Below are 46,498 nucleotides of genomic sequence, written 5' to 3' on the forward strand. Positions count from 1 at the left end.
CCTTGACCGCCTACTGTCAGACCCAACACGACCAACAGGCGTTGCAATCACCAGTTGAGACCGCCTCCCGAGAACGAATGACGAGAAGGACGTTCTACCACCCGTCGGTGCTCACGCACCCCACCTGTCGGCCAACGCCTCGATAACGGTCAGGTTGCGGTTGGTGGACACGCCCAGCTTCTTCTCGACGGCCGCGTTCGTCAGCCTCGCCTCGTGGTAGTTCGCGCCCAGCAGCAGGTGTACGGCGCGGCCGCCGACCCGCGCGACCTCCTCCGCGGTACTGAGGTCCTCGACGGCCTTGATCGCCTCCGCCGTGGGGTCGTCCTTGAGCAGCGAGACGTAGTGCCGCCCGCCGTGCCCGAAGCCGGCCGCCTCCTCGGCGATCGCCCTCAGCTCCTTCGGCGTGAACACGATCGTGGGCACCTCGAAGCCGCGGTCCTCCAGGAACGCCTTCTCCAGCGCCGCCTCGATCCTCGCCCGCGACCGCATCGTCGAGTCGAAGCGGACGTTGCCGGTGTTGATGTAGGTCTCGACGTTCGTGCAGCCGGCGGCCTCGACGGCCGCCTTGATCGCGTCCTTGGGGAACTTGCGCTTCGCCCCGAGGTTGATCGCCCGCAGGAACGCGATGTACGTCGCCATGGTCACATCCTGCCGGGAGCCGGCGGGACCGCCTCGCGCACCGTGACCACGTTCGTCCTCGCGGCCTTGTCGTGGATCGCCTGGCGCCGGTCGTCCCACAGCGGCCAGGCCCCGTCGAGGAGCACGTACGTCGAGGTGAGGTAGCCGACGAGCGGCACCTGCCCCAGCAGGTACGACGGCGCGAACTGCGTCAGCCAGCGCACCAGGACGGTGCCGAACGGCATCGGGCCGGCCGTCTCCCGCAGCCGGACCCGCAGTCCGAGCATCAGCTTGCCGGGCGTGGCCTGCTTCCACATGAGGAAGCCGACGTTGTAGACGAGGCTGATCGCAGCGCTGATCAGGCTGATCGCGAGGAGGGGTCCGAGGAGGTCGCGCTGGAGATCCCAGGTCGACGCCCCGGAGGAGCTGCCGTCGAGCGCGTCGTCCCAGTAGTCGCGGAACGCGTCGCCGATCTCGCCCCAGAACGGCACGGTGACCAGGACGACGACCGGCAGCAGGATCAGCCCGTCGAGCAGCTGCGCGACGACCCGGCGCCACCACCCGGCGAGCGGCACGCCGTCCGGCGTGGTCGCCGGCGGCTTCTGGACCGCGGTGGGCGCGGCCGGCCCGTAGTGGTCGGTCCAGCGGGCGCCGTCCCACCAGCGCGGGAGCGGCGGGACGCCCGCAGGCGCCTCCGGGTCCGGGTACCAACCGGGCGGGGCCTGCGTCATGCTCGGAGCATGCCGGAGACCGTGATCACCGTCCAGGGAGGCCACGACGCCTTCTACCCCGCCGAGCGCGCGACCGTGACGGTCTCGGTCGGGTTCGAGGGTCCCGAGCGCGCGGCCGTGGTCGCGCGGACGGTCGCGGGCACCCAGGCGCTGGTCGCCGGGATCCGCGACCGGCACCACCCGGAGGACGGCCCGGTCACCTGGTTCAGCAGCGACCGGATCCAGGTCTGGTCGCACCGGCCGTTCAACGACAAGGGCGAGCAGGTCCCGCTCGTGCACCACGCCCAGACGACGACCCGCGCCAAGTTCCGCGACTTCGACGACCTGGCCGGGTGGGTCGAGCGGGCGGCGGCGTACCCGGGCGTGCGCGTCGACGGCATCGAGTGGGCCCTCACCGAGCGGACCCGGCTCGGCGCGATCAGCGAGGTGCGCACCCGCGCCGTCGAGGAGGCTCGCGCCAAGGCGCAGACGTACGCCGAGGCGCTCGGCCTGTCGGGCCTGCGCTGCGTCGCGGTGGCCGACCCCGGCCTGCTCGGCGACACCCGCGCGACCCCGGGTCACCAGCCGGCGGCGTTCTCCCGGCAGGCCAAGGAGGCCGGCGGCCTCGCGTTCACGCCCGAGGACATCGCCGTGTCCGCGGCCGTGGACGCGAGGTTCGTGGCGAGCTGAGCAGTCGTGCTCAGAGGTTTCCGCGGGCCTCCTGCTCGCGCTCGATCGCCTCGAACAGCGCCTTGAAGTTGCCCTTGCCGAAGCCCAGCGAGCCGTGCCGCTCGATCAGCTCGAAGAAGACCGTCGGCCGGTCGCCGAGCGGCTTGGTGAAGATCTGGAGCAGGTAGCCGTCCTCGTCGCGGTCGACGAGGATCCCGCGCTTCTGCAGCTCCTCGATCGGCACCCGCACGTTGCCGATCCGGGCCCGCAGCTCCGGGTCCTCGTAGTAGGAGTCCGGCGTCGTCAGGAACTCGACACCGTTCGCGGTCAGCGCGTCGACCGAGGCCAGGATGTCATTGGTCGCGACCGCGAGGTGCTGGGCGCCCGCGCCGCGGTAGAACTCGAGGTACTCGTCGATCTGCGACTTCTTCTTCGCGATCGCCGGCTCGTTGAGCGGGAACTTCACGCGGTGGTTGCCGGACGCGACGACCTTCGACATCAGCGCGGAGTAGTCGGTGGCGATGTCGTCGCCGATGAACTCGGCCATGTTCGTGAAGCCCATGACGCGGTTGTAGAAGTCCACCCACTCGTCCATGTGGCCGAGCTCGACGTTGCCGACGATGTGGTCGAGGGCCTGGAACAGCCGCTTCGGCTGACCCGCGGGCTTCACGAACGTGCTCGCGCGGGCGACGTAGCCCGGGAGGTACGGGCCGTCGTACCGGCTGCGGTCGACGAGCGTGTGGATGGTCTCGCCGTACGTCGCGATCGCGGCGATCCGCACGGTCCCGTGCTCGTCGGTGACGTCCTCGGGCTCGCGCACGACCTTCGCGCCCGCGCTGCGGGCCTGCGCGATGCACCTGTCGACGTCCGGGACCTCGAGGGCGATGTCGACGACGCCGTCGCCGTGGCGGCGGTGGTGGTCGGCGAGCGCGCTGTCGGGGTCGACGGCGCCGTTGACGACGAACTTGATCGAGCCCGAGCGCAGCACGAAGGACTTGTGGTCGCGGTTGCCGTTCTCCGGTCCGGAGTAGGCGATCAGCTCCATGCCCCACGCGGACTGGTAGTAGTGCGCGGCCTGGGTCGCGTTGCCGACGACGAACACGATCGCGTCCCAGCCGGTCACCGGGAAGACGTCGCCCTCCGCGTCGTACTCCACGAGTCCGACCAGCTCCTTGAGCTGTTCGAGGGTGAGGTCGGCCTTGAGCTCGTCAGGGGTCAGCGTCATGGAGGGAGCCTGTCCGGGACTGACATTGTGTGCAACAGTACGTCGAAACACTGGTCAACTTGCACAGGATGGGTGGGCGATATGGACGACCTGGACGGCAGGTTGATCGACCTGTTCGCCACCGACCCGCGCGTCGGGGTGCTCGAGGCCTCGCGCCGGCTCGGCGTCGCTCGCGGCACCGTGCAGGCCCGCCTCGACAAGCTCGTGGCCAGCGGCGTGATCACCGGCTGGGGGCCGGACCTCTCGCCGGAGGCCCTGGGCTATCCCGTGACCGCGTTCCTGACCCTGGAGATCCGCCAGGAGCCGGCCCAGGGCGGCGGTCACGACCGGGTCGCGACCCACCTCGCCGAGATCCCCGAGGTGCTCGAGGCGCACACGATCACCGGCGCCGGCGACATGTGGGCGCGCGTGGTCGCCCGCTCCAACACCGACCTCCAGCGGGTGATCGACCGGGTGCTGGAGAACCCGGCGATCGTGCGGTCCTCCACCGTGATCGCGCTCGCGACCCAGGTGCCGTACCGGGTCCGCCCGCTGGCGCGGGCTATCACCCGACGCGGGTGATACGAGGGACCGTGCCTCGCTGACACGGTGGATGAGTGAGCACCGACACCGGCTTCCCCCACCTGCCCCACCAGGAAGCGCTGCCGTTCCCGCCGACTCCCTCGGGCTCGTACGCCGGCCGCACCATGCAGGAGTCCGTCTACCAGCCGCGCGAGCGGGCCCGGCACCTTCCGCCCGACGCGCCGAACGTCCTGATCGTGCTCATCGACGACGCCGGCCCGGGCCTGCCGGACACGCTGGGCGGCGAGGTGCGCACGGACACGTTGACCCGCGTGCTGTCGGAAGGCATCGGCTACAACCGCTTCCACACCACCGCGATGTGCTCCCCCACGCGTGCCTCGCTCCTCACCGGGCGCAACCACCACCGGATCGGCAACGGCCAGATCGCCGAGCTCGCCAACGACTGGGACGGCTACTCCGGCCACATCCCGACCAGCACCGCCCTGGCCGCGGAGGTCCTCACCGACTACGGCTACGCGACCGCGGCGTTCGGCAAGTGGCACAACACTCCTGCCGAGGAGACCACCGCCGCGGGGCCGTTCCACAACTGGCCGACGGGGCGCGGCTTCGAGTACTTCTACGGCTTCCTGGCCGGTGAGGCGTCGCAGTGGGAGCCCAACCTGGTCCGCAACACCACCAGCGTGCTGCCGCCGAGGACCCCGGAGGAGGGCTACCACCTGAGTGAGGACCTGGCCGACGACGCCATCGCCTGGCTGCGCCGGCACCAGGCGTTCGAGCCGGACAAGCCGTTCTTCATGTACTGGGCGAGTGGCGCCATCCACGGACCGCACCACGTGGCGAAGGAGTGGGCCGACAAGTACGCCGGGAAGTTCGACGACGGCTGGGACGCCTACCGCGAGCGCGTCCACGCCCGCGCCAAGGAGAAGGGTTGGATCCCGCAGGACGCCGAGCTCACGCCGCGCGACCCGAGCCTGCCGGCGTGGGACGAGATCCCGGAGGACCAGAAGCCCTTCCAGCGCAGGCTGATGGAGGTCGCCGCAGGGTACGGCGAGCACGTCGACGTCCAGGTGGGCCGGCTCATCGACGAGGTCGAGCGCCTCGGGCACGCCGAGAACACGCTGGTGTTCTACATCTGGGGCGACAACGGCTCCTCGGGCGAGGGCCAGAACGGCACGATCAGCGAGCTGCTCGCCCAGAACGGCATCCCGACCACGGTCGACATGCACATCAAGGCGCTCGACGAGCTCGGCGGGCTGGACGTGCTGGGGTCGCCGCTCGTCGACAACCAGTACCACGCAGGCTGGGCGTGGGCCGGGAGTGCGCCGTACCGGGGCATGAAGCTGCTGGCCTCCCACCTCGGCGGCACCCGCAACCCGATGGCGGTCCGGTGGCCGGCGCGGATCGCGCCGGACAGCCGGCCGCGCTCGCAGTTCCACCACTGCAACGACCTGGTCCCCACGATCTACGAGGTCATCGGCATCACCCCGCCGCGCGTGGTCCGCGGCGTGGAGCAGCAGCCGCTCGACGGCACCAGCCTGGCCTACACGTTCGGGGACCCGGACGCCGAGGGCCGGCTGCGCACGCAGTACTTCGAGATCATGGGCAGCCGCGCGATCTACCACGACGGCTGGATGGCGTCGGCGTTCGGGCCACGGGCGCCGTGGGTCCCGGGCCTGCCGCCGGGGATCCACGAGTGGACGCCCGACCAGGACACCTGGGAGCTCTACCACCTCGACGAGGACTGGACGCAAGCCCGCGACCTGGCCGACACCCACCCGGAGAAGCTGGCGCAGCTCAAGGAGGTCTTCGCGATCGAGGCCGCCCGCAACAGCGTCTACCCCGTCGGCGGCGGGCTCTGGGTGGTCGCGATCCACCCGGAGCAGCGGATCTCCACGCCGTACCGGCAGTGGACGTTCAGCGGCGACATCGTGCGGATGCCGGAGTTCTGCGCGCCCGCGCTGGGCAACCGGGCCAACACCGTCGTGATCGACGCGGACCTCGCCGACGGCGCCAGCGGGGTGCTGTACTCGCTCGGGGCCAACAGCGGCGGCCTCACCTGCTACCTCGACGACGGACACCTCTGCTACGAGTACAACCTCTTCCTCCTGCAGCGCACCAAGATCCGGTCCGAGCAGCGGCTCCGGGCGGGCCGGACCGAGATCGAGGTGCGCACGACGTACGCCGAGCCGCGCCCCGGCGGTCCGCTGGACATCACCCTCAGCGTCGGCGGCGAGGTCGTCGCCGGCGGACAGGTGCCGATCAGCGCCCCGCTGCTGTTCACCGCCAACGACTGCCTCGACATCGGGCGCAGCCTGGGCAGCCCGGTGTCGCTCGACTATCGCGAGCGGGCCCCGTTTGCGCTCGATGGCACGATCGACACCGTCACCGTCACCTACCTGGGGTAGCCACATGGCCGAGCTGATCCGCACCAACGACGTCGCGCTGATCTCCGTGGTCGAGGCCCTTCTCGGCGAGGCAGGCATCCCCTACCAGGTCACCGACCGCACCATGAGCGTGCTCGAGGGCACGATCCCCGTCATCGTGCCGCGGATCCTCGTCGCCGACGACCGCGAGGCCGAGGCCCGCGAGCTGATGGTCGACGCCGAGCTCGGAGAGTGGCTGCGCGCCTAGGAGCTGCCGCCCCGTGCGTTGAGGTCCTCGACCGAGGGCACGAAGTAGTAGCCGCCGGTCAGCGGCGTCGTGTAGCGGGTCAGCTCGTCACGGGGACCGCCGACCCCGGCCATGCTGTCGAGCATCCGAGCGAGCGGGCCCTGGTCCGCCGCGAAGCCGACGAACATCGTGCCGTGGTCGGCGACCGAGCCGTACGGCGTGTTGCGCCGGAAGATCTGCCCGAACTCCTCCTGGTCGGTGCGGGCGACGTGCGACGACTCCGGCTTGTCCTCGAGCTCGACGCTGTCGGCCTTGGTCCGGCCCATCGCCGCCTCCTGGCGCCGGGTCGACAGCGCGGACCAGGCCCGCGCCTCGTGGGCCCACTGCTGGAGGAGCAGGACGGATCCGCCGGCGCCGGGCGAGCCGTCCGGGACCAGCACCTCGGCCGGGCTGACCAGCACCGAGTCGTTCTCGGTGCCGTCGATGAAGCCGGTGAGGTCGCGGTCGCGGTGGTAGGTCCAGCCGGGCACCTCGTGCGCGAGGACCGCGACACCCTCGAGCGCGGCGAGCATGCCGATGACCGCGTCGAACACCACGTCGTAGGAGCCGCCGGAGACCCAGAGCACCGCGTCGTGCTGGGTCGCGGGCATCGTGAAGCCGTCCGGGCCGACGACCGGCTCGCTGAAGCCGTGCAGCCCGGCGGGCGCCGGGCCGCCCCAGACCTCCGGCCGGAACCCGCTCACGAGGTTGACCCCGCCCATCGTCGTGCGCGGCTCCTCGAGGCCAGCGATCGCGCGGACCAGGTCGGCCGGGGACGCGCCGTCGACGAGGTCGAGCTCGACGTACGAGTGCGCGAGGGTGCCGAGCGCGAAGATCCCGGGCTGGGGTGCGGACATGGACCGTGATCCTAGGAGAGTCGCTGGGCGACGGCCGCGGCGGCGTCGCGCACGAGGGGTCCGATGCGGTCGACGTCGATCGCGCCGCCGAGGGTGACGATCCCGACGCTGGCCTCCAGCCCGTCGACGCCGCGCACCGGTGCCGCGAGGCCGTGCGCGCCGGCCTGCAGCTCGCCGGCGGTGACGGCGTACGGCTCCCCCTCGGGCTGCCGGCCGAGCAGGATCGCCTTGCCGGCCGCGCCCTGGTCGAGCGGGTGGCGCGAGCCGACCCGGTAGCTCACGTGGAAGTCGGTCCACGACGGCTCCACCACCGCGAGCGCGAGGGCCTCCTCGCCGTCGGCGACCGTGAGGTGCGCGGTGCTGCCGACGGCCTCGGCCAGCTCGCGCAGCACGGGTACGGCGAGGTCGCGCAGCACCGGCTGCACCGCCGACGCCAGGTGCAGCACACCGAGCCCGACGTGCAGCCGGCCGCGCGGGTCGCGGCGCACGAGCGCGTGCTGCTCGAGCGTGCTCACCAGCCGGTAGACGACGGTGCGGTTCACGTCGAGGCGGGCGGCGAGCTCGGTGACGGTGAGCCCGCCCGGGGCCGACGCGAGCACGTCGAGCACACGCAGCCCCCGGTCGAGGGTCTGGGAGGTCTCGGCGGGCATGACACGCAGCCTAGGAGGACTTGCGCATGGCCCACTCGCGGATCCGGTCGATCCGGGCGGTGAGCTGCTGCGCGGTGGCGACCGCCGCGGCCGGACCGCCGCACTCCTTGCGCAGCGCGGCGTGGGTGATGCCGTGCTTCTGGCCGGTGCGGTGGTGCCAGGCGGCCACGAGCCCGTTGAGCTCGCGTCGCAGCACGGCGAGCTGCTCGTGGGTGCTGACCTCGGCGACGGAGTCGGCCTCCTCACGGACGCGGGACGCCTTCTGCTTCTTGGCCCGGTCGCTCTGGCGCTGGTGCAGCAGCTCGCGCATCTGGTCGGGGTCGAGCAGGCCGGGAATGCCGAGGAAGTCCATCTCCTCCTCGGAGCCGACGTGCACCTCGCCCTCGTGCCCGAACTCGCCGCCGTCGTACAGCACCCGGTCGAAGCGGGCCTCGGAGCCGAGCGCCTCGAAGGACCCGAGCAGGTCGTCGGAGGCTCCCTCCTCGGCGTTGGCCGCGGCGAGCAGGTCGTTCTCCGCGGCGAAGATGTCGCTCTCGTCGTTGACGCGGCGCTTGAGCACGTGGTCGCGCTGGACCTCCATCTCGGAGGCGAAGCCGAGCAGGTTCGGCACCGAGGGCAGGAAGACCGACGCGGTCTCGCCGCGGGTCCGAGCGCGCACGAAGCGGCCGACGGCCTGGGCGAAGAACAGCGGCGTGGAGGTGGTGGTGGCGTAGACGCCGACCGCGAGGCGCGGTACGTCGACGCCCTCGGACACCATCCGGACCGCGACCATCCAGCGCTGGTCGCCCTCGCTGAACTCGGTGATCTTCTTGGAGGCTTCCTTCTCGTCGGAGAGGACGACGGTCGCCGGCTCCCCCGCGATCTGGCGCAGCAGCTTGGCGTAGGCGCGCGCCGACTCCTGGTCGCTCGCGATCACCAGGCCGCCGGCGTCCGGCACGTGCCGGCGCACCTCGTCGAGGCGCATGTCGGCGGCGGTCAGCACCGACGGCATCCACGAGCCCTTCGGGTCGAGCGCGGTGCGCAGCGCCTGCGACGTCATGTCCTTGGTGAGCGGCTCGCCCAGCCGCGCGGCGATCTCGTCGCCGGCGCGGGTGCGCCACTGCATCTCGCCGGAGTAGGCCATGAACAGCACCGGCCGGACGACGTGGTCGGCCAGCGCGTGCGCGTAGCCGTAGGCGTAGTCGGCGACCGACGTCGGCGTACCGTCCTCGCCGGACGCGTAGGTGACGAACGGGATCGGGTTGATGTCCGAGCGGAACGGCGTGCCGGTCAGCGCCAGCCGCCGGGTCGCCGGGTCGAACGCCTCGCGCACGCCCTCGCCCCACGACAGCGCGTCACCGGCGTGGTGCACCTCGTCGAGGATCACCAGGGTCTTGAAGCGCTCGGTGCGGATCCGCATCGCGAGCGGGTTGACCGCGACGCCGGCGTACGTCACGGCGATGCCCACGTAGTCCTGCGAGGTCTTGCCCTTGCCTGCGGAGTACGTCGGGTCGATCGGGATGCCCGCGCGGGCGGCGGCCTCGGCCCACTGCAGCTTGAGGTGCTCGGTCGGCGCGACGATCGTGATCCGGTCGACCATCCGGCGCCCGAGCAGCTCGGCGGCGACCGACAGCGCGAAGGTCGTCTTGCCGGCGCCGGGCGTGGCGACCGCGAGGAAGTCGCGCGGCAGGGTGTCGAAGTACTTCTTCATGGCCGCGGCCTGCCAGGCACGCAGCGACGGCGCGGTGCCCCAGGCCGCGCGCTCCGGCCAGGCCGGGGTGAGCGCGTTCGGCTGGGGGTCGGCCTCGAGCCGGCCCGTCACGCGTCGGTGCCCGCGTCGTCCTTGAGGGACTCCCAGGCTTCCTTGCACTCGGGGCAGACGGGGAACTTCTCCGGCGCCCGGCTGGGCACCCAGACCTTGCCGCAGAGGGCGACGACGGGGGTCCCCATCACCATGGCCTCGGTGAGCTTGTCCTTCTCCACGTAGTGCGAGAACCGCTCGTGATCACCCTCGTCGGTCGGGACGGTACGACGGTCCTCGCGGACGTCGGTGTCTGTCGAGAAGCCGATGGAGGTCACGGCTCAAGCCTACGTCACCGAGGGCCTGCGGTCGCGTCCCACCGCGCCACCTCGGCGCTCGCCCAGGTGGCCCAGTCGATCATCGTCTGCTCCTGCTGCTGCTGCAGCCGCATGGCGAGGCGGCTGATGTGGCGGCGCTCCGGGAACGGGTACTCGCCACCCTCCATCGCCTCCAGCTCGGCCAGCCGGGCGCGGGCGCCGTCGGCCATCGCGGCCAGGGTCGCGCGCAGGGACTCCACGTCGCCCCCGTCGGCGAAGAACACCCGGACCATCGCCTCGTTCTCCATGGCCGGCGGGGCCGACGGCAGGGCGAGCCAGTCGCGCAGCGCCATCCGCCCGGAGTCGGTGATCTCGTAGACGGTGCGCTTGCGCTTGCCCGTGAACTCCTCGCGCGCGGTGGCGTAGCCCGCGGCGACCAGCCGCTTCGGCTCGTCGTACAGCTTGCGCTCGGTGCGCGGCCAGAACCAGCTGAGGCTGCGGCGCACCTGCTGGGCGAGCTCGTAGGTGGTCCACGGGCGCAGTGCGAGCAAGCCGAGCAGGGCGTAGCCGGTGGTGGTCATGAGGCATCTTGACACACTGCCCGGGGCAGTATCTACTTACTGCCAACGGCAGTATTCATCCAGGAGCCCGCCATGACCCACGCACCCCTCCCCGACCTCCCGTCCGGCCAGGAGCTCGAAGCCGCCTGGCGCGGCGTCGAGACCGTGCTGCGCGCGCGGCGCAGAATCGTCGTCGTCGCCCACACCGAGGAGCTCACGTGTTCGCCGACGTGACGCCGCGCCACGACCCGCCGCGGCTGCTGGTCGTGGTCGCCCACCCCGACGACGAGACGTTCGGGTGCGGCTCGCTGCTGCTGCACGCGGCCGGCGAGGGCTGGGAGACGACCGTCGTGTGCGGGTCCCGCGGCGAGGCCGGCGAGCCCGCCCCGGGCATGGACCTCGGCGACCGCTCGCTCGGCGAGGTGCGTGAGGACGAGCTGCGGCAGGCAGCGGCCGTCCTCGGCGTCGCCCGGCTGGCGCTGCTGGACTTCAGCGACTCCGGCATGGAGGGTGAGCCGCCGACCGGTTCGCTGTGCGGCGTCGATCCCGCCGCGGTCACCGACGCGGTGCGCGCCGTCGCGGCCGACGTGGACCCCGACGTGGTGGTCAGCCTGGACGGCAGCGACGGGCACCGCGACCACGTCCGGGTGCGGGACGCGTCGATGACGGTGGCCGCCGAGCGCGGCGTCCCGGCGTACCTCCAGGCGCTGCCGCGCTCGCTGATGGCGCGCTGGGCGGCGCACATGGCCGAGGTCCGCCCCGAGCTCGAGGTCTACCTGAGGAACGCCGAGCTCGGCACTCCCGACGCGCAGGTGGCGCTCGTCCTCGACACCAGCCGGCACCTCGAGGCGCGCGAGCGGGCGATCGCGGTCCACGCGTCCCAGACCTCACCGTTCGAGGGACTGCCACCCGACCTGCGCCGCGACTTCCTCACCCGCGAGCACCTGCTGCGGGGCTCGTTCGGCTCGGGCTCGTCCGGCTCGGGCTAGTTCAGCTCGGGGTCGACCGGGCGCGTGGAGTGCCAGGCGAGCTCGCCGGGCTGGCGGCGCAGCACGTCGCGCCACAGGCTCGCGGGATCCATGCGGAACACGTCCGGCTCGAGCGCGGGCACGACGTACCAGCTGCCCTCCTCGATCTCCCCGGCGAGCTGGTCCGCGCCCCATCCGGCGTACCCGGCGAAGATCCGCAGCCCCTCGAGGCTGCCCTCGAGCAGCTCGACGGGCGTGTCCAGGTCGAGCAGGCCGAGGCGGCCCTCGACGGTCCGGAACCCCACCGGCACGTCGTCCTCGGCGCGCAGCGTCGCGACCGCGAGGGCGCCCTGGGTGCTGACCGGACCGCCCTGGAACAACACCTCCGGCTCGACGACGACGTCGCCCCACCCGTCGAGCACCGCGTCGACCGGGATCGCGGACGGCCGGTTGAGCACGACCCCGAGCGCACCCTGGTCGTCGACGTCGAGCAGCAGCACCACGGTCTCGACGAAGTTCGGGTCGAGCAGGACAGGCGTCGCCACCAGGAGCATCCCGGCGCGCACCTCGGTCATGCCCCCATCATCACCGACGATCGCCGAGCGCGCAGCAGCCCCGGTCCCCGACGCGAGGGATGCGGTGGGAGGCCGCGGGGAGGGAGGGATGCGTCGGGGCCGGGGCTGCCGGGTCTCGTCAGGCCGCCGCGGCGGCGTGGTAGGTCGCGCGGGCGCGGCGCTCGATCTCGGCGCCGACCCGGGCCGCGTCGTCGTTCGGCGCGCTCGAACGGCCGGCCATCATGGCGAGCAGGATGTGCTCCTTGGCGGCCGAGCGGGTCATCGCGTCGGCCATCGCCGGGCTGGTCGGGGCCGCGCGGTGCCGGTCCACGATCGCGAGCACGCCGGGCAGCTCGTCGGCGGTGGCGTGCCAGGCGGCGACCACGGCCTGCTCGAGGTCCAGCGGCTGCTGGTTGAGCTCGCGCTCGATGCGCCCGGCGAGCCGGGTGTGCCAGCGCAGCTGGAGGGCGCCGAGGAGGGTCAGGTCGTCGCCGAACGCCGCGGCCGCGCCGGGGACGTCGAGCGGGAGGGCGCCGTCGCGGCGCGCGTTGGCTGCGGTGATGACATCGCGGAGGATCGCTCCGCGGGAGTGCGTGAGAGTCATGGTGTGCTCCTGGGGGTAGAGGAATGCATACCGCGAGTACGTACTCACGGTATGCCCACATACTCGCAGTATGCAACCGGGCTCGCTGAGATCCAGGTCACGCCATACCGACGGTCGGTATTAAGGTCTGGGGACTATGAGCAAGTCGTCGGTCTCCAAGCTGGTGCCGCGCGTCCCCGGGGTCCCGGGCGCGACCCGGCGCCAGCAGTACTCGGCGACGACCAAGCGCGCGCTGGTCGACGTGGCCGAGGAGCTGTTCACCGAGAACGGCTACGCCGCGACCTCGCTGGACGCGATCGTCGCCGGCGCCGAGGTGACCAAGGGCGCGCTCTACCACCACTTCAGCGGCAAGCAGGCGCTGTTCGAGGCGGTCTTCGAGCGCGTGGAGTCCGATGCCGCGCGCGCGATCCAGAAGGCGCTCAAGGGGCACAAGGACCCGTGGGAGAAGGCGACGGCCGGCCTGCGCGCGTTCCTGTCGGTCGTCCAGGAGCCGCGCTACCGCCGGATCGTGATCCAGGAGGGCCCGTCGGTCCTCGGCTACGAGCGGTTCCGTGAGCAGGAGGAGCGCTCGACGTTCGCCAACGTCCTCGAGATCGTGCGCTCGGTCCTCGCCGCCGGCCAGTGGGACCTCGACGAGGCGCTCACCCAGACCTTCGCCCGGATCTTCTTCGGCGCGATGTCGTCGGCCGGGGAGTCGGTCTCGGGCGCCGAGGACCCGGTCGTCGCGGCCGCGAACGTCGAGACCGCGATCGGCTTCATCCTCGCCGGTTTCCAGGGCCTCGCCGAGAGCGGCGTGGACCTGGCGCCCGGCGGCCCGACGTCGTCGTAGCCGGCGGCTCCTGCTACTTCGAGAAGGTGACGTCGCCGTTCGCGGCCGGCACCAGCTCGATCCAGGTGTGCCCGGCCGGGATGGTCAGCTTGCCGGCCTTCGTCGAGAACTGCAGCGGCGCGTCCAGGCTCGCCTTGCTCCACGTGCCGCGCACCAGGCGACCGTCGTGGAAGATCATCGCGTCGCCCTTGCCCTCGAGCTTGGTCTCGGGGACCGGGTTGCCGGCCGGGTCGAGGTAGCCGGCGTCGCCGACCTGCACCCGCAGCACCAGCACGGTGTCGGCGGGGAACTCGTCCCCCTGGTCGGCGTAGCTGTTCTCGTTGACGTAGCCCTTGCCGTCGAACGTCCAGTTCGTCGTGTGGCCGCCGCCGAACGACGCGGCGATCTTCTTGGCGGGCTGGCCGCCCGGGAAGTCCTCCGCGCTCCCCCACGGCAGGTAGTCCTGCGGGCGGGTCGCGTCGATCGCGGCGTCCTCGCCGACCGCCTGCAGGTCCGCGAACAGGTTGTACGGCGCGCTGCGCGAGCTGTCGCGCGAGAGGCCGGTGTCGCCCTCGTTGTAGAACTCGATGCCGGCGCCGTTGATCCGCGCGATCGTCGGCGAGGCCGCGCCACTGGTGACGACGGTCGCGTCGGCCGGGGAGACGATCCCGATGTCGCTGGCGCGCATCGAGCGGACCGGCCCCACGTTGTCCGGGAGGTCGGAGTAGTAGAACGCCGCGAGCCGGGTCAGGCCGCCCTCGACCAGCTCCTCGACGACCAGGTCGGCCGAGCCGAGCCCGATCTGCGGCGAGCTGGAGTAGGTGTTGTCCATCTTGGTGACCAGCACCGGGTGCGGCTGCGCAGCGTCGTCGTCACCTTCGACGGGCAGTCCGGTCATCGGCCACGTCGACGCGACCTCCTCGCTGCCCGCCACCTCCTGGGCGGCCGGCGTGGAGTCCTCGTCGTCCGAGTCGCTCCCGCCTCCGCAGCCGGCGAGCAGCAGGCCGGAGGACAGCAGGACGGTGGTGATCAGGCGGGCACGGCGCACGGGGATCGCTCCGTTTCGTGAAACTCGTGTGATTTGGTCGACTTCAGTGTGCAGGGGCGCGCAGCCCGTTTGGGGAGGCGCGCCCACAGGGCGAGATGCGGGCTAGCCGAGCTTCGCGCCGCCGTCGACGTACAGCGTCTGGCCGGTGATGTACGACGCCTCGTCGCTGCAGAGGAACGCCGCGGCGGCCGCGATGTCCTCCGGGTAGCCGACCCGGCGGACCGGGTTCGCCTCGGCGTTCATCTTGCGGAAGTCGTCGACGTCGATCTTGAGCCGGGCCGCGGTGGCGTCGGTCATCTCGGTGGCGATGAACCCCGGCGCGATGGCGTTGGCGTTGATGCCGAACGGGCCGAGCTCGATGCCGAGCGTGCGGGTGAAGCCCTGCACGCCCATCTTCGCCGCGGAGTAGTTGAGCTGGCCGCGGTTGCCGAGCGCGGAGACGCTCGAGAGGTTGAGGATCTTGCCGTACTTCTGGGCGACGAAGTGCTTCTGGGCGGCGCGGGTCATCACGAAGGCGCCGCGCAGGTGCACGCCCAGGACCGAGTCCCAGTCCTCGTCGGTCATCTTGAACAGCAGGTTGTCGCGGGTGATGCCGGCGTTGTTGACCAGCACGTGGATCCCGCCGAGCTCGGCGACGACCCGCTCGACGGCGGCCTCGCCGGACGCGGTGTCCGCCACGTCGCAGCCGATGCCGATCGCCTTCGCGCCGTCGGTCAGGGGCAGCTTCGCCGCGGCCTCCGCGGCGGCCGACTCGTCCAGGTCGAGGACCGCTACCGACGCGCCCTCCTCGGCGAACCGGGAGGCAGTGCCGAAACCGATGCCGCGCGCGGCTCCGGTGACGACGACGACACGTCCGTCATAACGACCCATGGGTGACTCCTCGACCTCGGTGGACTGCTTCTCGACACCACACCATAGGACGGGTCACAGCACCGCACGCAGCCGGGCGGCGTACTCGGCCGCCTCGCCGTCGGCGTACTTCGTGCGCGGCCAGAAGAACCCGCGCAGCCCGTCGCCCTTCGTGCGCGGCACGACGTGGAGGTGCAGGTGGGCGACCGACTGGCTGACCACGTTGTTCATCGCGACGAAGCTCCCCTGGGCGCCCAGGCCCTCGACGACGGCGGTCGCGAGCCGCTGGGCGGCGCCCAGGAAGCCGTCGCGCAGCGCCGCCGGGAGGTCGGGCAGGGTGACGACGTGCTCGCGCGGGACCAGCAGCACGTGCCCCTTGAACACCGGGCGCCGGTCGAGGAACGCGACGACGTCCGGCTCCTCCAGCACCACGTCGGCTGGTACGTCGCCCGCGACGATCTGGCAGAAGACGCAGTCGGTCACGGGTCGAGGCTAGCGGCCGGGTGGGGGGGGTGCTGCCGGTTCACCATGGTACGTGGGTGAGCCTGCACTTCCCATGGCCTGCACGCCGTGGGAAGTGCAGGCGCGCCTGCATCACATGGTGAAACTGCGACGCACGCCGACACCACGTGAAGCCCCGTCAGACCGCCACGAGCGACGGACCCGCTAGTCGCAGTAGCGGTCGCACGCCCGCGGCGCGACCGCGGCCCGGCTGTAGCTGCCGACGTAGTCGAAGTGCTGGGTGTCGCCGGTGCCGTAGGTCCAGCGGAAGCCGTGCCGCGCCATCACTTCCACCACCGGGTGGGACCGCGAGCGCCACGCGACGCGGGGGTGCGAGCGGCTCTGCCACCAGGTGTTCGGGACGACGCCCTGCGCGGAGCGGTAGGGGTTCTCCCAGGTGTTGATGTCGAGCGAGCGCCCGTAGCTGTGCGGCGAGCGGACCCCCGGACGGCCGGTCACGTCGCGGCAGTTGAACGCCGAGGTGTTGCCGGCCGACATCGACGCGTAGTCGTCACCACCGCGCGAGCGGTGTCCCCAGCCGAACCGGTCGACGCGGTACATCGCCCGGATCGGCAGCTTCTTCTCGAACATCTCGGCGAGCGCCGCGCCCATCGGGCCCGCCGCGGAGGCGGCGGCGACGACCTCGCCGCGACGTACGTAGCCCTGATAGTCCCAGTAGTTGACCCGGACCAGCCGCAGCCCGGCGCGGCCCACCGGGCAGCCCTGGCGCCAGGAGACACCGGTCATGTCCCGCCACACACGGCTTGGGATCCGCGTGATCCGCACGTTGGCTCCCCGGCCGGTGCCGCGCGCCTGGGGCGGGAGCTTGATCCGCGGGCGCGGTGCCGCCGCCGGCAGCTTGACCGGGACCCCCGGCGGCCGGTTGTCGATGCGGTGGACCCCGCTCTTGTCACCGACCACCCAGTCCAGCCGGGGCGCGCGGGCGAACCAGCGCGAGTCCGCGCGCGGGGTGGTCCGGAACGCCGCGCGGCCGTCGGCCCCCGTCTTGACGACGCGGTCCAGCCGCCAGCGACCACCCGCGATCGAGCGGAAGACCTTGACCCGCCCGGCGACGGGCTCGCCGCCCTGGGTCACCCAGCGCACGGTGATCTCGACGGCCCTGCCGTCCTTCACCTTCCCGGGTCCACCCAGCCGTACGACGCTCGCGCGGCGCTTCAGCGCGACCCGCTCCTGCGCGGCGCCGGGGTCGTGGTCGGCGTCGCCGGCGTACGTCGCCCGGAAGAGGTTGCGCTCGCGCCGGCGCTCGAGCGTCACGGGCTGGGCGGCACGGCCGGTCTCGTCGGTGGTGACGGTCGCGACCACCTCCCACGTGTCGCCGGCCCGCCGCTCGACCGTCACCGCAGCGCCCGCCACGGGGGCGCCCTGCGGGTCGGCGAGACCGATCCGCAGCGTCGTCTGCTCGCCGGCGAACGCCGCCGGCGCGCCGATCGTGACCTCGGTCGGCGTGGCACGCGCGACCTGCGCGGAGGCGGTGCTGCCGAGCACGCCGACGACCAGTGCGACGACTGAGACCAGCAGGAGCAGTCGGTTCCCGAGCGACATGGCCGCAAGTGTGCCCAACGGTGGTGATCCGAACCCCCACCGGGGGAGGTCGCCACCGATCGCACAGCCGACCAATCAGTCTGGCAGCAGCTCGGGCGGCAACCAGCGCTCGTCGAGCGGGCGGCCGCCCGCGCGTCGGATCGCGCCGACCAGCGGCTCGGCCCACAGGTGCTCCAGGAGCGCGATCGCGGCCATCGTCCCCGGCGGCACGGAGTCGGCGAGCGACCAGGACCCGTCGTCCGGCGCACCGTCACCCCCGCCCAGGACCTGCGCGGCGAACCGCCCGAGACCGGGGTCGCTCCCGGGTGGCGGCTCGAGGGTGTCGAACGTCCCGTCCTCGCCGCGCTGCACCAGCAGCACGTCGAGGAGCCGGACCACGCCCTGCTCGCGCAGCCGCTCCAGCTCGGCCAGGACCTCGCCGGAGAACGACGGCTCGTCGAAGCCGACGACGAGCACCTGGACCGGAGCGGTCACGGCTCCAGCCTGGCGCGCAGGTCGTCGTACTCGGCCGGGGTGATGACCCCGTCGGCGAGCAGGTCGGCGAGCGCGTTCAGCGACGCCGTGCTCGGCCGCGCAGGTGCCGGCGGGGGCGGCGGCGGGTGGGACGCGGCGTACGCCTGCGCCGGGGTGAACCGGCCGCCGTAGTACGGCACGTTGCCGGTCATCCCGGTCATCCGGACCTGCCTGGGCACGAGGACCACCATGGGCCCAGCATGCCGCATCAGCCGGCGGCGACGGACCCGTCGTGGTCGCGGGTCCGGTGCACCAGGCCGCCGATGAGCAGCCCTCCGAATGCGGGCACGGCCAGCAGGATCGCGAAGAAGACGGCGTCCGAGACGCCGAGGTCGGCGTCGTTGACCACCGACAGCGTGGCCGGGATCGCGACGCCCGCGAGCACCGAGGTGAGCAGCCAGCCGACCAGGGCCGCGACGAGGCCGCGCCGGACGCCGTCGACCAGGGCCCACACGAACGCGATCGAGACCAGGATGAGGAACGCCAGCAGTCCCGCGCTCAGCGGGTCGGTCGAGTCGCTCTCGTTCAGGACCGCGACGTAGATCGCGACCACCGCCACGAGGACGACCGTCCGGACCAGCGACCCCACGGCCGCGCGGGCGATCACGGGACCTCGACGTACGAGCCCACGGTGCTGACGTTGCCACCGAAGTCGTAGATCGAGAGGTCGACCTGGAGCGTCGTGCCCGACTCGACCGGGACGAAGTCGTAGGTCAGGCTGGGGATGTCGGAGTACAGACCGACGTCCGTGGTCGGCTCCCACACCTGCTCGCCGTCCGCGGTGATGGTCAGGACGTCGGGCACGATGATGCCCTCCGGGTCGGGCGCGAGCTCGCCGTAGCCGCCCGACTCCTCGTTGTAGATGTAGATCGTCTCGCTCTCGAACTGGCCGGCCTCGATGTCCAGCACCAGCGAGAGCAGCGCATCCTGCGGCGTCTCCGGGTCGGTCGACGCGTAGTAGGTCATCGGGACGTCGAAGAACGCCGTGCTGAGGTCCTCGCTCAGGTCGAGCTCGACGTAGGCGGTGGCGAAGTCCTCGCCGTCGCTGATCTCCATCGCGGTCAGGTCGTAGTTGCCCGACGCCGTCGGGACACCGTCGTCGCCGACCTCGAAGTCGGCGATCTCCTCGCCGAAGTAGGTGATCGAGCCATCGTCGTTGACGAAGGCGTAGCTGATCGTCGCCTCGGTGATGTTGTCGAGACCGGCGGGGTCGAACGTGTTGTTGAGCGTGACGCTGCCGTCGTCCTCGAAGACGACCTCCGGCCCCGCGTTGACCTCGGTGAACTGCGCCTGCTCGTCGGCCGGGATCGCCTCGCCGGCGCCGTAGTAGGCGTCGAGAAAGTCGGCCCAGTCGCCCGAGCTCGAGACGTCGACGTACGCCGGGTCCGCGAGGTCGGGGACCGGCGGGATGTAGATCGAGAGCCCGGTGGCGCCGGCGGTGGCGGCACCGTCGACGGAGTCGAGGACGGCCTCGTCGAGCGCGGACACGACCGCCTCCGCCTGGTCGGCGACCTCGGGAGCGGCATCACCGATCGCCGCGGCCAGCAGGCCGAGGTCGCGCAGGTGCTTGTCCTGGGTCTCGTCCGGGCTCTTGCCGAAGCCGAGGGTGGTGGCCTCGGACTGGCCGACCGCGGCGGCCACGTCGCCGGACTCCGAGCTCATCGTGTCGGCGAACGCCTCGACGGCCTCGTCGACGTCGTCCATCTTGGTCAGGTCGACCATCGAGAGCGTGATCGAGTCCTCCGTGCCCCACTCGACGGCCTGACCCTCGAAGCCGTCGATCAGGGCCTCGCCCAGCTCGTCGGCGGTGGCGTCCGGGTCGTCGGCGAGCAGCTGCAGGGTGGTGTAGTCCCAACCGTGGCCGGGCTCGAGCTCCTGAGACGCGACCAGCCGGTCGGCGTACGGCGCCACGGCGCTGGCCACCTCGTAGTTGGCCATCAGGCACGCGTCGAAGCCGAGCAGGTCCAGCTTGTCGACGCCCACCTCCTCGAGACCGGTGGAGATGGCCTCGGTGATCTCGGCCAGGTCGAGCACGTTGTAGTCGGCGGTGCCTTCGTCCGGGCCGATGCCCGGCCACGAGGCGCCGTGGTCGGAGATGATCAGGGCGTAGTGCCCGGCGCGGTTGGCCTCGATGCCGTCGGCGATGAACTGCGCCAGCACCGCGGGGTCCGCGGAGTCGATGTCGCCGAAGTCCTCGACGACTTCGCTCGTGCCCGGCTCGCCGAGGTCGAGGGTCCGGCCGCCGACCCAGTCGCCCTGGTCGAGCAGCGGGTCCTCGCCGTACTCCGCGGAGCGGTCCATGAACTCGCGGATGTGGAGGTTGTCGTTGGAGCCCACCTCACCGAGCTCGTTCACGTCGCCGACCATGAACGGCTCGAGGTTGGTGTCGCCCATCGAGTAGTGGAGCACCGTCCACCCGTCGCCCTCCCGGCCGGTGTGGCCGGGGTCGCCCGAGCTGTCCGACGAGTCGTCGCTCCCTCCCCCGCTGCAGGCGGCAAGCAGGAGCAGGACGGAGGTCGCGGCCACGACACTCGTGAGACGCGTGGGAACAGTAGGCACGCTCGCACACTAGGGGCGCCCGACCACACCCGGAGCCGAATGGCTGACCGGCCTAGATGGGTCGGACGTCACACGGCGAAGTCCTCAGGTCGCGCTCGTCCCGTCCAGGAACGCGCGCAGCGAGTCCGGGATGCCCAGCACCAGAGCGTGGCCGCCGTGGCTGAGCCGGATCCCGCGCGGGTCGTGCTGCAGCTCCCACTGGTGGGTGTCGACCTCGTGCTGCAGCGCGCGCAGCGTGAGGATGCGTCGCTCCTCCAACGTGCCCGGCTGGTGGTCGGTCGCCAGCGCGATCCAGATCAGGATGCCGTCCTCGGACATGGGTGCGAGCTCGGCGAGCTGGCGGTCGATCCGCAGCGCGACGGGCGCGAGGTACAGGTCGGTGATGTCGGTCGGTCGTGTGGTCATGCCTCCATGACGCCAGACCGCGCTCCGGCCCTGCTAGGGACGAACGTCCCGGGCGACGGGGGCCTTCTTCTTGATCCCGAAGAGCGTGAACAGCAGCGCCCCGATCGCGGTGACGCACAGCAGCGCCAGACCGATCGTGTAGCTGTGGTCCTCCTCGTTGTACGTCGCGCCCATCACCAGCGGCGGGAAGAAGCCGCCGAGACCACCGGCCGCGCCGACGATGCCGCTGACGCTGCCGACCCGCTCCTTGGGCGCCGCAGCCGCGACCCAGGCGAAGACGCCGCCCGTGCCGAGGCCGAGGAAGGCCGCCATCACGACGAACGTCAGGCCGGCGGGGACCTCGGGTGCCGGCTGCAGCGCCACCACGACGGCCATCACCGCGGCGCCGGCGAAGGCGACCGCGGCGACCACGCGGGGTCCGACCTTGTCGGAGAGCACGCCGCCGATCGGGCGGCAGATGACCGCAGCGATCGCGAAGCCCGCGGTCCGGGTGCCGGCCTGGGTGAGATCGAACTCATACACGTCCTTCAGGTAGGTCGGGAGGTAGGTCGAGAAGGCGACGAACCCGCCGAACGCCACGGCGTACAGGAACGACATCTGCCAGGTGATCGGCAGCTTGAGGGCGGCCGCCAGCTTCGGCACGAACGGGTCCGGGTTCGGTGACCAGGCCGGCGAGTCCTGCATCAGCGACCAGACGATGAACGCGACCACGACCAGGGCGATCGCGATGATCAGGTGCGTGACGCCGTACCCGAACCAGTTCACGAACCGCGGCGTGAAGAACGACGACAGTGCGGTGCCGCCCATGCCGGCTCCGAAGACACCCGTCGCGAAGCCGCGCCGGTCCGCGGTGAACCACGCGTTCACGAACGGGATCCCGACGGCGAACGTGGTGCCGCCGATGCCGAGGAAGAAGCCGAAGAGCAGCAGCAGCCCGTAGGAGTCCTGGTTGCCCGCGAACGCGACGAGCAGGACGAACGGCGCGGTCGCGAGCAGCAGCACGGTGAACATCAGCCGGCCACCGAACTTGTCGGTCAGCGCGCCCGCGAGGATCCGCCCGAGCGAGCCGACCAGCACCGGGATCGCGACCAGCAGTGACTTCTCCCCCGACGTCAGCCCGAGCTGCTCGGTGTAGCGCACGCCCAGCGGCGCGATCATGTTCCAGGCCCAGAAGCTGATCGCGAAGGCGAGGGTGGCCAGCGCGAGGTTCTTGGTCTGGCCGGCCTTGAGCTCGGGGGTGACGGCGGTGTCACTCATCGGGGACTCCTGTCTCGATCGGGCGTGCCGACCGGGCTCCAGCCCGCGCGCGGACGGCCGGTGGGCGCCGGGGTCCGGGCGTCCCGGCTCCGGTAGACGATGTAGGGCCGGAACAGGTAGTGCACCGGCGCGGTGAAGGCGTGGACGAGGCGGGTGAACGGCCACGCGGCGAACAGCAGCATCGCGACGAGCACGTGCACGTGGAACTGGATCGGCGCCGCGGCCATGGCGTCGACGTCGGGCTGCAGGACGAACAGCGAGCGGAACCACGGAGACACGGTCTCGCGGTAGTTGTGGGCCTCGTGGCCGGCGCCGACGGAGACCAGCGTGGTCCACAGGCCGAGCGTGATCGCGCCGACCAGCAGCACGTACATCACCTTGTCGTTGGTGGTCGTCGCCATGAAGACCGGGCCGGTCCTGCGGCGCCGGACGATCAGGATGAGGATCCCGGCGAGCGTGCACACGCCCGCGATGCCGCCGAAGAGCAGCGCGTTGAAGTGGTAGAGGCTCTCGGAGATGCCGACCTTCTCGGTCCAGTCCTCCGGGATCACCAGGCCGCCGACGTGGCCGATGAAGACCATCAGGATCCCGAAGTGGAACAGCGGGGAGCCGATCCGCAGCAGTCGCGACTCGTAGAGCTGCGAGGAGCGCGTGGTCCATCCGAACTTGTCGTAGCGGTAGCGCCAGATGGTGCCGAGCACCAGCGTCGCGAGCACCAGGTAGGGCAGCACGCCCCAGAGCAGCACGTTCATCGGTATCCCCCGATCGGTCCCAGCTGGACGAGCTCGAGCCCGACGGTCTCGGTCGGCGGCGAGCTGTCGACCATCGCCTGCACCGCGGCCCGGTCCTTGGGCGACGGCCCCGGCAGCGTCGCGCAGACCGCGGCGACCACGCCGGCGTACGGCGTCTTGTCCTCCTCCAGCCCGATCCGCAGCAGCTCGAGGCTGGGGCGGTACTGGCGCAGCAGCTCCTCGCCGGCGACCGGGTCGGCGACCGCGGCGAACTCCAGCACCATCGGCAGGTAGTCGGGCAGCTCGCCCGACGTGTCGACGAGGAACCCGCTGGCGCGGTAGGCCGCCTTGAACCCCGCGAGCACCTCGCCACGGCGCCGGGTGTCCCCGTCGGTCCAGTACGACAGGTACAGCGCGTGCCGCTTGGACAGGTCGAACACGTCGACGTAGCGCCGCTCGAGCTCGCGCAGCGGCGTGGCCTCGAGCTCGTCGAGGAACGCGTCCAGGGAGGTCACCCCCTGCTCGGCGAGCGCCGCGCGCAGCACCGGCACCTGGTCCAGCAGGCGCTGGTCCGGGTAGGCCAGGAGGTACGACGCCACCTGGCGCACGACCCGCGTCCTCACGACGTCGGCTCCTCACGCGTGGCGGGACCCTTGGGGGCGGGGAACAGCCCGGGTGGGGTGCCGTTGCCGTCCCAGTTCAGCAGGTTGACGCGCCCGCGCAGGTCCTCGTTGCCGGCCGGCTCGTCCGAGGTCTGGCGCTGCTTGAGCGCGTGGAAGTTCTCCACCGCGACCGGCACCGGACGTCCGCTGGCCTCACCGAACGGGCCGGAGTCGTACATGCCCGGACCGTCCTCGTAGTCGAGCGAGCAGCCGATCTCCTCGAGCTCGTGGGCGTCCTCGACGTGCGCCTTCGGGATCACGTAGCGCTCGTCGTACTTGGCGATCGCCATCAGCCGGTACATCTCGTACATCGACTCCGCGGTCATGCCGACGGACTCCGGGATGGACTCGTCGGGGTCGCGGCCGAGGTTGATGCCGCGCATGTAGGAGCGCATCGCGGCGAGCTTGCGGAGCACGCCGTCGATCACGTCGGTGTCACCGGCGGTGAAGAGCTCGGCGAGGTACTCCGACGGGATCCGCAGCGCCTCGATCGCGCCGAACAGCACGCCCTGGTCCTCGGCGTCGTGGCCCTGCTTGGAGAGCAGGTCGACGATCGGCGAGAGCGGCGGGACGTACCAGACCATCGGCATCGTGCGGTACTCCGGGTGGAGCGGCAGCGCGACGCGGTACTTCTTCGCCAGCGCGTAGACCGGCGATCGCCGGGCGGCGTCCAGCCAGTCCTCCGGGATGCCCTGCTCGCGGGCGGCGGCGATGACCGCCGGGTCCTCGGGGTCGAGCAGCAGGTCCATCTGCGCCTCGTAGAGGTCCTTCTCGTCCGGCACCGACGCGGCCGCCGTGACTGCGTCGGCGTCGTACAGGAACAGCCCGAGGTAGCGCAGCCGGCCGACGCACGTCTCGGCGCAGACCGTGGGGATGCCGACCTCGATGCGCGGGTAGCAGAACGTGCACTTCTCGGCCTTGCCGGACTTGTGGTTGAAGTAGATCTTCTTGTACGGGCAGCCGGTGATGCACTGGCGCCAGCCGCGGCAGCGGTCCTGGTCGACGAGGACGATGCCGTCCTCCTCGCGCTTGTAGATCGCACCCGACGGGCAGGACGCCATGCACGACGGGTTGAGGCAGTGCTCGCAGATCCGCGGCAGGTAGAACATGAACGTCTGCTCGAGCTCGAACTTGATCTTGTCCTCGGACTCCTTGCGGATCCGCTCGACGATCGGGTCGAGGTGACCCATCTCCGAGGCGCCGCCGAGGTTGTCGTCCCAGTTCGCCGACCAGGTGACCTGGGTGTCCTCACCGGTGATCAGCGACTTCGGCCGGGCGACCGGGAAGTCGTCACCGAGCGGCGCCTCGATCAAGGTCTTGTAGTCGTAGGTCCACGGCTCGTAGTAGTCCTTGAGCTCCGGCTGGACGGGGCTGGCGAAGATCGACAGCAGCCGCTTGAGACGGCCACCGGTCTTGAGCTGCAGCCGCCCGCGCTTGTTGACCTCCCAGCCGCCCTTCCACTGCTCCTGGTCCTCGTAGCGGCGCGGGTAGCCCTGGCCGGGCCGGGTCTCGACGTTGTTGAACCAGACGTACTCGGTGCCGGCGCGGTTGGTCCACGCCTGCTTGCACGTCACCGAGCAGGTGTGGCACCCGATGCACTTGTCGAGGTTCATCACCATGCCCATCTGGGCCATGACGCGCATCAGTAGGTCACCTCCTGCGAGCGGCGACGGATGGTGGTGACCATGTCGCGCTGGTTGCCGGTGGGGCCGAGGTAGTTGAACGTGTAGGACAGCTGGGCGTAGCCGCCGATGAGGTGCGTGGGCTTCACCAGCAGCCGGGTCACCGAGTTGTGGATGCCGCCGCGGCGGCCGGTGGCCTCGGACTTCGGCACGTCGATCGTGCGCTCCTGCGCGTGGTAGACGTACACGACGCCCGCCGGCATCTTGTGGCTGACGATCGCCCGTGCCACCAGCACGCCGTTCGCGTTGGTGGCCTCGACCCACTCGTTGTCGCGGACCTCGATCGCGGCGGCGTCCTGCGGGCTCATCCAGACCGTCGGGCCACCTCGCGACAGCGAGAGCATGAACAGGTTGTCCTGGTACTCCGAGTGGATCGACCACTTGGAGTGCGGCGTCAGGTAGCGCACGGTGATCTCGAGCCCGTCCGGGCCGAGCGCCGGCTCCCCGAACAGCCGTTGCATGTCCAGCGGTGGTCGGTACGTCGGCAGGGCCTCGCCGACGTCGGTCATCCAGTCGTGGTCGAGGTAGAAGTGCATCCGGCCGGTCAGCGTGTGGAAGGGCTTGAGCCGCTCGATGTTCACGGTGAACGGCGCGTAGCGCCGTCCGCCCGTCTCCGAGCCCGACCACTCCGGCGAGGTGATGACCGGCACCGGTGCGAGCTGGGTGTCGGCGAAGCTGATCCGCTTCTCCTCCGAACCCTCGGCGAGGTCGTGCAGCTTCTTGCCCACCCGCTCCTCGAGCGTCTTGAAGCCCTGCACGGCGAGCGCGCCGTTCGTCGTGCCGGAGAAGCGGAGGATCGCCTCGGCCATCTTCTTGTCGGTGTCGATCGCGGGCCGCCCGGCCCCCGCGCCGTGGGACATCACGCCGTTGGTGCCGGCGAGCGCGGCGACCTGCTCCTTCAGGTCGTACGTGACGTTCTTGACCGTGAAGCCGAGCTTGTCGGCGAGCGGGCCGACGGAGGCGAGCTTCTCGGCGATCGCGGTGTAGTCGCGCTCGACCACGTGGTACGCCGGCGTCGTGTTGTAGGGGTCTTTCGGCGTCTCGGCCGGGGTGTCGTGCATCAACGGCACCGACACCAGGTCCGTGCGGGTGCCGAGGTGGTCCTCGGCCAGCTCCGACAGTCGCTGCGCGATCGCGTGGAACGCCTCGAAGTCCGTGCGCGACTCCCACGGCGGGTCGATCGCCGGGCTGAACGCGTGCACGAACGGGTGCATGTCGGTCGACGACAGGTCGTGCTTCTCGTACCAGGTCGCGGCCGGAAGGACGACGTCCGACAGCAGCGTCGTCGAGGTCATCCGGAAGTCCGCGGAGACGAGGAGGTCGAGCTTTCCCTCCGGCGGGTCCTCGTGCCAGGCGACGCCCTGCGGCCGAGGCGTGGCGGGGTTCTCGCTGCCGAGCACGTTGGAGTGAGTGCCGAGCAGGTTCCTGAGGAAGTACTCGTTGCCCTTGGCGCTCGAGCCGAAGAGGTTGGACCGCCACAGCACCAGGGTGCGCGGCCAGGACTCCGGCGCGTCGATGTCGGCGATCGCGGGCTTCAGGCTGCCGTCGGCGAGGGAGTCCTTGACGTACTGCGCCGGGTCGTCGGTCTTCGCCGCCTCGGCCCCGACGTCGAGCGAGTTCTTGTCGAACTGCGGGTAGAACGGCATCCAGCCCTTCGCGGCCGACTGGGCGATCACGTCGGCGGTGTGCAGGTCCTTGAGGTGGCCGCGCGCGAGCGGCGAGCTCAGCGAGTCGGCGGAGTACCCGTCGGTGCGCCACTGCCCGGTGTGCATGTACCAGAACGACGTCCCGGTCATCGTGCGCGGCGGCCGGCTCCAGTCCAGGCCGTTGGCGAGCGAGATCCAGCCGGTGATCGGGCGGCACTTCTCCTGCCCGACGTAGTGCGCCCAACCGCCGCCGTTGCGGCCCATCGAGCCGGTGAGGATCAGCAGCGACAGGATCGCGCGGTACGTCGCGTCACCGTGGAACCACTGGCAGATGCCGGCGCCCATGATGATCATCGAGCGGCCGCCCGACTCCTCGGCGTTGCGCGCGAACTCGCGGGCGATCCGGATGCACTGCTCGGCTGGGACGCTGGTCCGCTCCGCCTGCCACGCGGGGGTGTACGGCGTGCTCGCGTCGTCGTACCCGGTGGGCCACTCCCCCGGGAGTCCCGCGCGGCCCACGCCGTACTGCGCGAGCATCAGGTCGAACACGGTGGTGACGCGGTGGCCGCCGACCGTCCGGGTCGGCACGCCGCGGCGCAGCACGGAGCCGGAGCCGTCGGCCTCGGTGAACGCCGGCAGCAGCACCTCGACGTTCTCGGCCTCGGCGCCGGCGAGGGTGAGGGTGGGGCTGACGCCCTCGAGGTCGAGGTTCCACCTCCCCTTGCCGGACTCGGCGTAGCGGAAGCCCATCGAGCCGTTGGGCACGACCGGCTGACCGGTGGCGCCGTCGATGAGCACGGTCTTCCACGCGTCCTCGTCGGCGGCGCTCTGCCCTTCTCCGGCGAGGTCCTGGGCGGTGAGGAACTTGCCGGGCACCAGCCCGTCCTCGTGGTCCTCGAGCCGGATGAGGAACGGCAGGTCGGTGTACTGGCGGATGTAGTCGACGAAGAACGGCGTGCGCTTCTCGACCAGGAACTCCTTGAGGATGACGTGCCCCATCGCCATCGCGAGCGCCGCGTCGGTGCCGGCCTGGGCCGGCATCCACTCGTCGGCGAACTTCGTGTTGTCGGCGTAGTCGGGGCTGACCGTCACGACCTTGGTCCCGCGGTAGCGCACCTCGGCCATCCAGTGGGCGTCCGGCGTCCGCGTGACCGGGACGTTCGACCCCCACATCATCAGGTACGTCGAGTCCCACCAGTCGCCGGACTCGGGGACGTCGGTCTGGTCGCCGAACACCTGCGGGCTGGCGACCGGCAGGTCGGCGTACCAGTCGTAGAACGACGTCATCACGCCGCCGATGAGCTGGATGAAGCGGGTGCCGACGCAGTGGCTGACCATCGACATGGCCGGAATCGGCGAGAAGCCGGTGCACCGGTCCGGGCCGTGGGTCTTGATGGTGTGCACGTGCGCGGCGGCGATCATGTCGACCGCGTCGCGCCAGCTGACGCGGACCAGGCCGCCCTTGCCGCGCGCCCGCTGGTACTTCCGGCGCTTCTCCGGGTCGCCGACGATCTCGGCCCAGGCGGCGACCGGGTCACCGAGCCGCTCGCGCGCCTCGCGGAACATCTCGACGAGAACGCCGCGCGCATAGGGGTAGCGCACCCGGGTCGGCGAGTAGGTGTACCAGGAGAACGCCGCACCACGCGGACAGCCGCGGGGCTCGTACTCGGGGCGGTCCGGGCCCACGCTCGGGTAGTCGGTCTGCTGCGACTCCCACGTGATGATCCCGTCCTTGACGTAGACCTTCCACGAGCAGGAGCCCGTGCAGTTCACGCCGTGCGTGGACCGGACGACCTTGTCGTGGCTCCACCGGTCGCGGTAGAAGACGTCGCCCGCGCGGCCGCCCTCGCGGAACACCGCGCGACCGTCGTCGGTCTCGTCCCATCTCGTGAAGAACCGCCCCGCCTTGAGGAGCGCATCGCTCCCAGGCCCGTCCACCCCATTGGTCCGAGACATGCAGTCAACCTAGGGACCGTGTTACCGGGATGTAAAGGGACCAAGGTCCTCCGGGGCGTGACCGGTCCGGAGGCGGGGGCGATAGTCCCTCACGTCTTGGCTGCCCCGTACGGCGTGTCGCCGACCAAAACGTTAGGGACTATCGCGCCTGGCCCCCTCAGCGCTGGTGGTAGTGCCGGACCCGCTGCGCCCGGATGTCGTAGCACCGGTTGCCCGCGATGCTGCTCGGCACGACGTTCCGCTTCAGCACCCCGCAGTTCCAGACGTCCTGCGAGCCGGCGATCTCCGTCCACCGGCCGTCCACCTCGGCCCACAGCGCCCGGTAGCCACCGCAGTCGTTGACGCCGCCGACGGAGTAGCCGTCGGTGCGCACCCGCTCGACGGTCACCCCGACGTAGCCGTCGGTGCAGCTCGAGCGGTCGGTGAGGCGCTGCGCCTTGTTCCCGATGAAGCGCTTGAACGCCCTGGGCGCACCGCGCAGGTCCTTGGCGTCGGCTCGCTCCTGCACCTCGACGCCCGGCGACTCACCGCCGGCGTAGACGATGAGCCGCGGGTTCTCGTTGTCGGCGACGGCGGTCGCGTGCGCAGGTGCGCCGCACGAGCTCAGCGTCAGCGCGACGGCGCCCACGAGGAGCAGAGCAGACAGGTTCTTGGTCCCGAGTCGAATGTCCATGGTCTGGAGACGACGCGGATCAGCCGGAGGTTGCGACCGATCTGGAGAACTTGTCCCCGACCGCGGCGACGGAGACCTCGAAGCCGTTGACCATGGCGTTGCCGGAGATCTCGTCCACGAGACGGCCCGGGGAGATTGCGTTGGTGTTCACGCCCGGTGCGCCGCCGGCGACGGAGAGGCGGGCGCCGTCCGCGCCGTGCCCCCATCCGTGCGGTGTGCAGACCACGCCGGTCATGATGCCGTCGTCGATCTCGAGCGGGATCTCGATCGCACCGCTCTCCGAGGTCACGCAGACGAGGTCGCCGTCGGCCAGGCCCCGCTCGGCTGCGTCCGCGGGGTGCATCAGCAGCGTGCACCGGTTGCTGCCCTTCATCAGCTGCGGCACGTTGTGCAGCCAGGAGTTGTTCGAGCGCAGGTGCCGGCGGTTGACGAGGACCAGCTCCGGTCGGGGCCGGCCCAGGCGTCGCTCGAGACGTGCGAGGTCCGCGGTGATGTACGGCGGCGCCAGGACGAGCCGGCCGCTCTCGGTGTCGATGACGTCGGCCAGGCGCGGGACCATCGGGCCGAGGTCGATGCCGTCGGGGTGCTCGCGGACCTTGGCGAGGGTGAGGCCGTCGGGGTTCTCGCCGTACCGGTCGCCGAACGGGCCGGAGCGGATCTGCAGGTCGAGCAGCCGCAGCGGCCCGCCCTCCGTGTAGTGCCGGCGCGCGGCCTCGCCGTCGATGCCGTGCGCCATCGCGAGCACGTCGAAGAAGCCGTCGTCGATCGCGGCGACGTCGAAGTCGGCCATCGGCGTGCCCAGGCACGCCCCGGCCAGTCGGATCAGCGTGTCCCACTCGCCGGGCCGGTCCTCGACCGGCTCGAAGACCGCCGGGGAGAACTTCGCACCGCTGCGCACCGCGAACATCCAGATCATGTCGTCGTGGTGGTCCGACTCCAGCGCCGAGAGGCCCGGGAAGATCACGTCCGCGTGCCGGGTGGTCTCGTTGATCCAGAGGTCGAGGCTGATCATTGCGTCCAGCTGCGGCAGAGCGGCGTCGAGCCGGTCCCCCTCGGGTGACGAGAGCACCGGGTTCCCGGCGACCGTGAACAGCGCCTTGATCTGTCCCTTCCCCGGCGTGCTGATCTCCTCGTGCAGGCACGACACCGGCACGTGACCCAGCACCTCGGGCGCACCGCGGACCCGGCTGCGCCAGCGGCCGAAGTTCGGCACGCCCTTCTCGAGGTCGGGCATCGGCAGGTCGCTCACCGTCCACGCGGCGGGCAGCGGGAACATCAGCCCGCCCTCGACGTCGAAGTGGCCGGTGAGGATGTTGACCACGTCGACCAGCCAGCTCGCCAGGGTGCCGAACTCCTGGTTGCAGAGCCCGATCCGGCCGTAGAGCGCGGCGCGAGGCGTGGTGGCGAGCTCCCGGGCGAGCGCACGGGTCCGCTCCGCCGGGACGCCGGTCAGCGACTCGACACGCTCGGGGGTCCACGGCTCGGCCAGGCGGCCGAGCGCGTCGACCGCGTCCTGCCCGCCCTCGACGTGGCCGAGCACGTGACCGAGGTCGACCAGTCCGTCGGCGTACAGCACCTGCACCATCGCCAGGAGGAACGCGGCGTCGGTGCCGGGCACGATCGGGATCCACTCGCTGGCCTTGGCCGCGGTGCCGGTACGCCGGGGATCGACGACCACGACCCTGCCGCCGCGCTTCTGGATCGCGCCGATCTCGCCCATCACGTCAGGACAGGCCATCAGGGAGCCCTGCGAGGCCTGCGGGTTGGCGCCCATGACGACGAAGAGGTCGGTGCGCTGGAGGTCCGGGACCGGGATCTTCCACATGCCGCCGTACATGAGGTGGGCGCCGACGTTCTTGGGCCACTGGTCCACGACCCCGGGCGAGTAGATCATCGGGATCCCGGACATCCCGATGAGGATGCCGACGTACCGGCTCAGGTCGAGCGCGTGGGCCAGCGGGTTGCCGACGTACGCCGTGACCGCCTCGATCCCGTGCTCGGCGATGACCGGGCCGAGGAGCTCGTCGACGCGGGCGTACGCCTCGGCGTAGCTGACCTCCTTGAACGTGCCGTCCGGCTGCTTCACGACCGGGCGGCGCAGCCGGTCGGGGTCGTGGTGCAGCGTCCCGAGCGTGGTGCCCTTCGGGCAGATGTGGCCCCGGGACCAGACGTCGTCCGGGTCGGCGGTGATCTTCTCGACCTGGTCGCCCCGGACGTGGACCTTCAGGCCGCACATCGCCTCACACAGGGGGCAGGTCCGCTTGTGCACGATCAGGGGCAGCTCCGTCATGGCGAGACCGTACAGCGATTCCATCAAGTGATGGAATAACCATCGTGTGATGGAATCAGGTCGTGAGCCAGCGCGACGTCCTCCTGGAGACCGCCGAACGGCTGTTCGCCGAGCGTGGGTACGGCGCGACCTCGCTGCGCGCGATCATGGCCGAGGCGGGCACGAACGTCGCCGCCGTGAACTACCACTTCGGCTCCAAGGACGCCCTGCTCGCCGAGCTGATCCGCAGCCGTAGCGACGCGATCCGCGCCGACCGGGAGGAGCGCCTCGCGGCGTTGGAGTCGGCGGACCACCCGGACGTCGACGAGCTGGCGGCCACCCTCGTCGAGCCGGTCGCCGCGCTCGCGCTGCGCGGCGAGGACGCCTGGATCCGCCTGGTCGGCGAGATCGCCGGCTCGCGCCGCGAGCCCGGGTGGAGCCTGCTCAACGAGACGTTCGCGCCCCAGGCCAACCGCATCGGGCGGGTGCTGCGCCGCATCGACCCCGACCTCCGGCTCTCCAGCGTCCGGTTCCGGATCGCCGAGGCCACCTCGCTCTGCTTCCGGGTCCTCGGTGACCTGGAGTTCGTCCGCGGCAACGTCGGCACCCCGGCCCGGCCGGCCCCTGCGGCGCACGTCGTCGAGGACCTGCAGAACGCCGTCGCCGCGATCCTGGCCGGCAGGCCGTAGGCACGACAGGCAACGGCCCCGTCCCGCAGGCTGCGGAACGGGGCCGTCGCTCTTGCTGCTGAGTGCTCGCCGCTAGTCGACCTGGACGATCGTGTGCATGTCGCGATCGCCGTAGGTGACGTAGCCGAACCAGTTCTGCGACTCGGCGAGACCCGTCCACGTCGCGGTGTACGAGAACGGTTCACCGGACTCGACCGGGAGCGGGTCGGGGTCGAGCACCATGTTGCCGGCGTCGGCACCGTCCGCGACCACCCACTGGTCGTAGCGCATCGTGGCCGGCCCCTCGCCTGCGGCGAAGGCGTTCACGTACACGTCGTATGTCCCTGCGGGGACGCCGATCCCCGTGACGACCTCGTCGGAGCTCGCCGTGGCCGAGGCGCCGACCAGCTGGCCGTCGAGGTAGACCCACACGTCCAGGTCGTCGTCCGGGTCACCGTCGGTGCGGAACCGGACCGAGGACCCGGCCGGCACGACCACCGTGGACTTGAAGGTGTCCGCGTCGGCGCTCGGCGCGTCAGGGTTGAACCCACCGGCCGGCAGGTCCTGGACGACCGGCGTCGAGCCGACCAGGCCCGAGGGCTTGAGGTCGATGCTGCCGGAGAAGCCCGCCAGACCCTCGACCGTGGCCGTGCCGTTCGGGACGGTGCCCACGACCTCGTCGTCGGCGACCAGCGCCTCCGGCTTGACCGACACCGGGAGCTGGACCTTGTGGCCACGGCTGCCGGTCAGGAGCAGCTTGCCGGAGGTGAACTCGCCATAGGCGACGTCGTCGGCCGAGGCCAGCGTGACCTCGAAGCTCCGCGTCGCGCCGGCCGGGACCGTGATCGAGGCCGGGGTGGCGGTGACGGTGACACCGTCGAGGCCGGTCGAGCTGATCGTGTAGGTCTCGCCCTTGCCCGACACGTTGGTCACCCGGCGGGTCACCGTCTGGTTGCCGACCAGGTCACCGATGCCGATCGACGGCAGGTTGAGGTCGCTCGCGTCGATGGGGTTCGGCGTGAGCGGCGCACCCGTCGCCGTCGTGACTCCCTGACCGGACAGGAAGTTCAGGTAGTCGGCGCCCCGGGCGTCGAAGACCAGGCCCGGGTCGAGGAACTTGCGCGGGTCGACCTGACCCGCGCCCTGGGCGAACGGGCTCGGCTCCTCGTCCTTGAGGTCGTACGACGTCGTCATCATCGCCGACTTGACCATGGCCGGCGTCCAGTACGGCTTGAGCCGGTGGATGAAGGCGGCCAGGCCGGCGATGTGCGGGGACGCCATCGACGTGCCCGAGTAGAGGTCCCACTTGTGCCCGTGGTTGCTGGGCGGTGCGACCGCGGCGACGACGCTCACGCCGGGCGCGGCGATGTCGGGCTTGATGACGTCGCCGCCACCGGCGTCCGTGGCGGCCGGGCCGCGCGAGGAGAACCCGGCGATCTGGGGCACCGGGGTGTCGTCGGCGAGGTTCGGGTTGATCCGAGCCGTCGGGTTCTCGTCCTCGGTCACGTAGGCGTAGACCTCGTCGGCGTCCGGCACGTTCAGGTGCACGGTCGGGACCGAGTGGAAGTCCGCGTCGATGCTGTTGTCGCTGGTGTTGAGCAGCACCATGCCGACACCACCGGCCCGGGCGACCTCGGCGCTCTTGGCGATCCGGTCGTAGACGCCACGGTCACAGGCGACGATCGTGCCCTCGACCTTCGCGGGGTCCAGCGAGTCCGGACCGCAGAGGCCGTCGTCCTCGGACTCCGCGACCTCGACGTCGGCGGCGTAGACGAACGGGCTGGTCGGGACGGCCTTGTCGCTCACCATCGCGCCGACGTACTTCTCGCCGTTCCCGAGCACGACGCCGCCCTGGTAGTTGTACGACGTGCTGGCGGCCGTGGTCGTCATCCACGGGCCGTTGTTGCCGACGGTCGTGGCGTCCGGGCCGTCGTTGCCGGCCGAGGTCGCGACGAACACGCCCGCGATGGAGGCGTTCATGAACGCGAGGTTGCTGGCGTCGGTGAACGCGTCGCCGCCTCCGGTGCTGCCGATGGAGTAGTTGATGACGTCGACGCCGTCGCTGACCGCGTCGTCGATCGCCGCGATGATGTCGACGTCGCTGCCACCGTCCTGGGAGGCGTCCTCGAAGCTCCACAGCACCTTGTAGACCGAGATCATGGCGGCCGGCGCCATGCCGGAGGCCCGGCCGAAGTCCTGGCCCTCGATCTTGACCTTCACGCCGTAGTTGCCCGCGGCGGTCGCGGCGGTGTGCGAGCCGTGGCCGCCACCGTCGCGCGGCGAGCGGTACTCGGTCTCGGCCAGCTCCTTGCCCTCGGTGTAGGCGTCGTAGTAGCGCGCGCCGACCACCTTGGAGTTGCAGGTCGTGGCCGGGAACTCCTCACCGGCCTCGCAGGTGCCGTAGAAGCCGGGCACGCTCACGGGGCCCTTCTTGCCCTTGAACGACGGGTTCTCGGGCCAGATGCCGGTGTCGATGACGCCGACGACGACGCCCTTGCCGGCCTTCGCCGTACCACCGTTCTTGGCCCACTGGCCGTTCTTGCCGCTCATGTGCAGGAACTCAGGGGTGTGCACCGTGGTGGCCTGGACGCGCTCCTGCGGGTTCACGGTCAGGACGCTGGCGTCCTTGCGGAGCGCGAGGACCTGGGGGCCCGTGAGCTGGGCCGAGAAGCCGTTGAGGGCGGTGGTGTAGCGGTAGATCGTGTTCGGGTCACCGACACGTTGGAGGACGCGGTCCTGCTGGCTGGCCAGCATCCGCTCGTACTGCTGCACCGCGGCGGCGCGGGGGTTGAACGACCCGCCGGCCGCGGGCGCGGTCCGGGCGTAGCCCTTGCGGCCTCCGGCGTACGACGCCGACGGCGGAGCCTTGAGGATCACGTTGTACACCCCGGCCTCGGGGAGGGCATCGCCGCCGAACGCGGCGCGCGCCGCGTCGACCGGGGCGACGTCCTTCTCCGCGGTGGACAGGGCGGACGACGTGGGCGCCACCGCCAGGGCGCTCGAGAGCGCGACGATGGGCGTCAATGTCAGCGCAGCAAGCCTGACCCGCCCGAGATGGAACACAGACAAGATTTTCCTCGATTCACAGAGCAAACCGGACGATCGACACCGAGCCGACCGGGTGCCCCCGAAACACCAGGGACGTGAGTGATCCTGTGTGCACCGGGCCACCCGGTCAAGGCCCAAACGGGTAACAGTCCTGTCGCGGGTCCGACGCAGCCGGCCCCGCCTAGGCTGGAGGCATGCGTCGTCTCGGGTGGGTGGTGGGCCCGCTCGCGCTCCTGGCCGTGGTCGCCGGAGCGGTGGCGGGTTGGTCGGCGTGGCACGGCGAGGATGCGTACGACCACACCCTCCAGCGCTACGGCGACCGCGGCGAGCCGAACGTCTACGTCGACCTGCCCGACGGCGAGGCCCAGCTGGCGCTCGGATCCCCGGACGGGCACCGGCTCGTCGTGCAGTGGCGAGACCCCGACGGCCACGGCTGGACCGCGCCGGAGACGGTCTGGAACGACCGGGAGAACCTCGCGATCGAGAACACCGTGCGGTACGGCGGCGGCACCGTCGCGGTGGTGGAGACCTACACCTCCGACGTCCACGACGACAGTGACAGCAGCGCGTCGTACGTCGCCGTCGTGTGCCGGGACCTGGCGTGCGACGCGACGGACTCCTGGGCCACCGAGGGCCAGGTGACCCCGGACGGGTCCAGCGCCTACCTCGGGCAGTCCGCGGAGGGCGTGCTGTTCTGGGACGCGTCGGCCGGCTTCCACGAGGAGCGCTGGGAGAACCATCCGGGCTTCGACTACCGCCGGGCGTCGCCGTCCGATCCCGTGCTCGCACCCGACGGGTCGCTGCGGATGGTCGGCTCCGCTCCCGACCACGGTTCCTGCACGTTCGCGCTCTACACGAGCGAGCCGGGCTCGGCCGGCCTCACCGTCGCGGACCGGCGGACCGAGCCGCTGCGCGGGAACCGGCCGTCCGACTGCCGCACCTACCTCGCGACCTGGAGCGACAGCTGGGTGCAGGTGAACCCGTCCAACCACCGGGGCGCGACCTTCTGGTTCGTCGACGACGGTGATGGCTGGACGACCACGACCGAGGACGCGAGCGGGTTCGACCGGATCGACGTGCGGGGGTGCTGCGACTCGTCGAGCATCGGCTTCGTGCACTGGAACGACGTCACGTTCGGCTCCCCCGACGGCCAGCGGATCCAGGTGCAGAGCCACCTGCTCGGCGAGGAGCGCTGGAGCGACCCGGTCCTCCTCGACGGCGCACCGCCGGGCAGCCGGTGCCGGTGGCAGGAGGGGTACGAGGCCGGGCCGCAGGGCTTCGCGGTCGTGATGACCTGTCGCGGCGGGGTCGCCGTCGCGGCGACCCCGGACCTGCGGAGCTGGACCTCGACGTACCTGCCCGGTGTGCGCGGTGCGGCCGTGGGTGACGACGAGGGCCTCAGCATCGGGCAGCGCCGGGTCTGGAGCCCGGTCGACGGGTTCTAGTCAGACCGTGGCGACCTGCCGGGCCCGCCTCGACGGGCGGACCGCCCGCTGCGCGTGCCGCTCGGCGACGGCGTCGGCGTAGGCGGCGCGGCGGCGACCGACCACACCCGCGGGCCGGGTCTCGGGCACCGCCAGCAGCTCCGGGTGGAGGGCGGCGTTGAGCGCGTCGCGCAGGAGCACCAGTGCCTCCGCGCGGAGCTGGGAGATGCGCGACTCGGTGACCCCGAGCTCGGCGGCGATCTCGGCCATCGGGCGCTCCTCGAGGAAGTAGCCGCGGACCACGGTGGCGAGCCGGTCGGGGAGCTCGGCGATCGCGTCGACGAGGTACTCGAGCCGCTCGGTGTTCAGGGCGCTGGCCTCCGGTCCGTCACCCGGGGCGTGCAGGGTGTCGGCGTACGAGAAGTCGGGGCCGGTCTCGAGCGGGAGCACGGTCGCGCGGGCGACGTCGGCGTCGATCTTGACGACCTCGTCGACGCTCACGCCGAGCTCGCGGGCGACCACCGCGTCGCCCGGGGTCCCGCCGCCGGTGGCGGTCAGGCGGGCGCGGGCGTCGGCCAGCTCACGGCTGCGCCGGCGCACCGAGCGCGAGGCCCAGTCGACGGAGCGGAGCTCGTCGACGATCGCTCCCCGGATCCGCGTGGAGGCGTACCGGTCGAACGGCACCCCGCGCGCCGGGTCGAACGCCCGGGCGGCGGCGACCAGCGCCAGGTTGCCGGCCGAGTGCAGGGAGTCCTCGTCGACGTACGACGGCACTCGGGACATGGTCTCGCGGACCAGGTATCCCACGATCGGGAGGTAGCGGACGGCGAGCTCGTCGGCGTCGTCGCGGGCAAGGGGCTCGGTGGGTGCGGTGTGGGTCGTCATCGCAGACCAAACGGGCCTCCCCACCGCCCATGACGCGCGTTCGCGAGAAAACAACGGCTACTCGTCCGTAATGGTCCGACCCGAGGGCTCGACTAGTCCGAACGGGCCATGACTCTAGTCCGGTGGGCCCGCACCGAGCACCCGGCGGAAAGCACCAGAGCCTCCCCGGCGGGCCGGGGAGGCTCTGGTTCAAGAGGTTGATGCGGTGGAGCTGCGGGGAATCGAACCCCGGTCCTCGAGCGCCGATCCAGGTCTTCTCCGGGTGCAGTCCGTGATGTCGCTTTTCTCGGCCCCGGGGCTCGCACGGACACGTCCCCGACAGGCTCAGTCACGGAATAGTCCCGCTCACCCTCCGCGACACGGAGTGAGCAGCAAGTCTCCTAGATGACGCCAGGGTCCGGGCCGGAGACGGATACCCGGTCTGACGCTTCGATCACCGCTCAGGCGGCGAGAGCGAAGGAACTGCGCTTAGCGTTGGCAGTTATTGGTTTCCAGCGATCGTTTACGAGATAACGCTGGCTCCTCGACCCGCTTCCCCTGGAACTAACGTCCCAAGTCGAAACCGATCAGCCCCTCTTGAGTTGTGACACCAGTCTACGTGGCTCAACCACGCCGGGGCATCAGGGATTCCCCCAGGCGGCTCCGAGCTGCACCAGGACCAGCGGCTGGTCGGCCGCCGGCGCGGTGTCCGGCCACCGGTGGAGGTACGCCGCGAGCGCCGCGTCGTACTCCAGGTCGCCAGGCCCGAGGCGCCGGGCGGAGGCCGGCGCCCAGACGCCCTCACGGAGCACCTCGACCCGGGTGGCGACGGGGTCGATGTTGCGCCACCAGGTCTTGCGTGAGGGTCGTCCGGGGAGCAGGGCGAGTCCGCCCGGCGCCACGGCGTACTGGACCGGGAAGCGGTACCAGCGCCCCGAGCTCCTGCCTCGCAGGCCCAAGCCGATGAGGGCCCGCTGCAACCCCGGAGGGCGCGAGGAGGAGAGGAGCGCCAGCACCGCCCGGCTCGACGCCGACACTCCCGAGAGGGTCGGCACGAAGAGCCCGGTCACCAGGCCGAGCGCCGTGCCGGCGACGGCACCGGTGAGGGCACCGGTCACCAGCACGCTCGCGGCCGCCCACCCGGCGTCCGGCATCGTGGCGCCCACGAAGATGAGCGCCATGGTCGCGGGCCAGGCCGCGGTGTTCGCCACCACCCACCTCCGGGGGTGCCGCACGGCGCCGCGCAGGGCGTATGCCTGGGCGAGGCCGAGCACGAGGCCCAGCACCGCACCCAGGGCGCCCGCCGCCACGATCACCAGCAGCAGAGGTGGCTGCTCGTCCCCGCCTCCCTCGCGCAGGACGGCAGGAGCGGACGCCGCGGCCCAGCCCAACCCGGCGACGACGATCGTCGCCACCAGGTACCGCGCTCGGGACAACGCAGGCGCGACACGAGCGAGGACGGTCACCTGGGCGGTGCCCAGCGCCGTTCCCTCGACCAGGCCCCCGGCGACGACCACACTCAGCGCCGCAGGACCCGTCATCGTGTCGGCCACCATCGCCGCCGCGGCCGCGGCCGTCATGCCGAGCGCCTCGGCCGCCGCGCACGCGGCGATCCAGAGGCGGTACGGCGTGGCCCGGTCGGGGCGGACATCGGTCTCGAGCACGGCCCCAGTCCACTCCGCGCGGTGCGGGTGCAGCAGGGTCGAAGGTCACCCCGATCCGGGACCGAACAGCCCGGCCGGACGGGCCGTCAGCCGGCGAGGGAGAACGTCGCCAGGACGGCGTCGTGGTCGGAGCTGAGCTCGCGCGTCGACTGGGCCGTCGGGGTGAGGCCGGCGGTGTGGAAGACGTAGTCGATCGTGTGACCGAAGTGGTCACCGGTCCCCCCGTCGGGGACGCCGAACACGTCGTACGTCGAGGTCAGGCCGGCGGCAGCGAGGCCGGCGCCCGGCCAGAGCGGTCCGTGGTACCCGGCGTTGAAGTCGCCGCCGACCAGCACCGGGCCGCTGGCTGCGAGCTCGCGGACGACGTCGGCGAGGCCGTCGACGAAGACGGGCAGCAGGCCCGCCGTACGCTTCAGCGTCGGAGCCGGGTGCGCGGAGACGACCGAGACGACCTGGCCGGACGCGTTGCGCAGGGTGACCCAGTTGACGGCCCGCTCACCCCACTTGACCTTGCGGGTCGTGAGCCAGCGGTAGCCGGTGTCCACCTGGGTCCAGCGGTCGGTGCGCCACAGGACCGGGGTCTCGGCGAGGTACGGCGAGCCGGTGGCCCGGTACGACGCGTAGCCCGCCGGCCGGATCTCCGCGTCACCGCGGTGACCGGCCTCGTTGAGGGTGATGAAGTCCGGCTGCGTGGAGGCGACGGTGGCCAGGTCCTGGGCGAAGGCGCTCGCGGACATGCCCTGGTAGAGGTTCGCCTGGGTGATCGAGACGGTCGAGGGCGCGCTGGGCGGGGTCGGCGTCGGGACCGGCGGCAGCGGCGCGGCGCGCGGCACCACGACCGAGCCGCTGGACGGAGCCGGCGCCTTCACCGGGTCGGCCGACGGCGTGGCGGTCGGGGTCGGCCGCAGCCGGAGCTTCGCTCCCGGCAGGACCGGGGCCGGGTCGGCCGGTGGGGGCGGAGCCGTGAGCGTCACCGGGGGCTCGGGGACGCCGATCGCCTGCTGCTCGACCGCCGTGGACGCGACGCGCAGGTCGACGACGTTCCCGCCGACGACACCGGCCACCGTCACCGCGGAGGCGACGAGGACAGGGAGCAGCACGCGGTCCAGCACATCTCCGACATCGGCCGGAACGACTCAGACCTGAGGATCGGCGACCTTCACGATGATCCAGTTCCGTGGATCGCCGTTCATCGAGGTGCGGGTCAACGCGTAGACGCCGTCGAGCCGGGATCCGTGCAGGCGCACCTTGATGTGCCCGGCAGCGATCGCGCCCGCGGCATCGGGCTCCGTGAGGTTGTCGTAGGTGCCGCGGTCCCAGGTGGACTTGTTCTCGTCCTGGTAGTCGGCATGGTCGAGCTCGTGGTCGTCGACCTGGACGGCGAGCCGCTTCACGCGCGGATCGGTCGTGGGCTCCTTCGGCAGCGCCCACGACGCCAGGACGCCGTCGACCTCCAGCCGGAGGTCGTAGTGCAGCGTGGTCGCGCGGTGCCGCTGCACGACGAAGATCATGCCGCGACCCCGAACAGCCGGGCGCCGTTCTCCCAGCAGACCGCGCGCAGCCAGTCGTCCCCGAGGTCGAGGCGCGCCAGGCCCTCGAACTGGTGGGCGTAGGGGTACGGGATCGTCGGGAAGTCGCTGCCGAGCAGGATCTTGTGCGACACGTCGCGCAGCCGGGGCACCAGGTCGGGCGGGTAGGCCGGGAAGAAGTCCGTGAACACCATGGTGGTGTCGAGGCGGACCTCGTCGTACTGCTCCGCGAGCGCCAGGAACTCCGCGCACTCCGGCGCGCCCATGTGCGCGAGCACCAGCGCCAGCCGCGGGTGGCGGCGCAGCAGCCGCTCGGTCGACGCCGGACCGGTGAACTCGTTGCCGACCGGTCCGGAGCCCGCGTGCAGCACGACCGGCGTGCCGGCGTCCTCGAGCACACCCCACACGCCGTCGAGAAGCGGGTCGTCGACGTGGAACTCCCCCACCTGCAGGTGCAGCTTGAACACCTCGACGCCGGCCTCGACTGCGGCGGCGACGTACGACGGCGCCGACTGCTCGGGGTAGAACGTCGCCGACCACAGCGACTCCGGCACGTCCCGCGCGAACTCCGCCGCCCAGTCGTTGAGGTAGGCAGCGACCCCCGGCTTGTGCGCGTACGGCAGCGTCGGGAACCGCCGTACCCCCATCGCGCGCAGGATCTCGACGCGCTCGGCGTGGTCCTGCCGGTAGCGGATCGGCCAGTCGCGGCCGATCTTCGGCCCGGCGGCGTCGAAGACGGCGTAGACCGCGCGCTGGATGTTCGGCGGCAAGAAGTGCACGTGCACGTCGAACAGCCCCGGCAGGCCGAGCCCCTCCCAGAACGCCCGGACCGGCGGGACGTCGGGGTGAGGGTCAGTCACGCATGCCCTTCATGCGCCGGCCGATCGCCTGCTCGGTCTCCCGGTTGGCGGTCCGCTCGGCGATGGCCTGGCGCTTGTCCCACGACTTCTTGCCCTTGGCCAGGGCGATCTCGACCTTGGCCCGGCCGTCCTTGAAGTAGAGCGCGAGGGGGACGACGGTGAGGCCCTTCTCGTTCACCCGCCGCTCGATCTTGTCGATCTCGACGCGGTTGAGCAGCAGCTTGCGCTTGCGCCGCGCGGAGTGGTTGGTCCAGGTGCCCTGGGAGTACTCCGGGATGTGCACGTTGTGCAGCCACGCCTCGTGACCCTCGATGTCCACGAACCCGTCGACCAGCGAGGCCCGGCCCTGGCGCAGCGACTTCACCTCGGTGCCCATGAGGACCAGGCCGGCCTCGTAGGTGTCCTCGATGAGGTAGTCGTGCCGCGCCTTCTTGTTCTGCGCGACCATCTTCTGCCCGGTCTCCTTGGCCATGCACCCATTCTCTCAGTGCGCCGCAACCACGTTGAATCGGGACTTTCGGTCACTCGAATCGGGAGTTCTGGTCGATCCCGAGACCGGAACTCCCGACTCAACGGACCGGAACTCCCGACTCAACGGACCGGAAGTCCCGATTCGACGTCGGGGGGTTAGGGGAGCCAGGCCATCGGGTCGACGGGGTCGCCGTTCACCAGGATCGTGAAGTGGAGGTGGCAGCCGGTGGACCAGCCGGTGGAGCCGACGTACCCGACGGTCTCGCCCTGGTTGACGCGGTCGCCGACACCGACCCGGTAGCCGGTCGCGTGGTTGTAGACCGCGGTGACGTTCTTGCCGTTGATCTGGCCGAGGCTGAGGTAGAGCCGGTTGCCGTAGACGGTGGAGAAGTACGCCGCGATCACGGTGCCGCCCGCGACGGCGCGCATCGGCTCGCCGCAGGAGACGCCGAAGTCGGTGCCGTCGTGCATGCCCCAGTAGTGGTAGATCGGGTGCTCGCGGTAGCCGAACGACGAGGTCACCGCGCCCGGGACCGGGCGGATCAGCAGCCCGTTGGTCGAGCCGGTGTAGCCGCCCGTGGCGCGCCGCGACGCGGCCAGGATCAGCTGCTTGATGCGCGCCTCGCGCTGCTTGGCCACACGCAGGGCCGCGAGGTCCTGCTGACGGGCGGCACGGGCCTCGACGCTGGCGGTACGGCGGTTCTCGACCTGGGTCCGGACCGCCTGCTTCGCGGTCGCGGCCTCGGCGGTGAGCGTCTGCATGGTGGCCAGGTGCTCGGCCGCCGCCTCGCGCTGCTCCTCGACGTCGTCGCGGGCCGCCTGGACCTCGTTCTCGCGGACCTGGAGCAGCACCTCGGCGGCGTGCAGGTCGTCGTACGCCCGGGCCTCGCGGCCGACGATGACGTCGCTGAGCTCGGCCTGGCGGGTCAGGTCGGCGGTGGTGCGCGACTCGAGGATGGTGGCGAACGCCAGCAGCTGCGGGTCACCCTGCTCGTAGATGTCGGTGACGGTGTCGGTGAGCGCGATCCGCTGGTCGGCGAGCGCGTCCTGGCCCTCCGCGAGGTCGGCCTGCGCGTTCTCGAGGCGCAGCTCGGCGACCTCGAGCCGCTCCTGCATCTCCTGGTCGCGGACCTTCGCGGCGTCCAGCTTGGCGCGCGCGGCCCAGTACGTCCCGCGGGCGGCGGCCAGGTCGGAGACCGCCTGCTCCAGCGCGCTGCGCGCAGCCTGGAGCCGGTCGCTGGACTCGTCGAGGGCGTGCTCGGCGTGCTCGACCTGCTCCTGGGCCTGCTGCTGGCGGTGCCTCAGGTCCTTGGGGTCGGCACTGGCGAGCGGGACAGCCAGCGCACCGAGCGCGAGCGTGCAGGCCGCAGTGGCCGCAGCAAGGCGCTGGCGAGCGGTACGGGGGAAGTGACGCACCGTGTTGCCTTCGTGTTCGGGGAAGTGAACGCGACGACGGTAACCCGCGCGGATCAGACTTTGAGGTATTTGCGCGTCAACACGAGTGTCGGGAGCAGCGTGAGCACCGGGCCGAGGATCGCGACCACGATCGCGGCGTAGGTGAACTCCTCCATCCCGATCCAGGGGATGAAGCCCACGAGGTCCTCGAGCTGTTGGTGCACGCCGAACCACATGAACGCCCCGAGCGCGCCCACGGCGACCACCACCGCGATCGCCGCGGTCACCAGGGCCTCCATGAGGAACGGCAGCGCGATGTAGAGGGTGGACGCCCCGACCAGGCGCATGATGCCGATCTCGCGGCGGCGTGCGAAGGCCGCCAGCCGGATCGTGTTCGCGACCAGCAGGAGCGCCGCGACGACGAGGAACGCCGCGATCCCGAGCGCGCCGATCCGCATGACGTTCAGACCCTGGAGCACCGGGCCCACGATCTGGCGCTGGTCACGCACGCTGGAGACGCCGTCGAGCCCGATGATCGCGCTCTCGATCCCTTCGTACTCGTCGGGGTCGTTGAGCGTGATCCAGACCGACTCGGGCATGTCCTCGGCGGTCGCGGCCGGGTTCGGTCCCTCGAACTTCTCGGCGCCGAGGAGCTCCTTGATCTTCTCGAACGCCTCCTCCTTGGTCTCGAAGCGGTAGCTGTCGACCTCGGGGTTCTCCTCGACGACCGCGGCGATCCGCTCCTTCTGCGCCTCGGTGACCTCACCGGCGCAGGCTGGGTTGTCGTCGCGGTCCTTGCAGAGGAACGCCGTGATCTGCAGCTCGGAGCCCCACTGCTCCGCCGCCTTCTCGGCCTGCTGGTTCAGCAGCACGCCGAGCCCGACCAGGGTCAGCGAGACGAAGAGCGTGAGGATCACGGCCACGTGCATGGACAGGTTGCGGCGCAGGCCCTGGCCGAGCTCGGAGAAGACGTAGCGAAGCTGCATGGGTGCGGGGACTCGTTTCGGTGGAGTGCGTCGTACGGGGGCGCGGCTCAGTACTGGACCGTCAGTGCTGGAAGCCGTAGCTGCCCTGGACCTGGTCGCGCACGACCCGGCCGTCGTCCAGCTCGATGACGCGCTTGCGCATCTGGTCGACGATGCCGGCGTCGTGGGTGGCCATCAGCACGGTGGTGCCGGTGCGGTTGATCCGGTCCAGCAGCTTCATGATGCCGACCGAGGTCGTGGGGTCGAGGTTGCCGGTGGGCTCGTCGGCGATCAGGATCATCGGCCGGTTCACAAACGCCCGGGCGACCGCGACCCGCTGCTGCTCGCCGCCGGACAGCTCGTCGGGCATCCGGTCGCCCTTGCCGTCGAGACCGACCAGCTCCAGCGTCTCGGGGACCAGCTTGTTGATCTCGGAGCGGGAGCGGCCGATCACCTGCAGCGCGAAGGCGACGTTCTCGCTGACGGTCTTGTTCGGGAGCAGCCGGAAGTCCTGGAACACCGTGCCGATCTGGCGACGCATCCGCGGGACCTTCCAGCTGGCGAGCCGGTTGATCTCCTTGCCGGCGACGTAGATCCGGCCGGACGTGGCGCGGTACTCGCGCAGCACCAGGCGCAGGAACGTCGACTTGCCGGAGCCCGACGTGCCGACGAGGAAGACGAACTCCCCCTTGTCGATGTCGACCGACACCTGGTCGAGGGCGGCGCGCGCCTGGCCGGGGTAGGCCTTGACGACCTTCTCGAAGCGGATCACCGGATCGAGGGTAGTCGGTGGCCCCACGCCGCCTGCGGACCCGTCCCGGGTGGGAGCGCCGGGTGAAGAGTCCTCGGTTCCGCGGACGGACTGCCGATGCACCGATAGCGTCCGGAACCGGAGGTGGGGTGGATGAGCACGAGGATGCGACGGGCTGTGGCGTGCGCCACGGCGCTCGCGGCGGCGGCAGCGGTGCTGGGTGTGACGAGCACCTCGGGCCAGGCGGCCGGCACGGATCGCGAGGCCGCGCGGTACGCCGCGATCGTCCAGGACGACCCGACCGCGGCGATCGACAGCAACGGGCGCGTCTACTACACCGAGCCGGTGCCGAGCGCTGCCGCCCTGCGCGCGCAGCGGGCCGCACCGCGGCTCGCGCCACAGTTCCCGCTGAGCCAGACGTTCCGGCTGCACAGCCAGCCCGGGTCGAACCGGACGATCCTCCTCGACTTCGACGGCGCGACCGTGTCCGGCTCCGCCTGGAACAGCGAGGGGCTGCCCAACGGCAGCCACCCCGCCTGGACCCTCGACGGCAACGCCGGGTCGTTCAACGACGACGAGCGCGCCGTGATCCAGGAGGTCTGGCAGCGGGTCGCGGAGGACTTCGCGCCGTTCGACGTCGACGTCACCACCGAGGACCTCGGCGCGGACCGGATCACCCGCAGCGGCTCCGGCGACCAGGTCTTCGGCTCGCGCGCGCTGATCACGCCCAGCAACGCCGTGGACAACCTCTGCGACGGGCAGTGCGTCGGCATCGCCTACCTCGACGTGTTCGACCAGGTCGGCGGGAGGTCGCAGCCCGTGTGGGTGTTCCCGCAGTACTACCAGGACAACGCCAAGGGCATCGCCGAGACGGTCTCGCACGAGGTCGGCCACAACCTCAACCTCGAGCACGACGGCAACAGCGAGGAGGGCTACGACCCCGGCCACGCCCCCTGGGCGCCGATCATGGGCAACTCCGACCACCAGCCGATCAGCCAGTGGAGCAAGGGCGACTACGCCGACGCCGACAACCAGCAGGACGACTTCGCGGTGATCCAGGCCGCCGGGCTGAGCCCGCGCGCCGACGACGCCGGCAACAGCGTGGGTTCGGCCA

Annotated in this window: 46 protein-coding genes and 1 other RNA gene; 10 read left to right on the forward strand and 37 right to left on the reverse strand. The window is 71.3% G+C overall.

What is annotated here, in order from left to right:
* Window positions 1-111: 111 nt before the first annotated feature.
* Window positions 112-639, reverse strand: a complete 528-nt coding sequence (locus tag ABD875_RS19680; protein WP_345181436.1) for a DUF1697 domain-containing protein — start codon at window positions 637-639, stop codon at window positions 112-114.
* Between the two features lie 2 nt (window positions 640-641).
* Window positions 642-1,349, reverse strand: a complete 708-nt coding sequence (locus tag ABD875_RS19685; protein ID WP_345181437.1) for an RDD family protein — start codon at window positions 1,347-1,349, stop codon at window positions 642-644.
* A gap of 9 nt (window positions 1,350-1,358) precedes the next feature.
* Here ABD875_RS19685 and ABD875_RS19690 point away from each other — a divergent pair, with 9 nt between their 5' ends.
* The gene (locus tag ABD875_RS19690; RefSeq protein WP_345181440.1) at window positions 1,359-2,018 is read left to right on the forward strand and encodes an SIMPL domain-containing protein; all 660 of its coding nucleotides are present in this window, start codon (window positions 1,359-1,361) and stop codon (window positions 2,016-2,018) included.
* A 10-nt stretch (window positions 2,019-2,028) separates the two neighbouring features.
* Here the strand turns inward: ABD875_RS19690 and hppD are convergent, their stop codons facing one another.
* A complete protein-coding gene (gene hppD, locus ABD875_RS19695; protein WP_345181442.1) occupies window positions 2,029-3,222 on the reverse strand; it encodes a 4-hydroxyphenylpyruvate dioxygenase in 1,194 nt (397 codons plus the stop codon).
* Window positions 3,223-3,303: 81 nt separating this feature from the next.
* Here hppD and ABD875_RS19700 point away from each other — a divergent pair, with 81 nt between their 5' ends.
* Genes ABD875_RS19700 through ABD875_RS19710 form a run of 3 tightly spaced genes read left to right on the forward strand, consistent with a single transcriptional unit; the run spans window position 3,304 to window position 6,375 of the window.
* Window positions 3,304-3,783 carry an Lrp/AsnC family transcriptional regulator gene (locus tag ABD875_RS19700; RefSeq protein ID WP_345181444.1) on the forward strand — a complete coding sequence of 160 codons (480 nt, stop codon included), beginning with the start codon at window positions 3,304-3,306 and terminating at the stop codon, window positions 3,781-3,783.
* 35 nt (window positions 3,784-3,818) lie between these two features.
* On the forward strand, window positions 3,819-6,149 hold the full coding sequence (locus ABD875_RS19705) for an arylsulfatase (protein WP_345181445.1): 2,331 nt from the start codon (window positions 3,819-3,821) through the stop codon (window positions 6,147-6,149).
* Window positions 6,150-6,153: 4 nt separating this feature from the next.
* The gene (locus ABD875_RS19710) at window positions 6,154-6,375 is read left to right on the forward strand and encodes a putative signal transducing protein (protein ID WP_345181447.1); all 222 of its coding nucleotides are present in this window, start codon (window positions 6,154-6,156) and stop codon (window positions 6,373-6,375) included.
* Here the strand turns inward: ABD875_RS19710 and ABD875_RS19715 are convergent.
* Genes ABD875_RS19715 through ABD875_RS19735 form a run of 5 tightly spaced genes read right to left on the reverse strand, consistent with a single transcriptional unit; the run spans window position 6,372 to window position 10,518 of the window.
* Window positions 6,372-7,250 carry a Dyp-type peroxidase gene (locus ABD875_RS19715; RefSeq protein WP_345181450.1) on the reverse strand — a complete coding sequence of 293 codons (879 nt, stop codon included), beginning with the start codon at window positions 7,248-7,250 and terminating at the stop codon, window positions 6,372-6,374. The genes ABD875_RS19710 and ABD875_RS19715 overlap by 4 nt on opposite strands.
* A gap of 11 nt (window positions 7,251-7,261) precedes the next feature.
* Window positions 7,262-7,900: an IclR family transcriptional regulator gene (locus tag ABD875_RS19720; RefSeq protein ID WP_345181452.1), complete on the reverse strand. Its 639-nt coding sequence runs from the start codon at window positions 7,898-7,900 to the stop codon at window positions 7,262-7,264.
* 10 nt (window positions 7,901-7,910) lie between these two features.
* Window positions 7,911-9,701 carry a DEAD/DEAH box helicase gene (locus tag ABD875_RS19725; protein ID WP_345181453.1) on the reverse strand — a complete coding sequence of 597 codons (1,791 nt, stop codon included), beginning with the start codon at window positions 9,699-9,701 and terminating at the stop codon, window positions 7,911-7,913.
* Entirely contained in the window at window positions 9,698-9,949 is a 252-nt protein-coding gene (locus ABD875_RS19730) for a DUF3039 domain-containing protein (protein ID WP_345181902.1), read from the reverse strand. The genes ABD875_RS19725 and ABD875_RS19730 overlap by 4 nt, the downstream gene beginning before the upstream one ends.
* 23 nt (window positions 9,950-9,972) lie before the next feature.
* Window positions 9,973-10,518 carry a PadR family transcriptional regulator gene (locus ABD875_RS19735; RefSeq protein ID WP_345181456.1) on the reverse strand — a complete coding sequence of 182 codons (546 nt, stop codon included), beginning with the start codon at window positions 10,516-10,518 and terminating at the stop codon, window positions 9,973-9,975.
* 72 nt (window positions 10,519-10,590) lie between these two features.
* On the opposite strand from ABD875_RS19735, the gene ABD875_RS19740 reads away from it, so the two are divergent.
* Both ABD875_RS19740 and ABD875_RS19745 read left to right on the forward strand, forming a co-directional pair.
* Window positions 10,591-10,731, forward strand: a complete 141-nt coding sequence (locus ABD875_RS19740) for a hypothetical protein (RefSeq protein WP_345181458.1) — start codon at window positions 10,591-10,593, stop codon at window positions 10,729-10,731.
* The gene (locus ABD875_RS19745; RefSeq protein ID WP_345181460.1) at window positions 10,716-11,486 is read left to right on the forward strand and encodes a PIG-L deacetylase family protein; all 771 of its coding nucleotides are present in this window, start codon (window positions 10,716-10,718) and stop codon (window positions 11,484-11,486) included. The genes ABD875_RS19740 and ABD875_RS19745 overlap by 16 nt, the downstream gene beginning before the upstream one ends.
* Here ABD875_RS19745 and ABD875_RS19750 read toward each other — a convergent pair.
* Entirely contained in the window at window positions 11,483-12,040 is a 558-nt protein-coding gene (locus ABD875_RS19750; protein ID WP_345181463.1) for a YqgE/AlgH family protein, read from the reverse strand. The two genes, ABD875_RS19745 and ABD875_RS19750, sit on opposite strands and share 4 nt — an antisense overlap.
* A gap of 118 nt (window positions 12,041-12,158) precedes the next feature.
* Window positions 12,159-12,623 (reverse strand): hypothetical protein, encoded by a 465-nt coding sequence (locus tag ABD875_RS19755; RefSeq protein WP_345181464.1) that lies wholly within the window; start codon window positions 12,621-12,623, stop codon window positions 12,159-12,161.
* Window positions 12,624-12,759: 136 nt separating this feature from the next.
* Between ABD875_RS19755 and ABD875_RS19760 the strand changes: the two genes are divergently transcribed.
* On the forward strand, window positions 12,760-13,452 hold the full coding sequence (locus ABD875_RS19760) for a TetR/AcrR family transcriptional regulator (protein ID WP_345181467.1): 693 nt from the start codon (window positions 12,760-12,762) through the stop codon (window positions 13,450-13,452).
* 13 nt (window positions 13,453-13,465) lie between these two features.
* On the opposite strand, the gene ABD875_RS19765 is transcribed toward ABD875_RS19760, so the two are convergent.
* From ABD875_RS19765 to ABD875_RS19840, 16 genes are all read right to left on the reverse strand, one after another.
* Window positions 13,466-14,479: a DUF3048 domain-containing protein gene (locus tag ABD875_RS19765; protein ID WP_345181469.1), complete on the reverse strand. Its 1,014-nt coding sequence runs from the start codon at window positions 14,477-14,479 to the stop codon at window positions 13,466-13,468.
* A gap of 102 nt (window positions 14,480-14,581) precedes the next feature.
* Window positions 14,582-15,349 carry an SDR family NAD(P)-dependent oxidoreductase gene (locus tag ABD875_RS19770; RefSeq protein ID WP_345181470.1) on the reverse strand — a complete coding sequence of 256 codons (768 nt, stop codon included), beginning with the start codon at window positions 15,347-15,349 and terminating at the stop codon, window positions 14,582-14,584.
* 54 nt (window positions 15,350-15,403) lie between these two features.
* Window positions 15,404-15,811 carry an HIT family protein gene (locus ABD875_RS19775; RefSeq protein ID WP_345181473.1) on the reverse strand — a complete coding sequence of 136 codons (408 nt, stop codon included), beginning with the start codon at window positions 15,809-15,811 and terminating at the stop codon, window positions 15,404-15,406.
* A gap of 183 nt (window positions 15,812-15,994) precedes the next feature.
* A complete protein-coding gene (locus ABD875_RS19780) occupies window positions 15,995-17,392 on the reverse strand; it encodes a M15 family metallopeptidase (protein ID WP_345181475.1) in 1,398 nt (465 codons plus the stop codon).
* 75 nt (window positions 17,393-17,467) lie between these two features.
* Entirely contained in the window at window positions 17,468-17,866 is a 399-nt protein-coding gene (locus ABD875_RS19785; RefSeq protein WP_345181477.1) for a DUF6325 family protein, read from the reverse strand.
* Complete coding sequence (locus ABD875_RS19790) at window positions 17,863-18,096, reverse strand: SHOCT domain-containing protein (protein ID WP_345181479.1); 234 nt, start codon at window positions 18,094-18,096, stop codon at window positions 17,863-17,865. The genes ABD875_RS19785 and ABD875_RS19790 overlap by 4 nt, the downstream gene beginning before the upstream one ends.
* A 17-nt stretch (window positions 18,097-18,113) precedes the next feature.
* Window positions 18,114-18,512 (reverse strand): hypothetical protein, encoded by a 399-nt coding sequence (locus tag ABD875_RS19795; RefSeq protein WP_345181481.1) that lies wholly within the window; start codon window positions 18,510-18,512, stop codon window positions 18,114-18,116.
* Window positions 18,509-20,464, reverse strand: a complete 1,956-nt coding sequence (locus ABD875_RS19800; RefSeq protein WP_345181484.1) for a clostripain-related cysteine peptidase — start codon at window positions 20,462-20,464, stop codon at window positions 18,509-18,511. Before ABD875_RS19800 ends, ABD875_RS19795 begins: the two co-directional genes overlap by 4 nt.
* A gap of 84 nt (window positions 20,465-20,548) precedes the next feature.
* A complete protein-coding gene (locus tag ABD875_RS19805; protein ID WP_345181486.1) occupies window positions 20,549-20,869 on the reverse strand; it encodes a hypothetical protein in 321 nt (106 codons plus the stop codon).
* A 33-nt stretch (window positions 20,870-20,902) separates the two neighbouring features.
* Window positions 20,903-22,126 (reverse strand): MFS transporter, encoded by a 1,224-nt coding sequence (locus tag ABD875_RS19810; RefSeq protein WP_345181489.1) that lies wholly within the window; start codon window positions 22,124-22,126, stop codon window positions 20,903-20,905.
* Window positions 22,123-22,878, reverse strand: a complete 756-nt coding sequence (gene narI, locus ABD875_RS19815) for a respiratory nitrate reductase subunit gamma (RefSeq protein WP_379188347.1) — start codon at window positions 22,876-22,878, stop codon at window positions 22,123-22,125. Before narI ends, ABD875_RS19810 begins: the two co-directional genes overlap by 4 nt.
* Window positions 22,875-23,480 carry a nitrate reductase molybdenum cofactor assembly chaperone gene (narJ, locus tag ABD875_RS19820; protein WP_345181491.1) on the reverse strand — a complete coding sequence of 202 codons (606 nt, stop codon included), beginning with the start codon at window positions 23,478-23,480 and terminating at the stop codon, window positions 22,875-22,877. The genes narI and narJ overlap by 4 nt, the downstream gene beginning before the upstream one ends.
* The gene (narH, locus tag ABD875_RS19825; protein WP_345181494.1) at window positions 23,477-25,162 is read right to left on the reverse strand and encodes a nitrate reductase subunit beta; all 1,686 of its coding nucleotides are present in this window, start codon (window positions 25,160-25,162) and stop codon (window positions 23,477-23,479) included. Before narH ends, narJ begins: the two co-directional genes overlap by 4 nt.
* Window positions 25,162-28,803 carry a nitrate reductase subunit alpha gene (locus ABD875_RS19830; RefSeq protein ID WP_345181496.1) on the reverse strand — a complete coding sequence of 1,214 codons (3,642 nt, stop codon included), beginning with the start codon at window positions 28,801-28,803 and terminating at the stop codon, window positions 25,162-25,164. The genes narH and ABD875_RS19830 overlap by 1 nt, the downstream gene beginning before the upstream one ends.
* A gap of 157 nt (window positions 28,804-28,960) precedes the next feature.
* The gene (locus tag ABD875_RS19835) at window positions 28,961-29,476 is read right to left on the reverse strand and encodes a hypothetical protein (protein ID WP_345181498.1); all 516 of its coding nucleotides are present in this window, start codon (window positions 29,474-29,476) and stop codon (window positions 28,961-28,963) included.
* A 19-nt stretch (window positions 29,477-29,495) separates the two neighbouring features.
* Complete coding sequence (locus tag ABD875_RS19840; RefSeq protein ID WP_345181501.1) at window positions 29,496-31,766, reverse strand: molybdopterin-dependent oxidoreductase; 2,271 nt, start codon at window positions 31,764-31,766, stop codon at window positions 29,496-29,498.
* 62 nt (window positions 31,767-31,828) lie between these two features.
* Between ABD875_RS19840 and ABD875_RS19845 the strand changes: the two genes are divergently transcribed.
* Window positions 31,829-32,434 (forward strand): TetR family transcriptional regulator, encoded by a 606-nt coding sequence (locus ABD875_RS19845; RefSeq protein ID WP_345181503.1) that lies wholly within the window; start codon window positions 31,829-31,831, stop codon window positions 32,432-32,434.
* A gap of 72 nt (window positions 32,435-32,506) precedes the next feature.
* Here the strand turns inward: ABD875_RS19845 and ABD875_RS19850 are convergent, their stop codons facing one another.
* Entirely contained in the window at window positions 32,507-35,437 is a 2,931-nt protein-coding gene (locus ABD875_RS19850) for a S8 family serine peptidase (RefSeq protein WP_345181504.1), read from the reverse strand.
* A 218-nt stretch (window positions 35,438-35,655) separates the two neighbouring features.
* Between ABD875_RS19850 and ABD875_RS19855 the strand changes: the two genes are divergently transcribed.
* Window positions 35,656-36,906 (forward strand): hypothetical protein, encoded by a 1,251-nt coding sequence (locus ABD875_RS19855; protein ID WP_345181506.1) that lies wholly within the window; start codon window positions 35,656-35,658, stop codon window positions 36,904-36,906.
* On the opposite strand, the gene ABD875_RS19860 is transcribed toward ABD875_RS19855, so the two are convergent.
* The 10 genes from ABD875_RS19860 to ftsE form a co-directional block, all read right to left on the reverse strand.
* The gene (locus ABD875_RS19860; RefSeq protein ID WP_345181507.1) at window positions 36,907-37,770 is read right to left on the reverse strand and encodes a sigma-70 family RNA polymerase sigma factor; all 864 of its coding nucleotides are present in this window, start codon (window positions 37,768-37,770) and stop codon (window positions 36,907-36,909) included.
* A 203-nt stretch (window positions 37,771-37,973) separates the two neighbouring features.
* Window positions 37,974-38,344, reverse strand: a transfer-messenger RNA (tmRNA) gene (gene ssrA, locus ABD875_RS19865).
* Between the two features lie 46 nt (window positions 38,345-38,390).
* A complete protein-coding gene (locus tag ABD875_RS19870; protein ID WP_345181509.1) occupies window positions 38,391-39,413 on the reverse strand; it encodes a PNPOx family protein in 1,023 nt (340 codons plus the stop codon).
* Between the two features lie 86 nt (window positions 39,414-39,499).
* Window positions 39,500-40,513, reverse strand: a complete 1,014-nt coding sequence (locus ABD875_RS19875; protein ID WP_345181510.1) for an endonuclease/exonuclease/phosphatase family protein — start codon at window positions 40,511-40,513, stop codon at window positions 39,500-39,502.
* 36 nt (window positions 40,514-40,549) lie between these two features.
* Entirely contained in the window at window positions 40,550-40,924 is a 375-nt protein-coding gene (locus ABD875_RS19880; RefSeq protein WP_345181512.1) for a DNA polymerase ligase N-terminal domain-containing protein, read from the reverse strand.
* On the reverse strand, window positions 40,921-41,802 hold the full coding sequence (locus ABD875_RS19885; protein WP_345181514.1) for an amidohydrolase family protein: 882 nt from the start codon (window positions 41,800-41,802) through the stop codon (window positions 40,921-40,923). The genes ABD875_RS19880 and ABD875_RS19885 overlap by 4 nt, the downstream gene beginning before the upstream one ends.
* Window positions 41,795-42,274, reverse strand: coding sequence for an SsrA-binding protein SmpB (gene smpB, locus ABD875_RS19890; RefSeq protein WP_345181516.1), 480 nt, complete (start codon window positions 42,272-42,274; stop codon window positions 41,795-41,797). Before smpB ends, ABD875_RS19885 begins: the two co-directional genes overlap by 8 nt.
* Before the next feature lie 155 nt (window positions 42,275-42,429).
* Window positions 42,430-43,689, reverse strand: a complete 1,260-nt coding sequence (locus ABD875_RS19895) for a peptidoglycan DD-metalloendopeptidase family protein (RefSeq protein ID WP_345181518.1) — start codon at window positions 43,687-43,689, stop codon at window positions 42,430-42,432.
* A 53-nt stretch (window positions 43,690-43,742) separates the two neighbouring features.
* Complete coding sequence (ftsX, locus tag ABD875_RS19900) at window positions 43,743-44,654, reverse strand: permease-like cell division protein FtsX (protein WP_345181519.1); 912 nt, start codon at window positions 44,652-44,654, stop codon at window positions 43,743-43,745.
* A gap of 61 nt (window positions 44,655-44,715) precedes the next feature.
* Window positions 44,716-45,405, reverse strand: a complete 690-nt coding sequence (ftsE, locus tag ABD875_RS19905; protein ID WP_243059353.1) for a cell division ATP-binding protein FtsE — start codon at window positions 45,403-45,405, stop codon at window positions 44,716-44,718.
* 144 nt (window positions 45,406-45,549) lie between these two features.
* Between ftsE and ABD875_RS19910 the strand changes: the two genes are divergently transcribed.
* Window positions 45,550-46,498: zinc-dependent metalloprotease family protein (locus ABD875_RS19910; RefSeq protein WP_425576200.1), on the forward strand; the 949-nt coding region annotated here is incomplete at its 3' end.

Source organism: Nocardioides caricicola (assembly GCF_039541135.1).
GTDB lineage: Bacteria > Actinomycetota > Actinomycetes > Propionibacteriales > Nocardioidaceae > Nocardioides > Nocardioides caricicola.

Bases quoted from the DNA above. Each gene is read 5' to 3' on its own strand.
- ABD875_RS19680 (WP_345181436.1), bottom strand. From the start codon at position 639: ATGGCGACGTACATCGCGTTCCTGCGGGCGATCAACCTCGGGGCGAAG.
- ABD875_RS19685 (WP_345181437.1), bottom strand. From the start codon at position 1,349: ATGACGCAGGCCCCGCCCGGTTGGTACCCGGACCCGGAGGCGCCTGCG.
- ABD875_RS19690 (WP_345181440.1), top strand. From the start codon at position 1,359: ATGCCGGAGACCGTGATCACCGTCCAGGGAGGCCACGACGCCTTCTAC.
- hppD (WP_345181442.1), bottom strand. From the start codon at position 3,222: ATGACGCTGACCCCTGACGAGCTCAAGGCCGACCTCACCCTCGAACAG.
- ABD875_RS19700 (WP_345181444.1), top strand. From the start codon at position 3,304: ATGGACGACCTGGACGGCAGGTTGATCGACCTGTTCGCCACCGACCCG.
- ABD875_RS19710 (WP_345181447.1), top strand. From the start codon at position 6,154: ATGGCCGAGCTGATCCGCACCAACGACGTCGCGCTGATCTCCGTGGTC.
- ABD875_RS19715 (WP_345181450.1), bottom strand. From the start codon at position 7,250: ATGTCCGCACCCCAGCCCGGGATCTTCGCGCTCGGCACCCTCGCGCAC.
- ABD875_RS19720 (WP_345181452.1), bottom strand. From the start codon at position 7,900: ATGCCCGCCGAGACCTCCCAGACCCTCGACCGGGGGCTGCGTGTGCTC.
- ABD875_RS19735 (WP_345181456.1), bottom strand. From the start codon at position 10,518: ATGACCACCACCGGCTACGCCCTGCTCGGCTTGCTCGCACTGCGCCCG.
- ABD875_RS19740 (WP_345181458.1), top strand. From the start codon at position 10,591: ATGACCCACGCACCCCTCCCCGACCTCCCGTCCGGCCAGGAGCTCGAA.
- ABD875_RS19750 (WP_345181463.1), bottom strand. From the start codon at position 12,040: ATGACCGAGGTGCGCGCCGGGATGCTCCTGGTGGCGACGCCTGTCCTG.
- ABD875_RS19755 (WP_345181464.1), bottom strand. From the start codon at position 12,623: ATGACTCTCACGCACTCCCGCGGAGCGATCCTCCGCGATGTCATCACC.
- ABD875_RS19760 (WP_345181467.1), top strand. From the start codon at position 12,760: ATGAGCAAGTCGTCGGTCTCCAAGCTGGTGCCGCGCGTCCCCGGGGTC.
- ABD875_RS19770 (WP_345181470.1), bottom strand. From the start codon at position 15,349: ATGGGTCGTTATGACGGACGTGTCGTCGTCGTCACCGGAGCCGCGCGC.
- ABD875_RS19780 (WP_345181475.1), bottom strand. From the start codon at position 17,392: ATGTCGCTCGGGAACCGACTGCTCCTGCTGGTCTCAGTCGTCGCACTG.
- ABD875_RS19790 (WP_345181479.1), bottom strand. From the start codon at position 18,096: ATGGTGGTCCTCGTGCCCAGGCAGGTCCGGATGACCGGGATGACCGGC.
- ABD875_RS19805 (WP_345181486.1), bottom strand. From the start codon at position 20,869: ATGACCACACGACCGACCGACATCACCGACCTGTACCTCGCGCCCGTC.
- ABD875_RS19810 (WP_345181489.1), bottom strand. From the start codon at position 22,126: ATGAGTGACACCGCCGTCACCCCCGAGCTCAAGGCCGGCCAGACCAAG.
- narI (WP_379188347.1), bottom strand. From the start codon at position 22,878: ATGAACGTGCTGCTCTGGGGCGTGCTGCCCTACCTGGTGCTCGCGACG.
- narH (WP_345181494.1), bottom strand. From the start codon at position 25,162: ATGCGCGTCATGGCCCAGATGGGCATGGTGATGAACCTCGACAAGTGC.
- ABD875_RS19830 (WP_345181496.1), bottom strand. From the start codon at position 28,803: ATGTCTCGGACCAATGGGGTGGACGGGCCTGGGAGCGATGCGCTCCTC.
- ABD875_RS19835 (WP_345181498.1), bottom strand. From the start codon at position 29,476: ATGGACATTCGACTCGGGACCAAGAACCTGTCTGCTCTGCTCCTCGTG.
- ABD875_RS19840 (WP_345181501.1), bottom strand. From the start codon at position 31,766: ATGACGGAGCTGCCCCTGATCGTGCACAAGCGGACCTGCCCCCTGTGT.
- ABD875_RS19855 (WP_345181506.1), top strand. From the start codon at position 35,656: ATGCGTCGTCTCGGGTGGGTGGTGGGCCCGCTCGCGCTCCTGGCCGTG.
- ABD875_RS19860 (WP_345181507.1), bottom strand. From the start codon at position 37,770: ATGACGACCCACACCGCACCCACCGAGCCCCTTGCCCGCGACGACGCC.
- ABD875_RS19880 (WP_345181512.1), bottom strand. From the start codon at position 40,924: ATGATCTTCGTCGTGCAGCGGCACCGCGCGACCACGCTGCACTACGAC.
- smpB (WP_345181516.1), bottom strand. From the start codon at position 42,274: ATGGCCAAGGAGACCGGGCAGAAGATGGTCGCGCAGAACAAGAAGGCG.
- ftsX (WP_345181519.1), bottom strand. From the start codon at position 44,654: ATGCAGCTTCGCTACGTCTTCTCCGAGCTCGGCCAGGGCCTGCGCCGC.